The sequence below is a fragment of the Pseudomonas sp. genome, assembly GCF_048269965.1.
Classification (GTDB): Bacteria; Pseudomonadota; Gammaproteobacteria; order Pseudomonadales; family Pseudomonadaceae; genus Aquipseudomonas.
On record NZ_JBLWTV010000008.1, the window covers coordinates 115,344 to 169,318 of the forward strand.

A 53,975-nucleotide genomic window follows, 5' to 3' on the forward strand; every position below is an offset into this window, starting at 1 on the left:
TCGGCTTCTCGGCGGCGCTGAGCCAGCAGATCGTCCGGCGTTTCTGCCAGCCAGCGGGCAAATTCGCGGTAGTGCGGGCGGACAGCGCCGCTCGCGTCGTACATCTCGTCATAAAAGGTGCGGGCCATGCCGTACTCCTTGTCACCCGGACTTGCAGTATCCTTCTGCAAGGCCCGAGCCAGCACAATTAATCCTTTAATTTCAAAGAGATACCAATACAACCAAAACAAAAAGCACCATGATGGTGCGGCGCAATGTTTCTGTCATGAGATGCCGCCCCATTGCGTGGCACAACAAAAACCGCTGGCCATGACAGTGCGCGGTGTATGCCCAGCAGCAGCCCCGGCCCCTTGGCTGTCACATTGCGTGACCGACCGGTCAAGCGCAACCGCTTTTGCACCGATTACGCGAGGACCCAGCATCCGCATGAACCTGAGTAGCCCGGATTAAATCCGGGGCTTAAGCAGCCAGCGGATGAAGCGCTTGCTCAGCCCGCACCAAGATAAGCCGCGATCGATCCGATTGCCGTCTGCAGATGCTGCTCATGGCTGAAGCCGGATGCCTTCAATGGCTTGAGGTCGTGATCGGCTGCCTGCAGCCAGTGCAGCGAGATGGCCGCTGAAAGCTCGTAACCCGCAACGGCATCCCGATTGCCCAATGCATCGCGTTCCCCCTGGATGATCAGCGTTGGCGTGCGCAGCTCGGCGAGATGGGCGACTCGCGGTTTTTCCGGCTTGCCGGCGGCATAGAAAGGATAGCCGAGGCAAACGAGCGCCGAGGCGCCCAACTCGTCAGCCAGCAGGCTGGCCATGCGCCCGCCCATGGATTTGCCGCCGACGGCCAGTGGCCCTGCGATCCGTTGGCGCACCTGCGCATGCACCTCACGCCATTGTTGCAGCAGTTGCGCCTGCGGATTGGGCGGGCGCTTGCGCCCGTCCGCCCGCCGCTGGGCCATGTAGGCGAACTCGAAACGCACCACGCGCACGCCATGTGCAGCCAGCCCCTGAGCCAGGGTCTGCATGAATGAGCTGTCCATCGGCGCACCCGCACCATGGGCAAGGATCAAGGTGCCCAGTGCAGCCTGCGGCGGTTCGTCCCACAGCCAGGGCAGTCCCTGCTCACATTGATCAGCGTCAATAAACCCAGATGCCCCTTTGCTCATGCTTGCCTCGCGTCGATATCCGTGGTGTCCGTGGCTTGCTCATGCCTGCGGCCACAACGGTTATCGGCCGCTCTGCCATAACCGTGGATGGAAGCCCAGACATGAACACAACAACCCGTTCCGCCTACAACTACAAGGTGGTTCGCCAGTTCGCCATTATGACGGTGGTTTGGGGGATCGTCGGCATGTTGGTCGGCGTACTCATTGCCGCTCAGCTGGCGTGGCCCGAACTGAACTTCAACCTGCCCTGGACCAGCTTCGGCCGGCTCCGCCCCCTGCACACCAATGCGGTAATTTTCGCCTTCGGCGGATGCGCCCTGTTCGCCACCAGCTTTTACTCGGTACAGCGCACCTGTCAGACCACGCTGTTCGCACCCAAACTCGCTGCCTTCACCTTCTGGGGCTGGCAACTGGTGATCCTGCTCGCTGCCATCAGCCTCCCCATGGGCTGGACCAGCTCCAAGGAATATGCCGAGCTGGAATGGCCGATCGATATCCTGATCACCATCGTCTGGGTCGCCTACGCCATCGTGTTCTTCGGCACGATCATGAAGCGCAATGTCAGCCACATCTACGTAGGCAACTGGTTCTTCGGTGGTTTCATTCTTACCGTGGCCATCCTGCACATCGTCAACAACCTGGAGGTTCCGGTCACCCTGACCAAGTCCTACTCCCTGTATTCCGGCGCAACCGATGCCATGGTGCAGTGGTGGTATGGCCATAACGCAGTGGGCTTCTTCCTGACTGCAGGCTTCCTGGGCATGATGTACTACTTCGTGCCCAAGCAGGCCGGTCGTCCGGTCTATTCCTATCGCCTGTCCATCGTCCATTTCTGGGCACTGATTGCCGTATACATCTGGGCCGGCCCGCACCACCTGCACTACACCGCGCTGCCTGACTGGGCACAGAGCCTGGGCATGGTGATGTCGCTGATCCTCCTGGCACCCAGCTGGGGCGGCATGATCAACGGCATGATGACCCTCTCCGGCGCCTGGCACAAACTGCGTACCGACCCGATCCTGCGCTTTCTGGTGGTCTCCCTGGCCTTCTACGGCATGAGCACCTTCGAAGGTCCGATGATGTCGATCAAGACGGTCAACGCCCTCTCCCACTACACCGACTGGACCATCGGTCACGTGCACGCAGGTGCGCTTGGCTGGGTAGCCATGGTGTCCATTGGCGCGCTGTATCACCTGATCCCGAAAGTGTTCGGTCGCGAGCAGATGCACAGTATCGGCCTGATCAACGTGCACTTCTGGCTGAGCACCATCGGCACCGTGCTGTACATCGCCTCGCTGTGGGTCAACGGCATCACTCAGGGCCTGATGTGGCGCGCAGTCAACGAGGACGGCACCCTGACCTACTCCTTCGTCGAAGCGCTCGAAGCCAGTCACCCCGGTTTCGTCGTACGCCTGATCGGCGGCTTCATCTTCTTTACCGGCATGCTGATCATGGCCTGGAACGTCTGGCAGACCGTGCGTAGCGCGAAATCCGTCGAAATGGAAGCCGCTGCGCAGTTCTCGGTAGAAGGAGCCCACTGATGAAACACGAGATTCTCGAGAAGAACATCGGCCTGATGGCCCTGATGATGATCCTGGCGGTCAGCATCGGCGGCCTGACCCAGATCGTCCCGCTGTTCTTCCAGGACGTCACCAACGAGCCGGTCGCCGGCCTCAAGCCCTACACCGCGCTGCAGCTGGAAGGCCGCGACATTTACATCCGCGAAGGCTGCGTCGGCTGCCACTCGCAGATGATCCGTCCGTTCCGCGCCGAGACCGAGCGCTACGGCCATTACTCCGTCGCCGGTGAAAGCGTCTGGGACCACCCCTTCCTGTGGGGTTCCAAGCGTACCGGTCCGGACCTGGCCCGCGTCGGCGCTCGCTACTCGGACGAGTGGCATCGCGCCCACCTGTACAACCCGCGCAACGTCGTGCCCGAGTCGATCATGCCCGCCTACCCCTGGCTGGTGGAGCAAAACCTCGATGGCAAGGACACCGCCAAGAAGATGAGCGCCTTGCGCATGCTTGGCGTGCCCTATAGCGAAGAAGACATCGCCGCTGCCAGCGACGCGGTCAAGGGCAAGAGCGAGATGGATGCTCTGGTCGCCTACCTGCAGGTGCTTGGCACCGCAGTGAAGAACAAGAGGTAGGCGCCATGTTCGAGCTAATCGATATCGGCACCCTACGTGGCATCGGAACCATTCTGGTGCTGGCTTCCTTCACTGCAGTGACCCTCTGGGCCTATAGCGGCAAGCGCCGCAAAGACTTCGGCGAGGCAGCCAACCTGCCCTTCGCCGATGACCACAAGCCCGACGTATCGAGGATTGAAGCATGACCACCTTCTGGAGCTTGTACATCACTGTCCTGACCATCGGCACGATGATCGCACTGTTCTGGCTGATCTTCGCCACTCGCAAGAGCGAAGTGCACAAGAATCCGACCGATCAGACCATGGGACACGCCTTCGACGGCATCGAAGAGTATGACAACCCGCTACCGAAATGGTGGTTCATACTCTTCGTCGGCACGCTGATATTCGGCATCGCGTATCTGGCCCTGTATCCGGGCCTGGGCAACTGGAAAGGCTTGCTGCCGGGCTACGATTACGTCGACAGCGAAAAACAAACACCTTTCGCTGCTGGTGTGCAGATCGCTGACGGTTCCATGCGTCACGCTGGCTGGACCGGCGTGCACCAGTGGGAAAAGGAAATGGCCCGTGCCGACGAGCTGTACGGCCCGATCTTCGCCAAGTACGCCGCCATGCCCATCGAGGAAGTGGCCAAGGACGAGCGTGCACTGAAGATGGGTGGACGCCTGTTCGCCTCCAACTGCTCGGTCTGCCATGGCTCCGACGCCAAGGGTAGCTATGGCTTCCCCAACCTGGCGGACAAGAGCTGGCGCTGGGGCGGCGAGCCGGAGACCATCAAGACCACGATCCTGAATGGCCGCGTGGGCGTGATGCCCGCACAAGGACCGATGATCGGCGAGGATGGCGTACGTAATGTCGCTGCCTACGTCCTCACCGAGCTGGGCGGTCGCGAACTGCCGGAAGGTGCGCAGGCCGACGTCGCCGCCGGCAAGCAGATCTTCGCCACGCTCTGCTCCGCCTGTCACACCCAGGCCGGCACCGGCATGGCCGTGATGGGGGCGCCGGACCTGACTCAGCCCAGCGCTTTCATCTACGGCAGCAGCTTCGCCCAACTGCAGCAGACCATTCGCTATGGTCGCAGCGGCAACATGCCGGCCCAGGGTGACTTCCTCGGCAATGACAAGGCGCACCTGCTGGCCGCCTACGTGCTCAAGCTGAGCCAGAGCGAGAACAAGTAACCCCGCTTTACCGGCGGCCCTGTCGCGGCCGCCGGCCCCTCCTCTATACCTGTGCGACCCAGTGTCGCACCCGCCGACCAATAGCCCTGCAATTTCCTTGATCTGGGCTAAGATGCCTTTCAGTCGCCATTTGCCACAACTCTAAGGCGATCCTTTCTTAGCGCTGCGCAAACTGGTTGCGCAAAAAGCTGCCAGAGCCATTTCCGAGGCCGTTGTGAACGGCTCGCGGAAGGCCCTGAAACCCTATTCGCGTCGGCACGTTACGTTGCAATGGCTACCTGCTTTCTACATACTTGCCGCCGATTTTTGCCCCATAAAACTCCATTAACCGTGGAACCCCTAGCATGAGCACAGCAATCAGTCAGACTGCTTATAACTATAAGGTGGTCCGCCAGTTCGCCATTATGACGGTGATCTGGGGGGTCATTGGCATGGGTCTAGGCGTGTTCATCGCCGCACAACTCGTGTGGCCGGAACTCAACCTAAACCTGCCGTGGACCAGCTTCGGCCGTCTGCGCCCACTGCACACCAACGCGGTGATCTTCGCCTTTGGCGGATGCGCACTGTTTGCGACCTCGTATTACGTGGTCCAGCGCACCTGTCAGACGCGCCTGATCTCCGACGGCCTGGCTGCCTTCACCTTCTGGGGCTGGCAAGCGGTCATCGTTCTGGCGGTGATCACCCTGCCGATGGGCTACACCAGCACCAAGGAATACGCCGAGCTCGAGTGGCCGATCGACATCCTTCTGGGCATTGTCTGGATCACCTACCTGCTGGTGTTCTTCGGCACCATCGTCAAGCGCAAGACCAAGCACATCTATGTGGGCAACTGGTTCTTCGGTGCGTTCATCCTCGTGACCGCGATGCTGCACATCGTCAACAGCGCCGCCATGCCGGTGAGCCTGTTCAAGTCGTACTCGGCCTATGCCGGCGCGACCGACGCGATGATCCAGTGGTGGTACGGCCACAACGCCGTGGGCTTCTTCCTGACCACCGGCTTCCTGGGCATGATGTACTACTTCGTACCCAAGCAGGCCGAGCGTCCGATCTACTCCTATCGCCTGTCCATCGTGCACTTCTGGGCACTGATCACCCTGTACATCTGGGCCGGTCCGCACCACCTGCACTACACCGCGCTGCCGGACTGGGCACAGTCTCTGGGCATGGCCATGTCGGTCATCCTGCTGGCACCGAGCTGGGGCGGCATGATCAACGGCATGATGAGCCTGTCCGGCGCCTGGCATAAGCTGCGCACCGACCCGATCCTGCGCTTCCTGGTGGTCTCCCTGGCGTTCTACGGCATGAGCACCTTCGAAGGCCCGATGATGGCCATCAAGACCGTCAACGCCCTGTCCCACTACACCGACTGGACCATCGGCCACGTGCACGCTGGCGCTCTCGGCTGGGTAGCGATGATCTCCATCGGCTCGCTGTATCACCTGATCCCGAAAGTCTTCGGTCGCGAGCAGATGCACAGCATCGCCCTGATCAATACCCACTTCTGGCTGGCTACCATCGGTACCGTGCTGTACATCGCCTCGATGTGGGTCAACGGCATCACTCAGGGCCTGATGTGGCGCGCAGTCAACGAAGACGGCACCCTCACCTACTCCTTCGTCGAAGCACTGGAAGCCAGCCATGCAGGCTATGTCGTACGCATGATCGGTGGCGCCTTCTTCGTCACAGGCATGCTGCTGATGGCCTACAACACCTTCCGCACCGTGCGTGCCGCCAAGCCGGCTGAATACGAAGCGGCTGCGCAGATTCCCGCCGGAGTAGCTCACTGATGAAACACGAAATCATCGAGAAGAATATCGGCCTGATGGCGCTGCTGATGGTGATTGCCGTCAGCATCGGTGGCCTGACCCAGATCGTCCCGCTGTTCTTCCAGGACGTCACCAATGAGCCGGTGGAAGGCCTCAAGCCCTACACCGCGATGCAGCTGGAAGGTCGCGATATCTACATCCGTGAAGGTTGCGTCGGTTGCCACTCGCAGATGATCCGTCCGTTCCGTGCCGAAACCGAGCGTTACGGCCACTACTCCGTGGCCGGCGAAAGCGTCTGGGACCACCCCTTCCTGTGGGGCTCCAAGCGTACCGGTCCGGACCTGGCTCGCGTCGGCGGCCGCTACTCGGACGAGTGGCATCGCGCCCACCTGTACAACCCGCGCAACGTCGTGCCCGAGTCGAAAATGCCCGCCTACCCCTGGCTGGTGGAGAACAAGCTCGACGGTCACGACACCGCCAAGAAGATGGAAGTCATGCGTGGCTTCGGCATCCCCTACACCGACGAAGATATCGCCGGTGCTCGCGATGCCGTGAAAGGCAATACCGAGATGGACGCGCTGATCGCGTACCTGCAGGTTCTCGGCACTTCCATCAAGAACAAACGGTAAGACGCTATGGACATCGGGATGATTCGCGGCATCGGCACGGCGGTGGTCTTCATCGCCTTCATCGGCGTGGTGCTCTGGGCCTACAGCAGCAAGCGCAAATCGAGCTTCGACGAAGCAGCCAACCTGCCCTTCGCCGACGAGTCCAAGCCCGAGTCCAAGCGCGATCAAGACTCTTCCAGGAGCAATAACCAATGACCACGTTCTGGAGTTGGTACGTAACCATTCTGTCTCTGGGCACCATCTTCGCCCTGACCTGGCTGATCTTCGGCACCCGCAAGGGCCAGCGCCAGGAAACCACCGAAGAAACCGTCGGCCACAGCTTCGACGGCATCGAGGAGTATGACAACCCGCTGCCGAAGTGGTGGTTCATGCTGTTCGTCGCCACCATCATCTTCGCCCTCGGCTACCTGGCCCTGTACCCAGGCCTGGGTAACTTCAAGGGCCTGCTGCCTGGCTACGACTACGTCGACAGCGAAAAGGAAACGCCTTTCGCCTCTGGCGTGCAGATCGCTGACGGCTCCATGCGTCACGCCGGCTGGACCGGTGTACACCAGTGGGAAAAGGAAATGGCGCGCGCCGATGAGCAATACGGCCCGCTGTTCGCCAAGTACGCTGCCATGCCGATCGAGGAAGTGGCCAAGGACGCGCAAGCCCTGAAAATGGGTGGCCGCCTGTTCGCCTCCAACTGCTCCGTGTGCCACGGTTCCGACGCCAAGGGCAGCTACGGCTTCCCCAACCTGACCGACAACGAATGGCGCTGGGGCGGCGAACCGGAAACCATCAAGACCACCCTTCTAAAGGGTCGCCAGGGTGCGATGCCGGCTCAAGGCCCGATGATCGGCGAAGATGGCGTACGCAACGTCGCCGCCTACGTCCTCACCGAACTGGCTGGCCGCGAACTGCCGGAAGGCGTGGAAGCCGATATCGAAGCAGGCCAGAAGGTCTTCGCCGGTACCTGCTTCGCCTGCCATGGCGCAGACGGCAAGGGTACCGCAGCCATGGGCGCGCCGAACCTGACCAATCCGGCAGCGTTCATCTATGGCAGCAGCTACGCACAACTGCAGCAGACCATCCGCTACGGTCGCCACGGCAACATGCCAGCCCAGGAAGAATTCCTCGGCAATGACAAGGTGCACCTGCTGGCTGCCTACGTGTACAGCCTGTCGCACAAGGCACAAGAGCAGTAAGCACAGACGACTCCTTTGACAAGGGTCAATGAACGCCCGGGTCGCGACCGCTGGTCGCACCCGGGCGTTGTCTTTCAGGCGTACCATACAGCTACCGTGAATTGACCCTGACCGGCACGTATCGGCCCGGGCTACCAACCAACCGCTTTGGTATGCATTGATGAGCGAACAGATTCCCGTCCAGGACGTCACCCCTCCTTCTGCCCAGAACGCCAGCGTCGACCTCTACGCCAGCCGCGAGAAGATCTACACCCGCGCGTTCACTGGCCTGTTTCGCAATCTGCGACTGGCTGGCGGGGCCCTGCTGTTCCTGCTGTTCTTCGGCACCGTCTGGCTGAGTTGGAACGGCCGCCAGGCCGTGTGGTGGAATCTGCCTGAGCGCAAATTCCACATCTTCGGCGCCAGCTACTGGCCACAGGACTTCATGCTGCTGTCCTGGCTGCTGATCATCTGCGCCTTCGGCCTGTTCTTCATCACCGTGTTCGCCGGTCGCGTCTGGTGCGGTTACACCTGTCCGCAGAGCGTGTTCACCTGGGTATTCATGTGGGCGGAAAAAGTCACCGAAGGTGACCGCAACCAGCGCATGAAGCTGGACAAGCAACCCCTGAGCGGCAAGAAACTGGGACGCAAGGCGGCCAAGCACGGCATCTGGATGGGCGTATCGCTACTGACCGCGATCACCTTCGTCGGCTACTTCACGCCGATTCGCGAACTGGTCATCGAGATCTTCACCGGTGAAGCCAGCGGCTGGGCCTATTTCTGGATCGGTTTCTTCACCCTCGCCACCTACGGCAACGCCGGTTACCTGCGCGAGCAGGTGTGCATCTACATGTGTCCCTACGCACGCTTCCAGAGCGTGATGTTCGACCAGGACACCCTGATCGTCTCCTACGACCCGCGTCGTGGCGAATCACGCGGCCCGCGCAAGAAGGACGCCGACTACAAGGCCCAGGGCCTCGGCGACTGCATCGATTGCAAGATGTGCGTACAGGTCTGTCCCACCGGCATCGACATTCGCGATGGCCTGCAGATCGAGTGCATTGGCTGCGCCGCCTGCATCGACGCCTGCGACGACATCATGGACAAGATGAACTACCCCAAGGGGCTGATCAGCTACACCACTGAACACAACCTGTCCGGGCGCAAGACCCACCTGCTGCGTCCGCGCCTGATCGGGTACGCTGTCGCGCTGGTCGCCATGATCGGCCTGTTCGCCTGGGCCGTGGCCAATCGCCCGCTGGTGGAACTGGATGTGCTCAAGGACCGTGTGCTGTTCCGTGAGAACGAGCGCGGCCATATCGAGAACGTCTATACCCTGAAGATCATGAACAAGGCGCAGCGCGACATGACCTATGTGATCAGCGCCGACGGCCTCGACGGCCTGGTCTACGAAGGCAAGCGCGAAGTGCGGGCCCTGGCTGGCGAGGTGTATTCCTTCCCGGTCGAGCTGTCCATCGCACCGGAGAAGCTGCCGTCGAGCGCCAACAATATCGTCTTCCACGTACAATCCGCGGATGACCCCAGTATCAAGAACGACGCCGACAGCCGCTTCATTGGCCCAAGCGTCCGCTGACAACGGAAAACGCATGACCGAGCAAACCCCATCGCCAGTCAAACCCTGGTACAAGCAGTTCTGGCCCTGGTTCATCCTGTTCCTGCTGGGCTACTCGGTGGTGCAGGGCCTGACCCTGCTCACCATCGCCACCAAGAACCCGCCAGGGCTGATCTCCGACGACTACTACGATGTCGGCAAGGGCATCAACCAGTCGCTGGAGCGCGAAAAATTGGCCGAGCGCCTGCAACTGCATGGCGAGCTGGTGCTGGACAACACCACTGGCGTCGCCACCCTGTCGCTGGAGGGCAACAGCAAGCCGCAGCAGATCGTGCTCAACCTGATCTCGCCGACCCAGCCGGAACGCGACCGCCGCGTGATCCTGCAACCGGCGGCTGACGGGCAGTACCGTGGACAGATGGTCGACGAGGTCAGCGGTCGTCGCTTCGTCGAGCTGCTCGGCCAGGAAGGTAGCCAGAACTGGCGTCTGTTCGAGGAAGAGAACATCGCCAGCGGCCAGACCATCATGATCGGTGACAACCCCTCCTACTGACCCAGCCAATGCCCGCCCCTATTCCCTGCTATCACTGTGGCCTGCCGGTTCCCGCCGGCAGCCAGTTCCGCGCCGACGTGCTCGGCCAGACCCGTGAAATGTGCTGCCCCGGCTGCCAGGCCGTGGCCGAAGCCATCGTCGCCGGTGGACTGGAGCATTACTACAGCCATCGCAGCGAGAACGCGGCCAACCCACAGGCACTGCCCGCCGCCCTGCCGGACGAACTGGCGCTGTATGACCGCAGCGATGTGCAGCAGCCCTTCGTCCAGCACGAGGGCGAACTGAGCGAAACCCAGTTGCTGATCGAAGGCATCAGCTGCGCCGCCTGCGGCTGGCTGATCGAGAAGCACCTGCGCGGCGTGCCAGGCGTGGCCGAAGCGCACCTGAACCTGTCCAACCACCGCCTGCAGGTACGCTGGCAGGACAGCCAGATCGCCCTGAGCAAGCTGCTTGCCGAACTGCGCCGCATCGGTTACGCCGCCCACCCCTGGCGCGCCGACGAGGCCGCCGAGCGCATGGCCGCGGAAAACCGCCGGCGCATGCGCGAGCTGGGTGTGGCCGGACTGCTGTGGATGCAGGTGATGATGGCGACCATGGCCACCTGGCCGGAATTCAACATCGACTTGTCACCAGAGCTGGACAAGATCCTGCGCTGGACCAGCCTGTTCCTCACCACGCCCATCGTCTTCTATTGCTGCGGGCAGTTCTTCCGCGGCGCCCTGCGCGACCTGCGTACCCGCCACCTGACCATGGACGTTTCGGTCTCGCTGGCCATCGGGGGAGCCTACGTCGCCGGTATCTGGTCGACCATCACCGGCCAGGGCGAGCTGTATTTCGACGCCGTCGGCATGTTCGCGCTGTTCCTGCTCGCCGGCCGCTACCTGGAGCGCCGTGCGCGAGAACGCACGGCCGCTGCTACCGCGCAACTGGTCAAGCTGCTGCCGGCCTCCTGCCTGCGCCTGGACGCAGACGGCCAGAGCCAGCGCATCCTGCTCAGCGAATTACGAGAAGGTGAGCAGGTGCTGGTGCAGCCAGGCTCGCTGATTCCCGCCGACGGTCGCATCCTCGCCGGCCAATCCAGCGTCGACGAATCGCTGCTCACCGGCGAGTACCTGCCACTGCCACGCGGCATCGGTGACAGCGTCACCGCCGGCACCCTGAATGTCGAAGGTCCGCTGACCGTCGAAGTGCAGGCACTCGGCGATGCCACTCGCCTGTCCGCCATCGTGCGCCTGCTGGACCGAGCGCAGAGCGAGAAACCGCGCCTGGCAGAAATCGCCGACCGCGTTTCGCAATGGTTTCTGCTGTTCATCCTGGTGGCAGCCGCCGTGGTCGGCTTCGTCTGGTGGCAGATCGACTCCGGCCGCGCCTTCTGGGTCGTGCTCGCCCTGCTCGTGGCCACCTGCCCCTGCGCCCTGGCCCTGGCCACCCCGACCGCCCTGACCACCGCCACCGGCACCCTGCACAAGCTGGGCATGCTGCTGACGCGCGGCCATGTGCTCGAAGGGCTCAACCAGATCGACACCCTGGTGCTGGACAAGACCGGCACGCTGACCGAAGGCCGCCTGACGCTCAAGGCCATCCATCCGCTGCGCGATCTGGACGAAGGCAGTTGCCTGGCCCTGGCTGCCGCGCTGGAGAACCGCTCGGAACACCCCATCGCTCGCGCGTTCAGCCAGGCACCTCGCGCCGCGCAATCCGTCGCTAGTCATCCGGGACAAGGCCTGCAAGGCGTGGTCGATGACCGCCTGCTGCGCATTGGCGAGGCCAGTTTCGTCTGCGCCCTGAGCGGCCAGGCCGTGCCGCCCATTGCCAGCGAGCATGGCCAGTGGCTGCTGCTGGGCGACGAACAGGGCCCACTGGCCTGGTTCGTCCTCGATGATCGCCTGCGCGAAGACGCCCCCGCCCTGATCGCTGCCGCCCGCGCCCGCGGCTGGCATATCCATCTGCTGTCCGGTGACAGCTCGCCGATGGTGGGCGAAGTCGCGCGCCAGCTGGGCATCGAGGATGCACGGGGTGGCCTGACCCCGGATGCCAAGCTGGCGGTGCTCAAGCAGTTGCACGGCGAAGGGCGTCGCGTGCTGATGCTCGGCGATGGCGTCAACGACGTACCGGTACTGGCCGCTGCCGATATCAGCGTGGCCATGGGTTCGGCGTCCGACCTGGCGAAAACCAGCGCCGACGCCGTGTTGCTGTCGAACCGTCTGAGCAGCCTGGTCGATGGCCTGAAACTGGCCAAGCGCACGCGCCGCATCATCATCGAGAACCTGGCCTGGGCGACGCTGTACAATGGCCTGGTACTGCCCTTCGCCGCTCTGGGCTGGATCACGCCGATCTGGGCAGCGGTGGGCATGTCCCTGAGCTCGCTGCTGGTGGTACTCAATGCACTGCGCCTGAGCAGCACCCCGAACACCTAGGAGCGAGCTCTGCTCGCGAAGAAGCGCTTCTCGGGCAGAGCTCGCTCCTACTCAGATGCCACCATGGAGACCGCATGTCCGCCCTCTACATCCTGATCCCCGTTGCCATCGGCCTGGTCGGCTTCGCCATCTGGCTGTTCTTCTGGGCGGTGGACAGCGGTCAGTACGACGACCTCGACGGCCCGGCGCACAGCATTCTGTTCGACGACGAAGATCCGCTGCACAAGGCTGGCGTCGAGCAGGCCGAAGAACACAACAAGCAGGACAAACCTGATGCTTGAGCTGGCACCACTGCTGGTGTCTGCACTGATTCTCGGCCTGCTCGGCGGCGGCCATTGCCTGGGCATGTGCGGCGGCCTGATGGGCGCGCTGACTCTGGCGATTCCGCCCGAGCAACGCGGCCGGCGTCTGCAACTGCTGCTGGCTTACAACCTCGGGCGCATTCTCAGCTACAGCCTGGCAGGCTTGCTCCTGGGCCTGGCCGGCTGGGCCATAGCAGGCAGCAAAGCCGAGGTGGCGATGCGTACGCTGGCTGCCTTGCTGCTGATTGCCATGGGTCTTTATCTGGCCGGCTGGTGGAGCGGGCTGACACGCATCGAAGCGCTGGGCCGCGGCCTGTGGCGGCATATCCAGCCGCTGACACGGCGCTTCATGCCGGTCAGCAGCCTGCCACGCGCCCTGGTTCTGGGGGGGTTATGGGGCTGGCTGCCGTGCGGGCTGGTCTACAGCACCCTGCTATGGGCTTCCAGCCAGGGTAATGCAATCAACAGCGCCCTGCTGATGCTGGCGTTTGGCCTGGGCACATGGCCGGTGCTGCTGGCCACCGGGCTGGCCGCCGAGCGCATCACCACCCTGCTGCGCAAGCGCGGCGTGCGCTTGGCTGGCGGCCTGCTGGTCATTCTGTTCGGCATCTGGACGCTGCCCGGCCCCCACCAGCACTGGCTGATGGGACACTAGAGCGGCTACAAGCAGCAAGCCTCAAGCGGCAAGCAAAAGCAGGCACAGCCCGGATGCAATCCGGGAGCAAGACGCCCAACAATCCCCGGATTGCATCCGGGCTTGTAGCAACAACACCTGCGGTGCTCAACGCGCCTTTGATTCAGGTCAAGGCCGCCACCCAGGCGCATCCCTAGACTGGCCACAAAGCCTGTCCAGGATTATTTCCCATGCTCGACGCCATCCAGTGGGATGCCGACCTGATCCGCCGCTACGATCTCGCCGGCCCGCGCTATACCTCTTACCCGACCGCCGTACAGTTTCACGACGATATCGGCCCATTCGATCTGCTGCATGCCCTGCGCGACAGCCGCAAGGCACAGCGCCCGCTGTCACTCTACGTGCACGTGCCGTTCTGCGCGCACATCTGCTACTACTGCGCCTGCAACAAGGTCATCACCAAAGACCGCGGCCGTGCCCTGCCCTACCTGGAAAAGCTCGAGCGGGAAATCGAGATCATCAGCCGCCACATCGATCGCAACCAGCCAATCGAACAGCTGCATCTCGGCGGCGGCACGCCGACCTTCCTCAGTCACGACGAACTGCGTCGGCTGATGCAGCACCTGCGCCAGCACTTCAATCTGCTGGATGACGACTCCGGCGATTACAGCATCGAGATCGACCCACGCGAGGCCGACTGGTCGACCATGGGCCTGCTGCGTGAACTGGGCTTCAATCGCGTCAGCATCGGCGTACAGGATCTCGATCCTGAAGTGCAGCGCGCGGTCAACCGCCTGCAGACCCTGGAAGAAACCCGCGCCATCATCGAGGCAGCGCGCACCCTGCAGTTCCGCTCGGTGAACATCGACCTGATCTATGGCCTGCCCAAACAGACGCCGGAGCGCTTCGCCCGAACCGTGGCCGAGGTCATCGCCCTGCAACCGGATCGCCTGTCGCTGTTCAACTATGCGCACCTGCCGGAACGCTTCATGCCGCAACGTCGCATCAGTTCCGACGACCTGCCGAGCCCGGCAGACAAGCTGGCCATGCTGCAGAGCAGCATCGAGCAACTGACCCGCGCCGGGTATCGCTATATCGGCATGGACCACTTCGCCCTGCCCGACGACGAATTGGCCATCGCCCAGGAAGAAGGCACGTTGCAGCGTAACTTCCAGGGCTATACCACCCACGGTCACTGCGATCTGATCGGCCTGGGTGTTTCTGCCATCAGCCAGATCGGCGATCTGTACAGCCAGAACGACAGCGATATCGCCAACTATCAGCAGACCCTGGGCAACGGCCAGCTGGCGACGCGCCGCGGCTTGCACTGCAATGCCGACGACCGTCTGCGCCGAGCCGTCATCCAGCAGTTGATCTGCCACTTCGAGCTGCGTTTCGCTGACATCGAACAGGCCCATGCCGTGGTGTTCCGCGACTACTTCGCGGCACTTTGGCCTGAACTTCAGCAACTCGACCGCGACGGTTTGATCGAGCTGGGTGCAGAGGGGATTCAGGTGCGCCCGGCCGGGCGTCTGCTGGTGCGTTCGCTGTGCATGCTGTTCGACCGCTATCTCAACGATCAGGTACGCCAGCGTTTCTCTCGGGTGATCTGAACGTGAGCAGCCGGCGCCAGTGACGGACTCCGTCACTGGCTGCCGGATCAACCCATCGCCAACGTGGCGGCGGTCTGCATCTGCTCATTCGACAGGCCGTTCTCGCGCATCAGCTTGATCAAGTTGGCATTGGCCGCAGTCAATGCGCTGTTGAGCGACGCCAGCTCGGTCTGCAGCCCTTCAAGCTGCTGGCGCCTGGTTTGCGCATCGAGGCTCTGATCGCTCATGATCGCCTCGATCTGCGCCTGCTTCTCGACGATCTGCGCACGCAACTCGCGGATCATCTTGAGCAGGTCCTTGATCGCCTTGGGCAGATCGCTGTTATCGATGTCCTCGTTCTTGTCGGACTTGGCCGACATGCTCTTGCCTAACTCGGACAGACTCACACGGAGCCCCTCGCGCACCTCCTCGGGGGTCCGCTCCACTGCGGTAAATTGTCGCTGAACGCCCTGGGCAAGATTACTCAGCGGCCCACTGGATGGTATGCGCATCGCGCTGCTCCCTGCGTTGGACTATGGTTCTACAGTCTGAATCGGCACCCCGAGGCTAAACTTGAGCGCTCGGTCAGCCCTTATATGACTGGCCGCCACCCAAGCCCTGCGGTACCCTTACGAACATTGCGTGTATATCTGGGAAGCCCGACGATGTCCGAGAGCATCAAGCTGCACAAGCAGCATCAAGCCCATTGCAAGGATTGCAGCCTGGCTGCCTTGTGCCTGCCCATTTCGTTGAACATGGAAGACATGGACGCGCTCGACGACATCGTCAAACGCGGCCGCCCGCTGAAGAAGGGCGAATTCCTGTTCCGCCAGGGTGATACCTTCGGTTCCGTGTTCGCCGTACGCTCCGGTGCGCTGAAGACCTTCAGCCTGAGCGATGGCGGTGAGGAGCAGATCACCGGCTTCCATCTGCCCAGCGAGCTGGTCGGCTTGTCTGGCGTCGACGGCGAGCGCTATCCGGTTTCCGCACAGGCGCTGGAAACCACTTCGGTTTGCGAAATTCCCTTCGAACGCCTCGACGACCTGGCCCTGCAGCTACCACAGCTGCGCCGCCAGCTGATGCGTATCATGAGCCGTGAAATCCGCGACGATCAGCAGATGATGCTGTTGCTGTCGAAGAAAACCGCCGACGAACGCATCGCCACCTTCCTGGTCAATCTCTCCGCCCGCTTCCGCGCACGCGGCTTCTCGGCCAACCAGTTCCGCCTGGCCATGTCGCGCAACGAAATTGGTAACTATTTGGGCCTTGCGGTAGAGACGGTGTCTCGCGTATTTACCCGCTTCCAACAGAACAAGCTGCTCGAAGCCGAAGGCAAGGAAGTACACATTCTCGACCCGATCGAGCTGTGTGCGCTGGCCGGCGGCACTCTCGACGTTTGAGTTCGCACGATTTTCGCGGGCTCAACGCATTAGGACCCCACGATGATCTTTGACGAATTCAGCATCAAGACCCTGATCCGCCCGGTACCGGACTTCCCCAAGCCGGGCGTCATCTTTCGCGACATCACGCCACTGTTCCAGTCGCCGCGCGCCCTGCGCATGGTCGCCGACAGTTTCATCCAGCGTTACGTGGAAGCCGAGTTCAGCCATATCGGCGCCATGGATGCTCGCGGCTTCCTGATCGGCTCGATCATCGCCTACGAACTCAACAAGCCCCTGGTGCTGTTTCGCAAGCAGGGCAAACTGCCGGCTGACGTGCTCAGTGAGGGCTACCAGACCGAATACGGCGAAGCCTTTCTCGAAGTGCACAGCGACAGCCTCTGCGAAGGCGACTCGGTACTGATCTTCGATGACCTGATCGCCACCGGCGGCACCCTGATCGCGGCTGCCAACCTGATAAGGCGCATGCGCGCAACGGTCTTCGAGGCCGCCGCGATCATCGACCTGCCTGAGCTGGGCGGCTCACAGAAGCTGCAGGACGCCGGCATCCCCACCTTCACGCTGACGGCCTTCGCGCTCGACGATCATTGAGCCGAAGCACCTGCCAACCCGCAAGTGGGTTGTTGATTCAGCCGGGCAATGCCCGGCATCACCGATTACCTTGACCAGACTCCCATGCACGAACTCGAACTGAATCCATCCAGCGATTGGCGCCAGCGCCTGGGCGCTGTCATGGACGGCACGTCCGTACAACGCCTGATCACACTGCTGATCATCGTCAATGCCGTCATTCTCGGCTTGCAGACCTCACCGTCGATCATGGCCGACTGGGGCGCACCACTGCTGATACTCGATACCTTCATCCTCGCCTGCTTCGTCATCGAGCTGGCGCTGCGCTTCGTCGCGCGCGGCATCGGCCTGCTGCGCGATCCCTGGGCCGTATTCGATTGCCTGGTGGTCGGCATCGCCCTGGTACCGGCCAGCGGCCCCTTCGCCGTTCTGCGTGCCTTGCGCGTGCTGCGGGTACTGCGACTGGTGTCGATCAATCCGAGCATGCGCAAGGTGGTGCAGGCGCTGCTCGCTTCCCTGCCTGGCATGGGCAGCATCGTCATGCTGATGGGGTTGGTGTTCTACGTCGCCGCAGTGATGGCCACCCAGCTATTCGGTGAAAGCTTCCCAGAATGGTTCGGTAACATCGGCGCCAGCCTGTACACCCTGTTCCAGGTGATGACCCTGGAGAGCTGGTCGATGGGCATCGTGCGCCCGGTGATGGAAGAACATCCGCTGGCCTGGCTGTTCTTCGTACCCTATATCCTCGTCGCGACATTCATGATGCTCAACCTGTTCATCGCCGTTATCGTCAACGCGATGCAGAGCACCCACGAGCCAGATGCCGAACAGCAGGCCGCAGCCGCTCGCGCACAGGCCATTCTCGACGAGCTGCGCGCACTGCGCAGCGAAGTGGCCGAGCTGCGCCGTAACGCGCCCTAAGCCCCGCCGTCAGCGCAATCCGCCGCCTCTGGCGCGGCGGGTTGCGTGCCCTCTCCCCTGATATCTGCCTATCAGACCCGCCTTAAGTTGGCGGCGCTCGGCACCCGCACGCCCGATAGTTACATCGTTCAATGACAGCGTTGGTCTGTCGAGATTGACCACCTTCGACCCCGAGTGCTGCCAGCCGGAGCCGCACAACCATCGGAAGCACCAACGCCCCAGAAGAGGACTCGAACGATGAACGCCAGTACTCCCCTACCCCAGCCAAAATCCAGCTTTCCGGTGCGTCGCATGGACTTCCGTTTCAGCGAGACTGCGAAATACTGGTTCTACGACGACCCATTCATGAGCCATTTCATGAACAACCTGTCGTCGCTGTTCCCCTACGGTGAGAAGTTCTTCGTCGACAGCGTGCGCGCCGTACGCGACCAGGTCAGCGAGCCGCAGCTGAAAAAGGACATCAGCGCCTTCATCGGTCAGGAGGCCATGCACTCCAAGGAACATGCGGCCTACAACGACTACGCCAACGAGCACGATATCGATCTGCAGCGCCTCGAGCTGCGCATCAAGGCATTGCTCGAATGGACGACCCGCTTCAGCACCAAGAAGCAACGCCTGGCAGCGACCTGCGCCCTGGAGCACTTCACCGCGACCATGGCCGAGCAGTTGCTCAAGCGTGAGGACCTCACCACCCAGATGAACGACCCTAAGCTCTATCAACTGTGGATGTGGCACGCCATCGAGGAAAACGAGCACAAGGCCGTGTGCTACGACGTCTACCAGGAGGTCCACGGCGGCTACTTCACCCGTACGCTGGTGATGATGCTGACCACCCTGATGTTCCTCGGCGTGATCGGCTGGTTCCAGATTCACCTGCTGCGCAAGGACGGCCAACTGTTCAACTGGCGCAGTTGGGGCTTCGGCCTGAAGAAGCTGTTCGGCCCGCGTAATGGCTTCTTCACCAGGTTGATCGGTCCGTATCTGGACTACTACCGCCCAGGCTTTCACCCCAGGGATCACGACACCGACACGCTGGAAAACCGCTGGCGCGAGCGCCTCGGTTTCAGCAACTGAAGCCTTCTGGCGTACAGATGTAGACACCAACAGGAACGACAAGCAGGAGTTCGCTCATGAATGCGCCCGTGTCACCCCCTGGCGCTGTGCGCCAGTGCAAGATCGCCATCCTCGGCAGCGGCTTCTCCGGCCTCGGCATGGCCATTCGCCTCAAGCAACAGGGCGAGCGGGACTTCCTGCTGTTCGAGAAAGAAGCCGGTGTCGGCGGCACCTGGCGCGTCAACAACTACCCGGGCTGCGGCTGCGACGTGCAATCGCATCTGTATTCCTTCTCCTTCGAGCCCAACCCGAACTGGACGCGAATGTTCGCCAGGCAGCCGGAAATCAAGGCGTATCTGGAAGCTTGCTGGAAGAAGTACCGCCTGCAGGACAAGACCCTGCTGGGCACCGACGTGGTACAGATGCGCTGGGACGAGCATGCCGAGCGATGGCACCTGCAGGATCGCGCCGGTAATCGGTACAGCGCACAGTTCGTGGTTTCCGGCATGGGCGCGCTGTCGACACCCTCGATTCCCAAGCTCAAGGGTCTGGAGCATTTCACGGGCGAGATCTTCCACTCGCAACAGTGGAACCACGACTATGACCTGACCGGCAAGCGCGTGGCGGTAATCGGCACTGGCGCATCGGCCATCCAGTTCGTGCCGCAGATCCAGCAGCAGGTCGCGCGGCTCGATCTTTACCAGCGCACCGCGCCGTGGATCCTGCCCAAGCCCGATCGTGCCATCCGCGATGGCGAGCGCATGCGCTTCAAGCGCTTCCCGCTGGCGCAGAAGCTCTGGCGCGGCGCGCTGTACGGCATTCTCGAAAGCCGGGTGATCGCCTTCGCCTTCGCCCCGCGCCTGCTGCGCATGGCCCAGGGTATCGCCAAGCTGTATATCAAGAAGCAGATCAAGGACCCGCTGCTGCGCGCCAAGGTCACCCCGGACTACACCATGGGCTGCAAGCGCGTGCTGATCTCCAACGATTACTACCCGGCGCTGACTCAGGCCAATGTCGAGGTGATCACCGACGGTATCGCCGAAATCCTGCCCAGCGGCGTGCGCAGCGTCGACGGCCAGGAGCGCGACGTCGATGCCATCATCTTCGGCACCGGCTTCACCCCGAGCGACCCGCTGCCGCGCGGCACGGTGTTCGGCCGTGGCGGTGTCGACCTGCTCGACACCTGGCCCGAGGGCCCGCAAGCCTACAAGGGCACCATGACTGCCGGCTTCCCCAACCTGTTCTTCCTCATGGGCCCGAACACCGGCCTGGGCCATAACTCCATGGTCTACATGATCGAGTCGCAGATCACCTATGTGCTCGGCGCCCTCAGGCAGCTCGAAGAGGGGCGGCTGCAGAGCCTGGAGCCCAAGCGCGAGGCGCAGGACGCCTTCAACAAGAAGATCCAGAAGACTCTCGGCAGCACCGTATGGAACGCCGGCGGCTGCATGAGCTGGTACCTGCATCCGGTCAGCGGGCGCAACTGCACGGTGTGGCCAGGCTTCACCTGGCGCTTTCGCATGCTGACCCGCCACTTCGATCCGCATGCCTATCACTTCAGTCGCCAGCACGCCGCTCACCCAGCGCAGAGCAGTGCCATCCGCCTCGACGCGCAGGAGGTCAGCGCATGAAATCCTTCGAGAACAAGGTTGCCGCCATCACCGGCGCCGGCTCCGGTATCGGCCGCGCCCTCGCCTGTCACCTGGCGCGCCAGGGCTGCCACCTGGCGCTGTCCGACGTCAATGTCGAGGGCCTCCAGGAAACCGCCGAACAGGCACGCAAGCTCGGCGTCACCGTCAGCCAGCAGCGGGTCGACGTTGCTGATCGCTTCGCCGTCGAAGCCTGGGCCGAGCAGATCGTCAGCGAATTCGGCCGGGTCAACGCCATCTTCAACAATGCCGGCGTGGCTCAGGGCGGCACCGTGGAGGGCAACGCCTATGCCGACTATGAATGGATCATGAGCATCAACTTCTGGGGTGTGGTCAACGGCACCAAGGCCTTCCTGCCCTACCTCAAGGCGGCCGGCCAGGGCCATGTGGTCAATGTATCCAGCGTCTTCGGCCTGTTCTCCCAGCCCGGCATGAGCGCCTACAACGCCAGCAAATTCGCCGTGCGCGGCTTTACCGAGTCGCTGCGCCAGGAACTGGACATGGCCGCCTGCGGCGTTTCCGCCAGTTGCGTGCACCCCGGCGGCATCCGCACCAACATCGCCAAGACCGCGCGGATGAACGACAGCCTGGCCAAGGTCACCGGTCAGGCCGCCGAGCAGGCACGTCAGCAATTCAACGACCAGATGCTACGCACCACGCCGGAACAGGCAGCCAGGGTCATCGTGAACGGCGTACTGGCCAACAAACGGCGCATCCTCATCGGTGCCGATGCCCATGCCCTGGACTGGATGCAACGCAGCATGCCGGCGCTGCACCAACGCCTGGTCACTCTGTCGATGCGCCTGGCTGCCCGCTTCGCGCCCAAAGCGCGGGGCACGGACGGGGTGCGCGAGATATCCTAGGACGCACCGACGCTGGTTGCATGCCCTTGTGCCCTGAGCGTCGGTAATCAGGGCGAGCGCCTGCGACGACGCAAGAAAAACCGGCACGTTTGTCGGCCAACATTCGCTTCGCCGGCATTTGCGCTAAGGTTTGCAGGCAGACGCATTACTCATCCACGCGGCGCCGCTACCGGCTCCCAGCTGGAATCTCGGTGTAGCGTCGACACCGAGAGCGGCGCCTTGATCCACGAGGTGGCCTCATGAGCGCGCTTACCTGCACCCACCGCGACCACACCATACGCGCCAGCGTCATGGAACACCCCGGCCTGCCGACACCCTGGGCTGGCGGTTGCCAGATTACCGATCCCGACGGCAACACCAGCAAGCGCCAGACCTTGCCGGTGGATTACGCCTTCATGGATGACCTGAACAAGGCCCAGCACGCATCCATCGCCCATGGCAAATGGCTGGTGGACCAGAAGCTGGATCACGGCCGCAGCTGGCATTGAGGCCAACTCAGACGTAGGGTGCGCCGTGCGCACCGATGGCCTGCACTGGCTACTTTGGCAACGTGCAGGGGCGGTGCGCGTGACGCGCCCTACGAGTCGTAGCCCGGATGGAATCCGGGAGAGATCGGAAATGGTCCCCGGATTGCTTCCGGGCTACGAACGGTCGCGCAACGGATCGAGCAGCGGCTTGAGGCCGTTGTGATCGATCTCCTGCATCAGCGCGAGCAGTTGGCCCAGCTCGCCCTTGGGAAAGCCCGTGCGGGCGAACCAGTTGAGGTAGTGCCCCGGCAGATCGGCGATCAGTCGATCCTTGTACTTGCCGTAAGGCATGCGGCGGGTCACCAGGAGTTTCAGCGCTTCGGGGTTCATCGGTTGCTCGAATGGCCGGAAAATGATCCGGCCATTGTGCCAGGCATCAGGCCCTGGACGAAAAGCACCTAGCCGCGAAGTGCTTCGCGAACGAAGTCCAGGCGATCCTGACCGAAGAACATCTCACCGCCGACAAAGCAGGTCGGCGCGCCAAATACGCCGCGTTTGACCGCCTCTTCGGTAGTCGCCTTGAGCGCCTCCTTCACTGCCGGTTCGGCGATCTGCGCCTGCAGAACGGCCGCGTCGAAACCAGCGGCAACCAGCACACCTGTCACCTTGGCCGGATCCCCCATGTTCACCCCGTCGACCCAGATCGCCCGGAACAGCGCCTGCAAGGCATCGTCGAAACGCTCCGGCTGATGCGATTGCACCGCCACCAGCAGGCGCATCAGCGTCAGAGTATTGATCGGAAAATGCGGATTGAAGCGCATCGGCACGCCGTAACGCTCGGCAAAGCGCGCCAGGTCGCGAATCATGTAACGGCCCTTGGCCGGGATCATCGCCGGCGAGGCGTTGCCGGTAGCCTGGAACACGCCACCGAGCAGCATCGGTCGATAGACCAGTTCAGCACCGGCGTCGCGACACAGATCAGGCAGCTGAGTATGAGCCAGGTAGGACGCCGGGCTGCCCAGGTCGAAGAAGAACTCCACTGTCTTGCTCATCAGTTTCACTCGCTCGTTATTGTGATCATGGGCTCAGCGCAGATTACCAGCGCTCCATCCACGGCCGCAGGTCCAGCTCGAAGGTCCAGGCATCACGCGGCTGTGCATGCAAAAACCAGTAGCTGTCGGCAATGTGCTCGGGATCGAGAATGCCATCCTGATTCTTCTTGGCGTAGAGCTCGGGAAAGCTGTCGCGGATAAAGGCGGTATCGATGGCACCATCGACCACCACATGGGCGACATGGACATTCAACGGCCCCAGCTCACGCGCCATGCTCTGCGCCAGCGCCCGGATGCCGTGCTTGGCCCCGGCGAAAGCGGCAAATCCGGCGGCGCCACGCAGACCCGCAGTCGCGCCGGTGAACAGGATGGTGCCACGGCCACGGGCGACCATGCGCCTGGCCACCGCCTGACTGGTGAGAAAGCCGGAGAAGCAGGCCATTTCCCAGATCTTGAAGTATTTGCGTGCGGTTTCATCGAGGATGCTGCAAGGCACGTTGGCGCCGATATTGAACACCATCACCTCGATCGGCCCGATGTCACGTTCGATGCTCTCGACCAGTTCGGCTACCTGTTCCTCACGCCGCGCATCGGAAGCGAAACCGTGCGCCTCACCGCCTGCGTCGCGGATTTCCGCCAGCAGCGGTTGCAGCTTGTCCAGGCTGCGGCGGGTGACGCAGGCGATGTACCCCTCACGGGCAAAACGCCGGGCGATGGCGCCGCCAGTGGCATCACCGGCACCAATGATCAACGCGACCTTGTTGTTCTCGTGCATGGCCTTCTCCATTGACTAACGACCGTTAGCTGAACGAACGTTATGTTATGCTCCGAGGCAGGTCAACCCAGCATAGAAGAGTGTTACCCATGCGTTATTGCGCCGAACACAAGGCCGAAACCCGCGAGCGTCTGCTTGCCAGCAGCGGCGCACTTGCCAAGCAGCAAGGCTTTGCCGTGACCGGTATCGATGCACTGATGAAGACCATCGGCCTGACCGGCGCAGCTTTCTACAGCCACTTTCCGAGCAAGGACGACTTGTTCGCCGAACTGATCGAACGCGAGTTGCGCAACAGCCTGAGCCGGCTTGGCGGCGAACCGGGTGACACCGGGCGCGACAGGCTGCAACGCTGCCTGACGGCCTACCTCAGCCTGGCGCATGTCGAGCAGCCGGACAAAGGCTGCGTGCTGCCGACCCTGGGTGCGGAGATCGCCCGCGCCGATGAACGCGTCCGGCTGCGTACCGAGCAGCAGATCCTGCAACTGCAGAGCACCTGGGCCGAGATCATCGGCGACCCGCAACTGGCCTGGACGATTCTCGCGCAATGCCTGGGCAGCCTGCTGCTGGCACGCATGATGGCCAGCCAACAATCGCGCCAGCAGGTGCTCGGCGCCAGCCTGGACATGCTCGAACACAGATTGAAACCTGTCAGCTGAGCGCGGATGTCGTTAACCTATGCGGGTTCTTTCTGCCAGGATCGATCCATGTCGCACACGCCTTCCCCGCTGATTGGTGAAACCCCGCTGCACGCCGCCGAAGTGCGCATCCTCGGCTGCCTGATCGAAAAGCAGCTGACCACGCCGGAAACCTATCCGCTGACGCTCAATGCCGTGCAACTGGCCTGCAACCAGAAAACCAGTCGCGAACCCTTGATGAACCTGGAAACCGGTGAAGTCGGGCGCTACTTGCGCAGCCTGGAAGGTCGCAAGCTGGTGCACCTGGTGATGGGCAGCCGTGCCGACCGCTGGGAACAGCGTTGCGACAAGCAGCTGGAGTTGGTCAAGCCACAGACTGTATTGCTCGGCCTGCTGCTGTTGCGCGGCCCGCAGACGCTCAATGAACTGCTCACGCGCAGCAATCGCATGCACGATTTCGACGATGTCGCGGAGGTCCAGCATCAGCTGGAGCGTCTGATCGGTCGAGGTCTGGCGCTGCTGCTGCCGCGCCAGAGTGGTCAGCGCGAGGACCGCTACATGCATCTGCTGGGCGAATCTGCAGATCTGGAAAGCCTGCTGGCCAGCCGCCCTGCTGCTCGCGGGGAGGCTGCGGCACCTAGTGAAGATAGACTGGTCGAACTCGAGGCGCGCATCGCCGCCCTCGAAGAACGTCTGACGCGCCTGGAAGGCGCGCAATAACCCAAGGAGCTCATGCATTGAATTTCAACACTCGTCTCTGCCTCATCCTAGGCGCCACCCTGCTCGCTGCCGGTTGCAGCAGCACCACCGAGAAGCCGGCACCCGCAGCCGCGCCGAACGGCCCTGCCCCGGACAGTTGCACCTCGTCCGCTGTGGAGCATTTCAAAGGCCAGACCGCGACCCCCGAACTGCTCGAGCAGGCACGCCAGCAAGCCGGAGCGAGCACCGCTCGCATTCTTACGCCAAACAGCGTGGTGACCTTGGAATACAATGGTCAACGCCTTAACCTCAACGTCGACGATCAGCGAGTGATCACCCGCGTATCCTGCGGCTGATGTCACCGGTGGTGCGGGTTGCCCCGTACCACTGCCACCCCCTTTGCACAGGCCAATGCCATGACTTCCCAAGTGGAACCCTGCGCCGAGCTGATGCTGGACAACCAGCTGTGCTTTGCCCTCTATTCCACCTCGCTGATGATGACCAAGACCTACAAGCCCCTGCTGCAGGCACTCGGTCTCACCTATCCGCAATATCTGGCCATGCTGGTACTGTGGGAAAACGAGGGCATCACCGTCAGTGAGATCAGCGCACGCATGCTGACCGACCCCGGCTCACTGACGCCTCTACTCAAGCGCCTGGAAAGCGAAGGCCTGCTGCAACGACAGCGCAGCAGTCAGGACGAGCGCGTGGTGCAGCTGTACCTGACCGACAAAGGTCGCGCCCTGCACGAACAAGCCAAGGCATTGCCTGCCTGCATCCTCAAGGCTTCTGCGTTGAACATGGAACAGCTGGGCAAGCTGCGTGGCGACCTGATCGAACTGCGCAGCCACCTGCAAGACGCCCTCTGAACCCAGGCGATGCCAGCCATCGCCTGCTCTCGCTATCCCCCTGCTAGGCGAAACCCTGTTCACGCCGCGCTTAACGGCCTCCATCGTCTATTCACACCTCGCTCACTGGCTCATCCTGAGCCTCGATTCGCTCTGAATCTGGCAAATCACCTACAGCATCTGCTGCAAAGCATGGCCGCAACCCCTGCCGAGCCTACTTATTCCTGAAAAACAAAAGGCTATAACCAAATCTTCCACACATTTATCTTGCGCGCTAATGTTTTGCGCAATATAGTTCGCTCCATGGAAACGGTTAGCGCACAAAAGATTAGCAAGCCAATCCATCACCACCCCACCGACAAGGATCAACGCCATGACTATCGAAAACGTTCTCTACCGCGCAACCGCTGAAGCCTTTGGTGGCCGTGAAGGCCGCGCTGTCTCCTCCGACGGCATCCTCGACATCGCCCTGAGCACCCCGAAAGAACTCGGCGGCGCCGGCGGTAACGGCACCAACCCGGAGCAACTGTTCGCCGCCGGTTATTCCGCCTGCTTCCTCGGCGCCCTGAAATTCGTCGCCGCCCGCGACAAGCTGAGCATCCCGGCTGACACCTTCATCGAAGGCAGCGTCGGCATCGGCGCCATCCCCACCGGCTTCGGCATCGAAGTGGAACTGCGCATCAGCCTGCCCGGCCTGACCCAAGAAGCCGCACAAACCCTGGTGGATCGCGCGCACATCGTCTGCCCGTACTCCAACGCCACCCGCGGCAACATCGACGTCACCCTGACCATCGTCTGACAGCTGGCAGCCAGCGCTCGCGGCCAACGCCCGAGCGCGGCACCCAAGAGGAGAACCCCCATGAAAACCCGCACCCTGTTCGCCACTGCCCTGACCGCCATCGCACTCAGCGCGTCGCTCACCAGCCTCGCCCACAGCGCCGAGGCCACGCCCTACCGCTACGGCCAGAACCTGGATATCGCCAAGGTGATTTCCATCGACGTGCCCAACAGCTCGCAGTGCGAAGTGGTCACGGCAACGATGACCTACCGCAACAGCGCGGGTGACGTGGAAGTTCTCGGCTACGAACAACTCTCCAGCGTTTGCACCAGCCAGGGTTGATGGCCACCAGCAGCCTGCTGACGCGCCAACGGCCTGCTCGCGAAAAGCACGAACCCCGCCACCGGCAACGGTGGCGGGGTTTCGTTCATGGCCAGTCAGCCGCGCGGATGGTGCTGCGCATGCAACTCCTGCAGACGAGCGCGAGCGATGTGGGTGTAGATCTGCGTGGTGGACAGGTCGCTGTGGCCCAGCAACATCTGCACCACACGCAGATCGGCGCCGTGATTGAGCAAATGAGTCGCGAAGGCGTGGCGCAGCGTGTGCGGCGACAGCGCCTTGCTGATGCCTGCGACCTGCGCCTGATGCTTGATGCGATGCCAGAAGGTCTGCCGCGTCATCTGCTCGCCACGCAGACTGGGAAACAGCACATCGCTGGGCTTGCCGCCCAGTAACAGCGGACGCGCCTCACGCGTGTAGCGCTCGATCCAGGCAATGGCCTCTTCACCCAATGGCACCAGACGCTCCTTGCTGCCCTTGCCGAACACCCGCAGCACGCCCTGGCGCAGGTTGACCTGCTCCAAGGTCAGCCCAACCAACTCACTGACCCGCAAACCGCAGGCATAGAGCACCTCGAGCATGGCGCGATCACGCAGGCCGATGGGGTCATCCAGGTCCGGCGCCTGCAGCAGCGCTTCGACATCCACTTCAGACAACGACTTGGGCAGTGGCCGGCCGATCTGCGGCAACTCGATCTGCAGGGTCGGGTCTTCGCTGATCAGCGTTTCGCGCAGCAGAAAGCGGTAGAAACCACGCACCCCTGAGAGAAAACGCGCAGTGGAGCGCGCCTGATACCCCTGCTCGAGACGCCAGGCCAGGTGATCGAGAATGGCGTCACGGCCGATATGCTGCAGGGCCAGACCGCGCCCATCGAGCCAGGCATTGAAGTGTTCCAGATCACTGCGATAGGCGGCCTGGGTGTGGGCGGAGAGCCCCTTTTCCAACCACAGCGCTTCGAGGAAGCGCTCGATCAGAGGATGAGTTAACGTTGCCATCGAGGGTCCATGACGAAATATGATGGCTAGTTTTCCACAGCCCCACCGCGATAGGGAGATCCAATGAGCGAGACCCACATCCTGCTGAGCCTGGGCGGCATCGGCCTGCTGGCCCTGGCCAGTCAATGGCTGGCCTGGCGCCTGCGCCTGCCAGCCATCCTGTTCCTGCTGTTCGGTGGCATTCTCGCCGGCCCGCTGCTGGGCCTGCTCGATCCGCAGGAGCTGTTCGGCCCATTGCTGTTCCCGTTCATTTCCCTGGCCGTGGCGCTGATCCTGTTCGAAGGCAGCCTGACCCTGCATCTGTCGGAGTGGCGCGAGATCGGCAGGGTGGTGCAGCGCCTGGTGACCATCGGCGCACTGCTGACCTGGGCGGTAATCACCGTCGCCAGTCATTATCTGCTGGGGTTCTCCTGGGACCTGGCACTGCTGTTCGGCACGCTCACCCTGGTCACCGGCCCCACCGTGATCGCCCCGATGCTGCGCGTGGTCCGCCCCACCTCGGCGGTGGCGAACATCCTGCGCTGGGAGGGCATCGTCATCGATCCCATCGGTGCGCTGCTGGCAGTGGTGACCTTCGCCTTCATCGTCAGTTACGCAGAAGGCAACGCCCTGAGCGAGAGCCTGAGTACCTTCGCTGCGGTGATCGCTTGCGGCAGCCTGCTCGGCGCGGGTGCGGGCTGGGCCTTCGGCATCGTCCTGCGGCGACGCTGGCTGCCGGAATACCTGCATAATTTCGCGTCCCTCGCTGCAGTGCTGGGAATCTTCATCGCCGCCAACCTGATGGTGCATGAATCCGGCCTGCTCGCCGTGACGGTCATGGGCATGTGGCTGGCCAACATGCGCGGCGTGGACATCAGGCCGATCCTGCACTTCAAGGAAAACCTCAGCGTGCTGCTGATCTCCGGCCTGTTCATCATCCTCGCCGCCCGCCTGGACCTGCAGGCGCTGCTGGCACTGGGCCCGGCAACGCTGGCCTTGCTCGCGGTCATCCAGCTGATCGCACGCCCACTGAATATCGCCGTCTGCACCCTGGGCTCCAGCCTCAACTGGCGCGAGCGCGCCCTTCTGGCCTGGATCGCACCCCGTGGCATCGTCGCTGCTGCGGTCTCGGCGATCTTCGCCCTGCGCCTGGAGCAACAGGGCAATGAACAGGCCCACCTGCTGGTGCCGCTGACCTTTCTGGTCATCATCGGCACCGTGGTCCTGCAGAGCGCGACGGCACGGCCTCTGGCGCGACTGCTCAAGGTCGCCGAACCCTCACCCAGCGGTTTTCTGATCGTCGGTGCGAACCCGGTCGCGCGAGCGCTGGGCAAAGCCATCCAGGGCCTGGGCAGCCAGGTCCTGCTGACCGATTCCAGCTGGGAAAACATCCGCGCTGCACGCATGTCCGGCCTGCCCACCTTCTTCGGCAACCCGACCTCGCAACATGCCGAGGCGCACCTGGATCTGGTCGGCCTGGGCCACCTGCTGGCACTGACCCCCTCGGCAGAACTCAATGCTCTGGCCTGCATGCATTTTCGTCACGACTTCCCCGGTAACCGGCGCTTTACCCTGCCCACCAGCGCCGACGGCAGGCGCAGCGACAAGCACCGCAGCAGTGACGAGGTACGCGGGTTGCCGCTGGGCGGACAGCCACTGAGCTTTCCGCAGTTCGCCAGCCGCCTGGCGCGCGGCGACGAAGTACGCAGCACCACCCTGACCCAGACCTTCGACTGGAATGCCTACAACGCGCTCTACGGCAAACGAGCCACACTGCTGCTGGCTCGCGCACCGAATGGGTGGCTGCATATCGCCACGCAACCTCTGAGCTTCACGCCTGGTACCGGCTGGACATTGATGGCACTGATCGAAACGGAAGAACCAGCCAGCGAGCCCAGTGCGCAGGAAGCCCCCGCCGCCACATGAGTGCCCGAGCGACCAGCCTGACAGTCAGCTTGCGCCCCGAGACGCAGGCTGACTACTGATCGAAGCCCGGCAAGACCGGCACGGGCTTTTGCTGGTCATCGACGGCAACGAAGCTGAAGCTGCCGCTGATCGCCCGCTCGCGTCCCTCCTGATACAGCCCCTCGACGAACACCTCGACTTCTACCTTGAGGCTGGTGTTGCCGACCTTGATCACCCGCCCGATCAACTCGACGATGGAGCCGGCCGGTATCGCATGCTTGAAATCGATGCGATCACTGGACACCGTCACCAGCGGCAAACGGCAGAAACGCGTGGCAGCGATGAACGACACTTCGTCCATCCAGGCCAGCGCGGTGCCGCCGAACAGGGTGTTGTGATGATTGGTGGTCGGCGGAAACACCGCCTTGGTCACGCGGGTTTCCGACAGCACAATGCGCCGCTGAATCTCTTGCTCTCTTGGAGTCATGTCACTGCCACTCATGATTACTGGAAGCCAGAAACGACAAAAGCAGCCCGAAGGCTGCTTTTGTCAGAAAAGCGTCCGAACTTAGGACAGCTTTTCCTTGATGCGTGCGGCTTTGCCGGACAGATCGCGCAGGTAGTACAGCTTGGCTTTGCGCACGTCACCGCGACGCTTGACGCTCAGGCTGTCGACCAGCGGCGAGTAGGTCTGGAAGGTACGCTCGACGCCAACACCGCTGGAGATCTTGCGCACGGTGAATGCGCTGTTCAGGCCGCGGTTACGCTTGGCGATAACGACGCCTTCGAAGGCCTGCAGACGCTGACGGTCGCCTTCCTTCACTTTCACCTGAACGACTACGGTGTCGCCTGGGGCGAAAGTCGGGATTTCTTTGTTCATCTGCTCGGCTTCGAGCATCTGGATAATCTTGTTGGTCATGCTGCGCTCCTAAGACAAGCCTCCCGGCCTGCCATCGATACGTTAACTATCGTCCCGCTGGCGGATGTATTCCTCCAGCAGCTTTTTCTCTTCTCCAGAAAGCGAGCGGCTATCCAGAAGATCAGCGCGACGTTCCCAGGTCCTACCAAGGGACTGCTGCAAACGCCAGCGCCGGATGTGTTCGTGGTTGCCACTCAGCAACACTTCGGGAACACGTTTATCCGCATACACCTCCGGGCGGGTGTAGTGCGGGCAGTCGAGCAGGCCATCCGTAAAGGAGTCCTCCTCGGCCGAATCGGCATGACCCAATGCACCAGGCAAAAGGCGCGTCACCGCATCGATCAGCACCATGGCCGGCAGCTCACCGCCGGACAGGACGTAGTCGCCAATCGACCATTCCTCATCGACATGCGTTTCGATGAAACGCTCGTCGATGCCTTCATAACGACCGGCAATCAGGATCAGTGCATGCTCCTGCGCCAGCTCGCGGACCGCAGCCTGATTCAGGCGACGCCCCTGCGGCGACAGGTAGATCACCTTCGCCGTCTCTCCCGCAGCTTGCTTGGCACTGGCCAAGGCATCCTCGAGAGGCTTGATCTTCATCACCATCCCCGGACCACCGCCGAAAGGGCGGTCATCCACCGTATGGTGACGATCGGTCGTGTAGTCTCGCGGGTTCCAGCAATTGAGCTTGAGCAGCTCCTGCTTGACCGCACGACTGGTGATGCCGTACTCGCCGATGGCGGCAAACATTTCCGGGAACAGGGTGATGACTTCTACGCGCATGAGCCTTAGAAATCCGCATCCCAGTCGACCCGCATCTCGCCGGCTGCCAGATCGATAGAGAGCACGCACTGATCCGTATAGGGCAGCAGACGCTCGCGATCATCCAGACTGCCCGCGCAGGGCTTGACCACCATCACATCGTTGGCACCGGTTTCGAACAAGTGGTCGACCACACCGAGCAGTTGCTCTGTCTGATCAATGACCTTCAAGCCCTGTAACTGGTACCAGTAGAACTCGCCATCTTCCAGGTCCGGCAGCTCGCTACGCGGCACGCAGATCTCGAAACCGGCGTAGGTACGCGCGATCTCCCGATCATCCAGACCCTTCAACTTGGCTACCAGCACCTTGCCCTGAAGGCGGCCGCTGGCCAGTTCCACTTTCTTTACCTCACCGTCACGCTTGAGCGTCCAGTGGCGGTAATCGAGCACGTTATCGATGGGATCGGTAAAGGAGTACACCTTCACTTCACCCTTGACGCCGTGCACCGAAACAATCTTGCCGAGAACGATCAAATCCTCGGCGACGGCCGGCGTCGTACTCATAAAGATGCTTAGGCAGCAGCCTTGGCAGCTTCCTTGAGCAGCTGAGCAACACGCTCAGACGGCTGAGCGCCCTGGCCCAGCCAGTAGGTCGCACGCTCTTGGTCGACGGAAAGACGCACTTCGCCACCGGCAGCGATCGGGTTGAAGAAACCGATACGCTCGACGAAACGACCATCGCGCGCATTGCGGCTGTTGGTCACGGTCAGGTGGTAGAAGGGGCGCTTTTTGGAGCCGCCACGAGCAAGACGGATGGTTACCATGTGAACATCGTTCCTATAGTCGGTGCTAACTTGAGGCACACATTAAAAATGGGCCTGGGCCCGAAAGGCCGCATATTCTATGAGCAAAAGCGGCAAGCTTCAAGCCACAAGCTACAAGTAAAAGCAGATTTCCAGACTGCAGCTCTTTCTTGCGGCTTGAAGCTCCTGGCTTGTGGCTGCTTTGCCTAGAATTTCGGCATGCCACCGCCGCCGGGCAGCATACCGCCCATGCCGCGCATCATCTTGGCCATACCGCCCTTGGCGGTGAATTTCTTCATCATCTTCTGCATCTGCTTGTGCTGCTTGATCAGCCGACCAATGTCCTGCACCTGGGTACCGGAGCCCAGCGCGATGCGACGCTTGCGCGAGCCACTGATGATGTCCGGGTCGCGGCGCTCGGCCGGCGTCATCGAGTTGATGATCGCCTCCATCTGCTTGAACTGCTTCTCGGCCGCGCCCTGGGCGCTGCCCATCTGCGACAGGTTGACGCCACCGATGGACGGCAGCTTGTCCATCAGGCCGCCGAGACCGCCCATGTTCTTCATCTGCTGCAACTGATCACGGAAGTCTTCGAGATCGAAGCCCTTGCCCTTCTTCAGCTTCTTGGTGAGCTTCTCGGCCTTCTCGCGATCGAGGGTCTGCTCGGCCTGTTCGATCAGGCTGAGCACATCGCCCATGCCGAGAATGCGCGAGGCGATACGATCCGGGTGGAAGGGCTCGAGCGCGTCACTCTTCTCGCCCATGCCGATGAACTTGATCGGCTTGCCGGTAATGTGGCGTACGGACAAGGCCGCACCGCCACGCGCATCACCGTCGACCTTGGTCAGCACCACACCGGTCAGCGGCAACGCCTCGCCGAACGCCTTGGCCGTGTTGGCGGCATCCTGGCCGGTCATGGCATCGACCACGAACAGCGTTTCGACCGGGTTGACCGCAGCATGCAGCGCCTGGATCTCGGCCATCATCTCGGTATCCACGGCCAGACGACCGGCGGTATCGAGGATGACCACGTCGATGAACTTCAGCTTGGCTTCGCGGATCGCTGCATTGGCGATATCCACCGGCTTCTGGCTGGCGTCGGAGGGGAAGAAGGTCACCCCGAGATCGCCCGCCAGGGTTTCCAACTGCTTGATTGCCGCCGGACGGTAAACGTCAGCCGACACCAGCAGCACCGATTTCTTCTTGCGCTCCTTGAGGAACTTGGCCAGTTTGCCGGCGGTGGTGGTCTTGCCCGCGCCCTGCAGACCCGCCATCAGCACCACGGCAGGCGGCGCTGCATTGAGTGCCAGATCTTCGTTGGCCGCGCCCATCAGCTCTTCCAGCTCGGCGCGGACGATCTTCACGAAAGCCTGTCCCGGGGTCAGGCTCTTGGACACCTCAGTGCCAACGGCACGATCCTTGACCTTGCCGACGAAGTCCTTGACCACCGGCAGGGCCACGTCGGCCTCGAGCAGGGCCATGCGCACTTCGCGCAGCGTATCCTTGATATTGTCTTCGGTCAGCTTGGCCTTGCCCGTGACGTTACGCAGCGTCTGGGACAGGCGATCGGTAAGATTTTCGAACATGCGCGTTCCTTTGATAGGTGCGTCCGGCGCGCCGGGTGTGCGACAGGCGGCGGATTATAGCGAAGTCGCCGAGCTGCCGACACCGCCGGCAGTCTTTCGTGCTGACGCCCTTCTGTGCCACACTCAGCGCCTTTCGGGCCCGCCTTACACGGATTTATGCACCCTCTGTTGCCCAGCCTCGCCGCCGCACTCCTCTACGCCGGCGCTGCCGCTTACCAAGGTCTGCGCCTCACTCAGCGCAGCATCCCCGACAAACGCCTGCTGGCGTCACTTGGCGTGTTCGCCCTGTGCCTGCACGGCATCAGCCTGTTCTACCAGCTGTATGACGCGCACGGCCTCAACCTGGACTTCTTCAATGCCGCCAGCCTGATCGCCTGCGCAGTCATCGGCCTGATTCTGCTGGCCTGCCTGCGCATCCCGGTGGAAAACCTGCTGCTGCTCCTGTTCCCTCTCGGCACACTGACGGTCCTGGCTGCGGAATTCATGCCCAGCGGCACCATCAACCCGATCAACGAACACCCCGGCATCCTCGCCCACATCCTGTTCTCGATCATGGCCTACGGCATGCTCACCATCGCCGTGTTCCAGTCGATCCTGTTGCTGCTGCAGGACCATCAGCTCAAGCACAAGCACCCGTCGGGGCTGATCCGCAACTTTCCACCGCTGCAGACCATGGAAAGCCTGCTGTTCGGCTTCCTCTTCGCCGGCTGGCTGCTCTTGTCGCTGTCGCTGCTGTCCGGCGCGCTGTACATCGATGATCTGTTTGCCCAGCACCTGGCACACAAGACCATCCTTTCCTGCTTCGCCTGGGTGGTTTTCGCCGTTCTGCTGTGGGGGCGCCACCAACTCGGCTGGCGCGGCCACAAGGCCATTCGCTGGACCCTCGCCGGGTTCTGCCTGCTGATGCTGGCGTACTTCGGCAGCAAGCTGGTACGCGAATTCATCCTGCACATCTGAGACGGACGTCGTGGACGACATTCATTCGAGCTACCTACTCGGCCTGCTGATTTTCCTGATTCTCTGCTCGGCGTTCTTCTCCAGCTCCGAGACCGGCATGCTCAGCCTCAACCGCTACCGGCTCAAGCATCTGGCCAAGGAAGGGCACAGCGGCGCCAAGCGCGTCATCCGCCTGCTCGAGCGCCCGGACCGCCTGCTCGGCACCATCCTGGTCGGCAACAACGTGGTCAACATTCTCGCTGCCTCCATCGCCACGGTGCTGGCGGTGGACCTCTGGGGCGAAGCCGGCATCGCCATCGCCACGGCGGGCCTGACCATCATCGTGTTGATCTTCGGCGAAATCACGCCCAAGACCCTGGCCGCTCTGCGCCCGGAACTGGTGGCCTTCCCCGCCAGCCGTGTGCTCAGCCTGCTGCTGCGCATACTCTATCCGGTGGTGTGGCTGACCAGCGCGATCAGCAACGGCCTGCTGCGCCTGCTGGGCGTCGACCCGGCACAGCGCGCCAGCGACAGCCTGTCCACCGAAGAGCTGCGCAGCGTGGTGCGCGAATCGGGTTCGGAGCTACCGCTGAATCGCCAGAGCATGCTGCTGAGCATCCTCGACCTTGAACGGGTCACGGTCGACGACATCATGATTCCGCGCAACGAAGTGACCGGCATCGATCTCGACGACGACCTGGAAATCATCATCGGTCAGTTGCGCAGCACCTCGCACACACGCCTGCCGGTGTTTCGTGGCGACATCAACCAGATCGAAGGCGTGGTGCACATGCGCCAGATCGCCCGCCTGCTGAGCCACAACCAACTGACCAAGGACACGTTGCTGGCCGCCTGCAACGAGCCTTACTTCATCCCGGAAAACACGCCCCTGGCGACCCAGCTGATCAACTTCCAGAAGCAGAAGCGGCGCATCGGCATCGTCGTCGACGAATATGGCGACGTGATCGGCATCGTCACCCTGGAAGACATCCTCGAAGAGATCGTCGGCGACTTCAGCAACCAGGACAGCCTGCGCAGCCCGGATATCCACCCGCAGGAAGACGGCACCCTGGTCATCGACGGCGCCGCCTACATTCGCGAAGTGAACAAGACCCTCGGCTGGCACTTGCCCAGCGACGGTCCCAAGACCCTCAACGGTCTGATCACCGAAGCGCTGGAGAGCATCCCTGACAGCAGTGTCTGCCTGAAGATCGGCCCCTACCGCCTGGAGATTCTCCAGGCGGCGGAAAACCGGGTGAAGAGCGTGCGCGTCTGGCAGGTGGAAAAGGTCAAAGCGGACGCAACAGCGCCGCAGTGAGGCGCTCGGCCAGGCCTGCAGCCCATTGCCGATAACCCAATGCCGACGGGTGATAGCCATCCTCGGCGAGATAATGTGCCTCGAACGGCAGGTCCAGCACGCAGTGCAGCGCGCCCAGCCGTTGCGCCAGGCTCTGCAGCTCACGATCCAGCAAGCTGGCCCGCCAGCCCATCAACTGCCGCAGCAACCAGGGCAAGGCGCTGAAATGCTGCAAAGGCGGCACGCCGCTGAACACCACGCGACAACCCCGCTCACCCAATGCATCGGCCATCGCGGCGAGCGCCTGCAGCCAGCGCTTGCTCGGCGTGAGATGCGTGGTGTCATTGACGCCGAACACCAGCAGCGCCAGGTCGGCCGGCTCCGCCAATGCCAGCGGCAACAGGCGCTCATGCGCCTCGGCGGCGGTGATGCCATTCTCGCCACAGGCGCGCCAGCGTACCGGCCGCCCCAAGCGCTCGGCCAGGGCGACTGCCAGACAATTCGCCAGCGACTGATCGAAGTGCGTGACCCCGACACCCGCCACGGTCGATTCACCGATCAGCAGCAGACGAAACGGCTCACCCGGTAGATGCGCGGCAGCGATGCCGCTTGGCTCACCCTGCGCAACCGGCAGGCGCAATGCCGTGCGCCGGGTGTGCAGGGCCAGAGGCAGCGCCAATGGCAGCAGTGGCACAGTCGCCAGCCACCACAGCGCATGCCGACTCACAACTGGACGCGAACCGCTTGCGCGCTGCGCAGCGCCTTGGCGCGAGCCGCTTCGATGGATTCGTCACGCGCCAGCGCCACGCCCATGCGGCGCTGGCCCTTGACCTCGGGCTTGCCGAACAGACGCAGCGCGGTGTCGGCCTCGCTCAGTGCGGCGCCGAGGTTGGCGAAGCTGGCCTGCTGCGAATTGCCCTCCACCAGAATCACCGCCGACGCGGACGGGCCCATCTGGCGGATCGCCGGAATCGGCAGGCCGAGAATGGCACGCGCATGCAGGGCGAACTCGGACAGTTCCTGAGAAATCAGCGTTACCAGGCCGGTGTCGTGCGGACGCGGCGAGACTTCGCTGAACCAGACCTGATCGCCCTTGACGAACAGCTCCACACCGAACAGGCCACGCCCGCCCAGCGCCTCGGTCACCGCCAGCGCCACGCGCTCGGACTCGGCCAGCGCGTTCGGGCTCATGGCTTGCGGCTGCCAGGACTCCTGGTAGTCGCCGTTCTCCTGGCGATGGCCAATCGGCGCGCAGAAGCTGGTGCCGCCGACATGGCGCACGGTGAGCAGGGTGATTTCGTAGTCGAAGTCGATGAAGCCCTCGACGATCACCCGGCCCTTGCCAGCGCGGCCACCTTCCTGGGCATAGTCCCAGGCACGCTGCAGGTCGGCGTCGCTCTTGAGCACGCTCTGACCCTTGCCGGAAGAACTCATGATCGGCTTGACCACACAGGGGTAGCCGACGGATTTCACCGCTGCGGCGTAGTCCTCGAAGGTGTCGGAGAAGTGGTACGGCGAGGTCGGCAGGCCCAGTTCCTCGGCCGCCAGGCGACGAATGCCTTCGCGGTTCATGGTCAGCTGCGCGGCACGCGCGGTCGGCACCACGTTGAAGCCTTCGGCTTCCAGTTCGACCAGGGTGGCGGTGGCGATGGCCTCGATCTCGGGCACGATGTAGTGCGGCCGCTCCTTTTCGATCACTGCACGCAGGGCCGCACCATCGAGCATGTCGATGACGTGACTGCGGTGAGCCACCTGCATGGCCGGCGCATTGGCGTAACGGTCGACGGCGATAACTTCGCAGCCCAGGCGCTGCAGCTCGATCACCACTTCCTTGCCGAGCTCGCCGCAGCCACACAGCAGTACACGGGTCGCGGAGGACGACAGAGGGGTTCCAATACGGGGCATGAGTGTTCCTCGAACAGTGAATCAGGAAGTCATTAAGAGACCGGAAGCGCGGGCGCGCTCCAGGCAGCGTTGCAGTACCTCGCGGCGCTCGGCATTGTCCATGCGGCCCCAACGGGTGATTTCGGCGGCGGTACGCTGACAGCCAATGCAGACATCCTGCTCATCCAGCGCGCAGACATGCACGCAGGGCGAACGCAGCGGTTTTTCTACATCACTCATCGTCATCAGGTACCAGCTCACGGGAATAGCGCTGCGCATTATGAACGTAATGAGCGGCGCTGGCCTCCAGCATCTTCTTCTGCGCCTCGGTCAGCTCGCGCACCACCTTGCCGGGGCTGCCCATGACCAGGCTGCCATCGGGAATCACCTTGCCTTCGGGGATCAGGCTGTTGGCGCCGATGATGCAGTACTTGCCGATCCTGGCGCCGTTGAGGATCACCGCATTGATGCCGATCAGGCTGTAATCGTCCACCGTGCAACCATGCATCATCACGTTGTGACCCACGGTGACGCCCTTGCCCAGGGTCAGCGGAAACCCCATGTCGGTGTGCATTACGCTGCCGTCCTGCACATTGCTGTTCTCGCCGATGTGGATCAGTTCGTTGTCGCCGCGCAGCACGGCGCCGAACCAGACGCTGGCACCGGCCTCCAGGCGAACCTTGCCGATCAGGTCGGCACTTGGCGCGACCCAGCTCTCGGGATGGGCGTCGACACGGGAGCTTCCCAGGCGGTATTTCATGCTCGTCAGTCCTCGGCGCTGTCAGCGCAGGTGTATGAAGTGTTCGGGCGGCTGGTGCAGGGCAATCTGCGCATCATCGAAGAGCAGGTTGACCAGTTCCACCACCATGATCGCGGTCAGGCCCCAGATGCGGTATTCGCCATAGGTGTAGGACGGCACGTACCAGCTGCGCCCGAGGTAGTCGATGCGATGGGTCATCTCGCGCGGGTCGCTGCGAAAGAACTCCAGCGGCACCGAGAATACCGAGGCGATCTCCGCATCATTGGCCTTGTACTCGACGTAATCCGGCACCAGCCCGACGTAGGGCGTGACCTGAATGCCGTGGCGTGACACCAGGCTGCTGAGCGGCCCAACCACCTCGACCAGTCCCGGCGGCAGACCGATCTCCTCCTCGGCTTCGCGCAGCGCGGTATGCACCAGATCGCGATCTTCCGGGTCGCGCCGGCCTCCGGGAAAGGCGACCTCGCCGCCATGGGTCGACAAACCGCTGGCGCGCAGGGTCAGCACCAGCTCAGGCTCATCACTGCGGGTAATCGGGACCAGCACCGCCGCTTCGGGGAAGCTGCGCTCGGTCTCCAGGAGACGCGGGCTGTAGCCGCGCACACGATGGAGCAAGTCGTCCAGCATGGGCATACTCGGTGTCTTGTTTTGCCAGGCATCATGGCATGAAAGCAGGCGGGCGCCCAACCCCGACGACAGGACAGGCCGGCCGCAATAGCGGGCTTGCCGGCCACCTCTCAGCCGGCCAAGATAACGCCAGAAAAAGAGGAGCGGGCATGAAATTCTGCAGCCAGTGCGGCAACCCCGTCACGCGCATGATCCCGGCGGGCGACAATCGCATGCGCCATGTCTGCGCTCACTGTGCCACCGTGCATTACGAAAACCCGCGTATCGTCGCCGGCTGCCTGCCCGTGTGGCGCGACCAGGTGCTGCTGTGTCGCCGTGCCATCGAGCCACGCCGCGGCTACTGGACATTGCCGGCCGGCTTCATGGAAAACGGTGAGACCATCGAGCAGGCCGCCGCCCGCGAAACCCTCGAAGAAGCCTGTGCCCGTGTGCGCGACCTCAGCCTCTACACCCTGTTCGACCTGCCGCACATCAGCCAGGTGTACATGATGTTCCGCGCCGAACTGGTCGATCTGGATTTCGCCGTGGGTGAAGAGAGCCTGGAGGTGCGGCTGTTCGAGGAAGCGCAGATCCCCTGGTCAGAGCTGGCTTTCCCGACCATTGGCCGTACCTTAGAATGCTTCTTCGCCGACCGTCGGCAGAATCTCTTTCCGGTACGCAATGAGCCACTCGAAGCGCTGCGTACCCATTACACACCTCGTTGAGCCTTGCGGACGTTCCCGATGCGTTGGTTGTTGCCCCTGCTTTGCCTGACTATCAGCTTCAACGCCCTGGCCAGCACCACAGCCGCGAGCAGCAGCCGTAGCGTGGACAAGGTGCTGGTGCTCAAGGGCGAGCGCACACTGCATTTGCAACAACGCGGCGAGACCATCAAGTCCTACCGCATTTCCCTGGGCAAACAACCCAGCGGCGCCAAGCAGCGCGAAGGCGATCTGCGCACACCGGAAGGTCTCTACTGGATCGACTGGCGCAAGCCGAGCGACAAGTACCAACTGTCGCTGCACATCTCCTACCCCAACGCCCGCGACCTGGCCAAGGCCAGGGAAGCCGGGGTGCCGCCGGGCAGCATGATCATGATCCACGGCACGCCGCTGGATGAGGAATATCCCGAGTGGTTTTTCCACACCCTCGACTGGACCGAAGGCTGCATCGCCATGAAGAACGACGACATGCGCGAGGTCTGGAGCCTGGTCAAGGATGGGACGCTGATCGAAATCAGGCCCTGAACCCAAACCTTGAAAGTGCACCGAACCTGAGCCACGCACAGGCGAAAGGCTTAGCCCCGGGACGGGGCTGCCAGCAGGGATCGCGTTGCAGGCCTTGTCTGAAGCGATTCAGAATTGCAGATCGGACAAACGCCAGACGTCGAAGGCAGGCGTTTCGTAGGGATGGCTCTTCTTCAGCGCCTTGACGGCGTCATGGATCAGCTCGTCGGCAACGACCATTTCCACCTTCCATTCGGCAACCTGCTCGACGCTGCCGACCTGCCCGATGAACGGCTGGCTACCTTCCAGAGCACGGAACTGGCCTTGGCCCAGCACCTGCCAGCAGCAACTGTCATAACGGCCGATGCGCCCGCCTCCAGCTGCGAACACCGCCTTTTTCACCGGCTCCAGATGGGCTTCCGGCACGTAGAAACACAGTTTGTACATCAAGTTCTCCGCAGATGGGCAACCGAACAACAGACAAGCCATGACGCCAATATGATGTCACTTTGACATGGAGTTGTCTTGAGGTCGCCCGCACAAATCCATACGCAGCATTAAAACGATTCGCTGCTTTCGACTCAGGCGAAGGGCGTGGCGTTCTCAGCGACCGCTGAAAAAGCGCCGCCATTTGTCGGCCAGACCAGTGGCCGGAGGGCTGTGGCTACCGTCGCAATAAGGCAGGTTTGCGGATCGGCTACAGCGGCATAACAAAAGGCGCTGCTCCCGCTCGGGGCGCAGAATCAGAGACTGCACGCAGCCGGGCGTGCAGTTGGGCATGTCGGGCGAGTGCCCGCAGCGGCATAGGCGATGGGTTTCCCCGGGTTTGACCAGGCGAACTTCGGGAAGGATCTGCTGGGAATCATCGGCCATGCTTGGGCCTATGTAGCCCGGATGAAATCCGGGGCGAGGTGCGACGGCGTTTTCCCGGATTGCATCCGGGCTACGGACCCTGCTCCCCTCTCACGTCCTACCGATATCTCCGGTGTTATACCTGCAAGCTCAAGCTGGATCGGAGCGCGACCGCTTTTGCCCTCTCCCGCCCTGCGGGCACCCTCTCCCGCAAGCGGGAGAGGGTCATCAGAAGACGGGTGCGCGACCGCTTTCCCTCTCCCGCCCTGCGGGCACCCTCTCCCAATGGGAGAGGGTCATCAGAAGGCCGCTACGCGGCCGCTTTTAGTCCACCCATACTCGGGCGTTGCGGAACATGCGCATCCAGCCGCCATCTTCCTGCCACTCGTCCGGGCGCCAGGAGTTCTGCACGGCGCGGAATACCCGCTCCGGGTGCGGCATCATGATGGTCACACGGCCGTCGCGGCTGGTCAGTCCGGTGATGCCGCGTGGCGAACCGTTGGGGTTGGCCGGGTAGCTCTCGGTGACCTTGCCATGGTTGTCGACGTAGCGCAGCGCAATGGTGCCGGACAGATCAGCCTCCAGCAGCGCTTCCTCGCTCTCGAACTCGGCATGGCCTTCGCCGTGGGCGATGGCGATCGGCATGCGCGAACCCGCCATACCCTGCAGGAAGATCGACGCCGACTCCTGAATCTGCACCATGGCCACGCGCGCTTCGAACTGCTCGGAGCGGTTGCGCACGAAGTGCGGCCAGAACTCGGTGCCAGGGATCAGCTCGTGCAGGTTGCTCATCATCTGGCAGCCGTTGCACACCCCGAGGGTGAAGCTGTCACGACGCTCGAAGAAACCCTGGAAGGCATCGCGAGCACGGGCGTTGAACAGCACCGACTTGGCCCAGCCCTCACCGGCGCCGAGCACGTCGCCATAGGAGAAGCCACCGCAGGCAACCAGGCCTTTGAACTCTTCCAAGCTGACGCGACCGGCGAGGATGTCGCTCATGTGCACGTCGATGGCGGAGAAACCGGCGCGGTCGAACGCGGCAGCCATTTCCACCTGGCCGTTGACACCCTGCTCACGCAGGATAGCGACCTGCGGACGCACGCCCTTCTTGATATAAGGCGCAGCGATGTCCTGGTTGACGTCGAAGCCAAGCTTGATCGACAGGCCGGGGTTGTCTTCTTCCAGCAGCAGGTCGAACTCCTGATCCGCGCCCTGCGCGTTATCACGCAGACGCTGGATGCGGTAGCTGGTCTCGGCCCACTGACGCTGCAGCAGACGGCGCTCACCAGCGAACACCGGTTCGCCATTGAAGCTGATGCTGACCTCGCCGTTGTTCACGGGCTGACCGATCACGGCCACGCAGTCGTCCAGACCGGCGGCGCTGAACTGCGCCAGCACTTCCGGAGTGGCGTCCTGGCGCACCTGGATCACCGCACCCAGCTCTTCGTTGAACAGCACGGCAGGCAGCTCGGAGCTGTCGTCAGCCAGCGCGTCGAGATTCAGCGACAGACCGCAATGACCGGCGAAAGCCATTTCCAGCACGGTGGTCAGCAGGCCACCGTCGGAACGGTCGTGGTAAGCCAGCAGATGGCCGTCGGCATTGAGGCCCTGAATCACGGCGAAGAAGGCCTTGAGGTCTTCGGCGTCGTCGAGGTCCGGCACCTGCTGGCCGATCTGCGAATAAACCTGCGCCAGGATCGAGGCACCCATACGGTTCTGGCCGCGACCGAGGTCGATCAGAATCAGATCGGTCTCGCCCTTGTCCATGCGCAGTTGCGGGGTCAGGGTCTGACGGATGTCCTGCACCGGAGCGAAACCGGTGATCACCAGCGACAACGGCGAGGTCACGCTCTTGTCGACGCCCTCGTCCTGCCAGCGGGTCTTCATGGACATGGAGTCCTTGCCCACCGGAATGGTGATGCCCAGCGCCGGGCACAGCTCCATGCCGACAGCCTTGACGGTATCGTACAGGCGGGCGTCTTCGCCGGGGTGGCCGGCAGCCGCCATCCAGTTGGCCGACAGTTTGATGTCGGACATTTTCTCGATGCGTGCAGCCGCCAGGTTGGTAACGGTCTCACCCACCGCCATGCGGCCGGAAGCCGGCGCGTCGAGCAGCGCCAGCGGCGTGCGCTCACCCATGGCCATGGCTTCACCGGTATAGACGTCGAAGCTGGTGGCGGTGACGGCACAATCGGCCACCGGCACCTGCCACGGGCCGACCATCTGATCACGCGCCACCAGACCGGTGATGGTGCGGTCGCCAATGGTGATCAAAAAACTCTTGCTGGCCACGGCCGGATGATGCAGCACACGACCCAGCGCTTCTTCGATATCGACGCTGGCGGCGCTGAAGTCATCGCCCTGCTCGGCTTCACGGCTGACGCTGCGGTGCATGCGCGGCGGCTTGCCCAGCAGCACTTCCAGCGGCATGTCCACCGGGGTGTTGCTGAAGTGGCTGTCGGTCACGGTCAGGTGCGGCTCTGCGGTGGCCTCGCCGACTACAGCGAAGGGGCAGCGCTCACGCTCGCAGATGGCCTTGAAACGCTCGAAGTCAGCAGCGTCCACGCTCATCACGTAGCGCTCCTGCGACTCATTGCACCAGATCTCGTGCGGAGCCATGCCCGGCTCGTCGTTGGGCACGTTGCGCAGTTCGAAGCGACCGCCGCGACCGCCGTCGTTGATCAACTCAGGCAGGGCATTGGAGATACCGCCGGCGCCGACGTCGTGGATGAACTTGATCGGGTTGGCCTCGTCCAGCTGCCAGCAGCGGTCGATGACCTCCTGGCAGCGGCGTTCCATTTCCGGGTTTTCGCGCTGCACCGAGGCGAAATCCAGATCGGCCGAGCTGGCACCGGTGGCCATCGACGAGGCGGCGCCGCCACCCAGGCCAATGAGCATGGCCGGGCCGCCGAGCACGATCAGCTTGGCGCCGACCGAAATCTCACCCTTCTGTACGTGGTTCTCGCGGATGTTACCGAGGCCGCCGGCGAGCATGATCGGCTTGTGGTAGCCGCGCACTTCTTCGCCACGCGGGCTGCTGACAGCCTGCTCGAAGGTGCGGAAGTAGCCGTTGAGTGCCGGACGACCGAATTCGTTGTTGAACGCGGCGCCGCCCAGCGGGCCTTCGATCATGATGTCCAGCGCGCTGACGATGCGCTCGGGCTTGCCGTAAGGCTTTTCCCAGGGCTGGAGGAAATCGGGGATGTTCAGGTTGGAGACCGAGAAACCGGTCAGGCCGGCCTTGGGCTTGGCGCCACGGCCGGTCGCGCCTTCGTCGCGGATCTCGCCACCGGAGCCGGTGGAAGCGCCCGGGAACGGCGCGATGGCGGTCGGGTGGTTGTGCGTCTCCACCTTCATCAGGATGTGCACCGGCTCCTGCACCGCGCCGTACTGGCGGGTCTCAGGGTTGGGGAAGAAGCGCCCGGCGGTGTGGCCTTTGATGACCGAGGCGTTGTCCTTGTAGGCACTCAGCACGCCTTCGTTGTGCATCTGGTAGGTGTTCTTGATCATGCCAAACAGCGACTTGTCCTGGCTCTCGCCGTCGATGTCCCAGCTGGCATTGAAGATCTTGTGGCGGCAGTGCTCGGAGTTGGCCTGGGCGAACATCATCAGCTCGATGTCGTGCGGATTGCGCCTCAGGTCATTGAAGCTCTTCACCAGGTAGTCGATTTCGTCCTCGGCCAGGGCCAGGCCCAGGTCCTGATTGGCCTGCTCCAGCGCGGCGCGACCGCCACCGAGTACGTCCACGGCGGTCAGCGGCTTGGGCTGGGCGTGGCTGAACAGCGCAGCGGCGTCTTCCAGCGCATTCAGAACGAGCTGAGTCATGCGGTCATGCAGCAGTGCGGCGACGGCAGCACTGTCGGCCTCGCTCAGCTCGCCGCTGATGTAATAGGCGATACCGCGCTCAAGCCGCTGGATCTTGGCCAGGCCACAGTTACGGGCGATGTCGCTGGCCTTGCTCGACCAGGGCGAGATGGTGCCGAAACGCGGGATGGTCAGAAAGAGTTTGCCGCTGGGTTCCTGCACCGGCACGCTCGGGCCGTACTTGAGCAGCCGCGCCAGCACTTGTTCCTCATCGGCGTTGAGCACGCCAGTGACGTCGGCGAAATGCGCGAACTCGGCGTACAGCCCGGTCACGGCCGGCACCTTGCTGGTCAGTTGCTCGAGCAATTTGCCATGGCGGAAAGCGGAAAGGGCGGGAGCGCCGCGCAGAATCAACATCGTCGGAACAGCCTCTGGGAAGGGGTGTGCTGGAGGCCCGGCATTCTACCCTAAAGCGTTGGCCTGCGGCACCTGTAGCCAGGTGCTTAAAGGACGAACGCTCACTAGCAGAGAAGCGAAGCGCTGTCGAGATATGGCACCGCCTGCGCTTTGCGTATACTGCGCCGATGTTTGCACGACCTGCGATACGCATGCGTTGCGCCACAGGGCTGTTGGCGATTGGAACCCTCCTGATGCTTGCTGGCTGCGGCGAAGACCCCAAGCCCAGCGTACTCGAGCAGGCAAAGGCGGAGGGTGAGCTGCGCGTGGTCACTCGCAACAGCCCCGCCACCTACTTCCAGGACCGCAACGGCGCCACCGGTTTCGAATATGAACTGGCCAAGCGCTTCGCCAGCGATCTCGGCCTCGAACTGAAGATCGAAACCGCAGACAACCTCGACACTCTGTTTTCCAGCCTTGACCTCGCCAACGGCCCGGTAATGGCTGCCGCCGGCCTGGTGGACACGCCACAGCGCCAGCGCCAGGCACGCTTCTCGATTCCCTACCTGGAAGTCACGCCACAGGTCATCTATCGCCAGGGCGAGAACCGCCCGACCAAACCTGCGGACCTGGTCGGCAAGCGCATCCTGGTGCTGGCCGGCAGTAGCCACGCCGAACAGCTGGCCGCCCTCAAGCTGGAACAACCGGAGCTGGAGTTCGAGGTATCCGACGCAGTAGAAGTGGTCGACCTGCTGCGCATGGTCGACGAAGGACAGATCGACCTGACCCTGGTCGACTCCAACGAGCTGGCGATGAACCAGGTGTACTTCCCCAACGTACGCGTGGCCTTCGACCTCGGCGACACCAACACCATGCGTTGGGCGGTAGCCGCTGGCGAGGATGACAGCCTGCTGCAGGAGATCGACGCCTTCCTCAAGCGCTCCGAGGCCAACGGCACCCTGCAACGCCTGAAGGAGCGCTACTACGGCCACGTCGACGTACTCGGCTACGTCGGCGCCTACACCTTCGCCCAGCACCTGCAAAAACGCCTGCCGCGCTACGAAAAGATGTTTCGCCAGGCCGGCCACGCCAATCAGGTTGACTGGCGCCTGCTGGCCGCCATGGGCTATCAGGAGTCGCTGTGGCAACCCAACGCCACCTCCAAGACCGGCGTGCGCGGCCTGATGATGCTCACTCAGCGCACCGCCCAGTCGGTCGGCGTCTCCAACCGCCTCGACCCCAAACAGAGCATCGACGGCGGTGCCCGCTACTTCATCCAGGTTCACCAGCAACTGCCGGAAGGTATCGTCGAGCCGGATCGCACCTGGTTCGCCCTGGCCGCCTACAACGTCGGTGGCGGCCACCTGGAAGATGCGCGAAAGTTGACCGAAGCCGAAGGACTGGACCCGAACAAGTGGGCCGACGTGCAGAAGATCCTGCCGCGCCTGGCGCAAAAGCAGTGGTACAGCAAGACCCGCTACGGCTATGCCCGCGGCGGCGAGCCGGTGCACTTCGTGCGCAACATCCGTCGTTACTACGACATTCTCACCTGGGTAACTCAGCCGCAGCTGGAAGGCACGCAAGTGGCCGAGAGCGGCACCCACCTGCCCGGTATCGACAAGCGCAAGCCCGAAGAAGAGACCCCGCCGCTCTGAGCAGTCAGAGCAAGCTCTGACTCCCCACCGCACAGCGACTGATCGACTGCCGAGCCTGCGGCAGGCTTTTGAGGCGAGTCGCGCACTGCGCCTGGCTCGCCATCCGCTCGACCCGCAGATTGGCCTGCGCGTCGATGCTGATCAGATAGGGATGGGCGTAACGCGCGCGGTCGTTCCAGGCACTGAAACGCTGAGCGCTGAACACGCAGCGATAGTCCAGATGGCCGGTAAAGCCCTGAAAGCGATCACGCATGAAGATGTGGTGATAGCGCTGCCAATCGCGATCACGCTGACCGACGCGCACGGCCTCCTGGCACGCTTCAAGCGTGGCGATCTGCGGCTCGTGGAGGAAAATGCTCTGCGCCAGATTGGAGCCGCCCAGCTGCACGCTGGCGACCAGATACACCTCTGACGGCTCAGCGAGCGCCGGCGCAGCCAGGAGCGCCAGCACACTCAACATCCATCTGTTCATGCTCATTCCCTTTGATGACGCTCAGCCTCGCCGAGCCTTGAAGAACTCTTTCAGCAGCGCCCCGCTCTCCTCGGCCAGCAAGCCACCCTCCACCCGCACGCGGTGGTTGAGAAAGCCCTGGTCGAAGAACTGCCCCTGGCTGATCGCCACCCCCGCGCGCGGCTCGCTGGCGGCGAACACCACCCGGGCGATGCGCGCATGCACGATCAGGCCGGCGCACATGCTGCAGGGTTCCAGCGTGACATACAGGGTGCTGCCCGGCAGCCGATAGTTCTGCACGCTTTGCGCCGCCGCGCGGATCGCCACCATCTCGGCGTGGGCACTGGGGTCGTGACGCAGAATCGGGCAGTTGAAGCCCTGCCCGACCACCTCGCCATCCTGCACCAGCACGGCGCCGACCGGCACCTCGCCCAGCTCCGCGCCCAGGCATGCCTGCGCCAGCGCCAGGCGCATGAAATGCTCGTCACGCGAGCGATCGATGATCTGCGGTCGTTTCATTGCATCAATCCGTAGGGTGACCGCTCTGCGAGGCGGACCTGAAAACGGCGCCTACCCTACACCACTTCGATGGCCGCCATCAGCCCCGTTTCCATATGGTCGATGACGTGGCAGTGGAACATCCACACGCCGGGATTATCGGCAACGAAGGCGATGCGCGCCGTCTCGTTCTTGCCCAGCAGGTAGGTGTCGGTGAAGTAGGGAAGGATCTTGCGTCGATCCGAGCCCAGCACCTTGAAGGTCATGCCGTGCAGGTGAATCGGATGCTGATACTGCGCCATGTTGCGCAGCACGAAGATGTAGTGACCATCCTTCTTCAGCGTCGCGATCGGGCGATCGGCGCAGGTCTTGTCGTTGATGTCCCAGGCCTGGCCGTTGATCTGCCAGTATTTGTAGCGACCGGCGGCCTCGTCGGCCGGCGAGGCCAGCGCGGCCGCCCACTCGAAGTTGAAGCGCAATGTCTCGGCACGTGACAGGTCAGGCTCGGCGATCGGGTTGGCCGGCAACGCCGGCGGCCAATCCCCGGCGGCTTCGCTACTGGCGATGCCCTTCAGCGTTGCCAGGCGCAGCGGCCCGTTACGCAGGGACAATTCCTCTCCAGCAGCGGGAACCTTGAGCGCCAGATCGATACGCATGCCTGGCCCCAGCCAGTACTCCTTGCCCAGCGGCCGCGGCGCGACCGGATTACCGTCCAGTGCATAAATACGCGCTTCGCCACCCGGCAGGTTGAGGCGATAGGTGATGGTGCTGTCGACATTGATCAGGCGCAGGCGCACCACCTGCCCTTCCGGCAGCTCGAGGGTCGGGTTGGGCTCGCCATTGATGGTGGTCAAGCGCCCACGCGTGCCTTCGCGCGCCGCCTGGCGCGGTACCAGAAAGTCGGTGAAGGCGCCCTGCTCGTCGATGTGCCAGGTCTTCAGGCTCAGCGTGCGCTCATGGCGGAAGCCGGTAGGCTCGCGCTCCTCGACGATCAGCGGCCCGACCAGACCACGCCCCAGCTGCTCGGCACTGGTGGTATGCGGGTGGTACCAGAAGCTGCCAGCGTCGTGGCAGATGAAGTCGTAATCGAAGTACTCGCCCGGCAGCACCGGCGCCTGGGAAACGTAGGGCACGCCGTCCATCTCCAGTGGCAAGCGGATGCCATGCCAGTGGATGGTGCTCTGCTGCTCCAGCTTGTTGATGAAGCGCACCCGCAAGCGCTCGCCCTGGCGGCAGCGCAACTCGAACCCGGGCGCCTGCCCGCCGTAGGCCCAGGCCGGCGTCACATGCCCCGGCACCAGTTCAAGATCCAGCGGCGCGGCGATCAGCTCGTAGTCATGGCTCGCCACGTTCTCCGGGCGCCCCAACCAGTAACGCACACCGCCAGCGCCGAAGCCGGCAACACCCAGGCCAGCAAGCCCGGCGAGTACTTGTCTGCGGGTAAACGACATCTTCATCCTCGGCAATCTGCGGGCATACTCAATTGCGGTATCTTCTCATTTTCATGGATGACCAGACGAGCGCCCCGGCAAGACAAATTGCCGCGGCACCAGGTGCGAGATACCGCCCAGATAGGAAACCGCCGATCGGTATAGAATCGCTGGGCACTTCACAGGAACGCTCACCAGAACATGGACAGTTTCTTCTTCGACGCCCCCTTGGCAATCATGATGGTGGCGATAACCCCCATGCTCCTGCTCATGTGGATCGGGCTCATGGCTGCGTTTGGGGAAATGATCTGGACTGACTGCTACCGACTGAGCCGCCCACACGACATCGTAAAAGCGGCGATCATCGATCAAAAGCTCGTCAACGCACGCATCAGCGTTGGCAAAAACACAATGGTCAGCCTCAAGCCCGTCTATCGCCTGCGTTACGAGTACGAACAACACACCTACGAAGTGGAGCATCTCGTGCTCAACCAAGAGCATGTCGAGCTCAACCAGCAGGAAGGAACCTTTCTCCTATACGTTCCCAAAGCGAACCCGGCCGATGCCTCCCCCGAAGCCCCAAGCGCCGCTTCGCCCTTCGCCGCAATCATGCTGATGATCATGGGCTACCTCATCTGGGAAGCCGCGCCGACACTGCTTACAGGGTTCTGAGCGTGATAGTGCTATTCATCGTGCTCGGCGGCCTACTATGGCTGATCAGCCTGCTGCTTTTCGCCTTTTCCGCCTGGGCCTCTTACAAACTTATGCGACTGCTCTGGGAAAAAATCCGCAGAGCCTTGTTGCGTCCAGGCACGGCGCAAATCACGTCCTACGAAGTATTCACACCTGATCCTGAAGACATTCACGTCCAGGATACCCGCCCGCAAATCCGCCTTGAACTCGATTGCGAGCGTCACGGTCAGCGCTTTCAGGTATCCCTGGGCCCGTTGACGTGCGAGGAGTTGTTCCCTGCGCTGGATTTACCGGCACACCACATCGCCTGCTGGCTAAGCGATGAAGATTGGCGCCAGCTGCTGGAAAAACGCTGGGTCACGATTGCCTGCGACTGGCGCCTGCGCAAGGCGATACTCACCAGCCAGATTCAGAATGACAGACGCCTGCTGCTGATCAGCTTACTGAGCCTGAGCCTGTTCGCACTCACCGTCACGCTGTCTCTGCTGCCACACTGAAAGCATGCAGCCATGAAAAAACCGGCCGAAGCCGGTTTCTTCATTGAGCCCTGAAGCCAATGTCAACCAATGGCTACTGACCCCGTCCAGGCGCCTGGGCCGACTTACCAGCTGTAGCTCAGCTTGGCGGTAACCTCACGGCCCGGGTTGTAGTAGTCAGCCGTACCGGAGCCGACCACGTGCTGCTCATCCAGCAGATTGCTGACGTTCAGAGCCAGATCCGTGCCCTTGACGATGTTGTAGGTGAAGGCGGCGTCGAACACTGTTGCGGCATCGCTCTTATCGGTGTTGGCGGCGGCAAAATAGTATTCACCAATGTAACGAGCCCCCAGACCTACGCTCACCTTCGTGCCCGGCACACTGTAGTAGCCCCAGAGTGAAGCGCTATGCCGTGGCGTGACTTCAAATTCATTGCCCTTGAGAGACGTGCCATCTCGCAGCGAGCCGCGAAGTACATCCGACGCCATGTAGGAGTAACCGCCGACCAGGCTCAGGTGCTCGGTCAGCTCGGCCTTGGCCTCCAGATCCAGACCTCGCACCCTCGTCTCACCCACCGTCTGCCGCTGAATACCAGCGCCAGGCACGACAACGGCAATGGAGACATTTTCCTGAGTCAGGTCATAGATGGCGGCAGAGAAGAGCGCATTCATGCCTGCCGGTGAATACTTCGCGCCTACTTCATACTGCTTGCCCCGCTTCGGAGTAACGCCGATTTCCGGCGGAGACACGGATTCCACCATGCTGACATAGGTCGAAACCTCGTCACTGACGATGTAGGTCAATGCGCCACGGTAAGACGTTTCAGAAAAACTATCCGAGGTTTTGGTTGAGGTGAGCTTGTCGGCTTCAGTCAGATCCATCGAATCGTTGCGCACGCCCGCAGTCACGATAACGCGGTCGTAGAACGACAGGTTCTGCTGCAGGAATACCGACTTGGTGGTGTAATCCCGGCGCTGAACAAGGTAGGGCGACAGTCCGCCTGGAGCACCGCTGTAGACCGGGTTGGCAATATCAATGGGCGTTGCTCTGGCGTAGATAGAGCTGGCGTCGGTCGTGGAATCACCGTACTCGACTCCCACCATGGTGCTGCTATCGATATTTCCGAGACGGGCATCGTACTGCAGCATCAGATTACCGTTGACCTGCTCGGCATCGGTATCGGTACCAAAAGCATCACGATCGCGCAGCGTTCCTGCTCCTGTGCCGCTCAGGTACAGGTAAGCAAAATCATCCGTCAGCTCGCTGTACCGCAGGTTGCTGCGCAGGATGAAACCGTTGTCAAAATCGTGACTGAAACTACCACTGATATTGGTGCGTTCCACATCGTGGAAGTTGTAGCCCGGCTCACCGAAGAACTCATCGCGGTCATATTCCCTGTCTGTCGGGTAACCGCCACTGTTGGGGGTGCTCTTGGTCTTGAGGTGATCCACGACAAGCGTTGCCGAGGTATAGGCCGTCGGCGCCCAGGTCAGCCCGCCCATGAGGAGCTGATTGTCGTCCTGAGAGTGATCATACTCACGATCACTGTCCTGGAACTTGCCGGTGAAACGATAAGCCAGGGTCTTATCCGCATTAAGCACATCGCCAACGTCGATGCCGGTTTCCTTGTGGTTGAAGGAACCGTAGGTGCCATAGACCTGGCCGAACTGCTCGAAGCGCGGCTTCTTGGTCACGAAGTTCACCGAACCACCCGGGTCGGCCGCGCCAAACAGCGTGGAGTTGGCGCCCCGCAGAATTTCAACGCGCTCGAAGGCGAACGGGTCTTCGCGAACACCGCGCATGGAGCTCAGTGTCAAACCGTCGCGGTAGGTGGTCGCCTGGAAGCCACGAATCTTGAAGTAGTCGTTGCGGTCATCGCTGCCGTAGAAGTCGGTGATCACGCCTGGCGTGTACTGCAGGAGTTCTTCTGTGGTGTTGACGCTGCGCTGCTCGATTTCCTTCTGGGTCACCACGGAAACCGAAGCCGGGGTATTGAGGATACTGGTAGCGACCTTGCCGCCGACCCAGAGCTCCTGAGCGACGACCGAGCTGGCATCATCACCTGCCGAGGCCTTGGCGTTGACGATAATCGGCGCGAGGCGGAAGGGTTCATCCTCTGCGACTGCGCTTGCCTCTTGCGCCTGAACGTATAGAGGCGCAGCCACCAGCGGCGTGCAAAACAGAGCAACGCTGGTAACGCGCCGCCAGGGCGCTCGTGTATCGAGAACCCCGTTCTTACTATCGGTCATGCTCATGGTCCTTATCGGTTAAGAAGCGTGTCGGCGGCCTGCCCTGTCATCTTTCTATGGTGGCGATGCCGCCTGGTTGGCGGCGGCAAACATAGCAGAAAACACAGATCAAAACGATAATGACTTACATATAGATTTACTCATATCTCTTGATATTGAGCCAGTTATGCACCAGGCGCGCCCCACCTCAATTGCTTGATCGGAGCGCAGGGCGCCAGGAACAACGGCAGCGCCGTCAGCAAAGTGCACGAACACCAGGCAGGTAGCGAGTCGCAGGGCATGGACGCGTCCTTTTCAAGGAAATGAAAACCCAACCTAGCCAAGGCTTTCCGCAGGCGACAGAAAGCACGCCACACAAGGCCTAAAAACAAAACCCCGGACCAGGGCCGGGGTTTCGTCACGCAGAAGCTACGCGCGGAGGGGCATCATTCCCACTCGATGGTCGCTGGCGGCTTGCTCGACACGTCGTAGGTGACACGGGAGATGCCTTCGATTTCGTTGATGATGCGGCCGCTGACGGTCTCCAGCAGCTCGTAAGGCAGGTGCGCCCAGCGAGCGGTCATGAAGTCGACGGTTTCCACCGCGCGCAGGGCGACGACCCAGGCGTAGCGGCGGCCATCACCGACGACACCAACCGATTTC

61 protein-coding genes (2 of these 61 cut by a window edge) are annotated in these 53,975 nt (G+C 62.5%); 35 read left to right on the forward strand and 26 right to left on the reverse strand.

Going from position 1 to position 53,975, the window contains the following annotated elements:
- Both ACN0X6_RS11675 and ACN0X6_RS11680 read right to left on the reverse strand, forming a co-directional pair.
- Window positions 1-128, reverse strand: partial view of a circularly permuted type 2 ATP-grasp protein gene (locus ACN0X6_RS11675; protein WP_417704074.1) — the beginning only. 1,282 nt of this gene lie to the left of the window's left edge; only the first 128 of its 1,410 coding nucleotides appear in the window; its start codon is at window positions 126-128; the stop codon falls past the left edge of the window.
- A 359-nt stretch (window positions 129-487) separates the two neighbouring features.
- Window positions 488-1,162, reverse strand: coding sequence for an alpha/beta fold hydrolase (locus ACN0X6_RS11680; protein ID WP_417704076.1), 675 nt, complete (start codon window positions 1,160-1,162; stop codon window positions 488-490).
- Window positions 1,163-1,263: 101 nt separating this feature from the next.
- Here ACN0X6_RS11680 and ccoN (ACN0X6_RS11685) point away from each other — a divergent pair, with 101 nt between their 5' ends.
- The 14 genes from ccoN (ACN0X6_RS11685) to hemN all read left to right on the forward strand — a co-directional run bounded on the left by ccoN (ACN0X6_RS11685) (window position 1,264) and on the right by hemN (window position 15,141).
- Window positions 1,264-2,703, forward strand: a complete 1,440-nt coding sequence (gene ccoN / locus ACN0X6_RS11685) for a cytochrome-c oxidase, cbb3-type subunit I (protein WP_417704078.1) — start codon at window positions 1,264-1,266, stop codon at window positions 2,701-2,703.
- Window positions 2,703-3,311 carry a cytochrome-c oxidase, cbb3-type subunit II gene (ccoO, locus tag ACN0X6_RS11690; protein WP_417704079.1) on the forward strand — a complete coding sequence of 203 codons (609 nt, stop codon included), beginning with the start codon at window positions 2,703-2,705 and terminating at the stop codon, window positions 3,309-3,311. The genes ccoN (ACN0X6_RS11685) and ccoO (ACN0X6_RS11690) overlap by 1 nt, the downstream gene beginning before the upstream one ends.
- A 5-nt stretch (window positions 3,312-3,316) precedes the next feature.
- Entirely contained in the window at window positions 3,317-3,496 is a 180-nt protein-coding gene (locus ACN0X6_RS11695; RefSeq protein WP_417704081.1) for a cbb3-type cytochrome oxidase subunit 3, read from the forward strand.
- Complete coding sequence (locus ACN0X6_RS11700) at window positions 3,493-4,488, forward strand: c-type cytochrome (RefSeq protein WP_417704083.1); 996 nt, start codon at window positions 3,493-3,495, stop codon at window positions 4,486-4,488. The genes ACN0X6_RS11695 and ACN0X6_RS11700 overlap by 4 nt, the downstream gene beginning before the upstream one ends.
- Before the next feature lie 344 nt (window positions 4,489-4,832).
- Window positions 4,833-6,275 (forward strand): cytochrome-c oxidase, cbb3-type subunit I, encoded by a 1,443-nt coding sequence (gene ccoN, locus ACN0X6_RS11705; protein ID WP_417704085.1) that lies wholly within the window; start codon window positions 4,833-4,835, stop codon window positions 6,273-6,275.
- Window positions 6,275-6,883 (forward strand): cytochrome-c oxidase, cbb3-type subunit II, encoded by a 609-nt coding sequence (ccoO, locus tag ACN0X6_RS11710; RefSeq protein WP_160018263.1) that lies wholly within the window; start codon window positions 6,275-6,277, stop codon window positions 6,881-6,883. The genes ccoN (ACN0X6_RS11705) and ccoO (ACN0X6_RS11710) overlap by 1 nt, the downstream gene beginning before the upstream one ends.
- 6 nt (window positions 6,884-6,889) lie before the next feature.
- Complete coding sequence (locus ACN0X6_RS11715) at window positions 6,890-7,078, forward strand: cbb3-type cytochrome oxidase subunit 3 (RefSeq protein WP_417704086.1); 189 nt, start codon at window positions 6,890-6,892, stop codon at window positions 7,076-7,078.
- Window positions 7,075-8,070 carry a cytochrome-c oxidase, cbb3-type subunit III gene (gene ccoP / locus ACN0X6_RS11720; RefSeq protein WP_417704088.1) on the forward strand — a complete coding sequence of 332 codons (996 nt, stop codon included), beginning with the start codon at window positions 7,075-7,077 and terminating at the stop codon, window positions 8,068-8,070. Before ACN0X6_RS11715 ends, ccoP begins: the two co-directional genes overlap by 4 nt.
- Window positions 8,071-8,230: 160 nt before the next feature.
- A complete protein-coding gene (gene ccoG, locus ACN0X6_RS11725; RefSeq protein ID WP_417704090.1) occupies window positions 8,231-9,643 on the forward strand; it encodes a cytochrome c oxidase accessory protein CcoG in 1,413 nt (470 codons plus the stop codon).
- Between the two features lie 13 nt (window positions 9,644-9,656).
- Window positions 9,657-10,175 (forward strand): FixH family protein, encoded by a 519-nt coding sequence (locus ACN0X6_RS11730; protein ID WP_417704092.1) that lies wholly within the window; start codon window positions 9,657-9,659, stop codon window positions 10,173-10,175.
- 8 nt (window positions 10,176-10,183) lie between these two features.
- On the forward strand, window positions 10,184-12,592 hold the full coding sequence (locus ACN0X6_RS11735; RefSeq protein ID WP_417704093.1) for a heavy metal translocating P-type ATPase: 2,409 nt from the start codon (window positions 10,184-10,186) through the stop codon (window positions 12,590-12,592).
- A 74-nt stretch (window positions 12,593-12,666) separates the two neighbouring features.
- Window positions 12,667-12,873, forward strand: coding sequence for a cbb3-type cytochrome oxidase assembly protein CcoS (gene ccoS / locus ACN0X6_RS11740; RefSeq protein WP_160018275.1), 207 nt, complete (start codon window positions 12,667-12,669; stop codon window positions 12,871-12,873).
- Window positions 12,866-13,549: a sulfite exporter TauE/SafE family protein gene (locus ACN0X6_RS11745; RefSeq protein ID WP_417704095.1), complete on the forward strand. Its 684-nt coding sequence runs from the start codon at window positions 12,866-12,868 to the stop codon at window positions 13,547-13,549. The genes ccoS and ACN0X6_RS11745 overlap by 8 nt, the downstream gene beginning before the upstream one ends.
- A 209-nt stretch (window positions 13,550-13,758) precedes the next feature.
- A complete protein-coding gene (gene hemN, locus ACN0X6_RS11750) occupies window positions 13,759-15,141 on the forward strand; it encodes an oxygen-independent coproporphyrinogen III oxidase (RefSeq protein ID WP_417704097.1) in 1,383 nt (460 codons plus the stop codon).
- A 47-nt stretch (window positions 15,142-15,188) separates the two neighbouring features.
- Here hemN and ACN0X6_RS11755 read toward each other — a convergent pair whose 3' ends face one another.
- The gene (locus ACN0X6_RS11755) at window positions 15,189-15,632 is read right to left on the reverse strand and encodes a hypothetical protein (RefSeq protein WP_417704099.1); all 444 of its coding nucleotides are present in this window, start codon (window positions 15,630-15,632) and stop codon (window positions 15,189-15,191) included.
- A 153-nt stretch (window positions 15,633-15,785) separates the two neighbouring features.
- On the opposite strand from ACN0X6_RS11755, the gene fnr reads away from it, so the two are divergent.
- The 7 genes from fnr to ACN0X6_RS11790 all read left to right on the forward strand — a co-directional run bounded on the left by fnr (window position 15,786) and on the right by ACN0X6_RS11790 (window position 22,064).
- Window positions 15,786-16,520: a fumarate/nitrate reduction transcriptional regulator Fnr gene (gene fnr, locus ACN0X6_RS11760; protein ID WP_417704101.1), complete on the forward strand. Its 735-nt coding sequence runs from the start codon at window positions 15,786-15,788 to the stop codon at window positions 16,518-16,520.
- Between the two features lie 42 nt (window positions 16,521-16,562).
- Window positions 16,563-17,111 carry an adenine phosphoribosyltransferase gene (locus tag ACN0X6_RS11765; RefSeq protein ID WP_417704103.1) on the forward strand — a complete coding sequence of 183 codons (549 nt, stop codon included), beginning with the start codon at window positions 16,563-16,565 and terminating at the stop codon, window positions 17,109-17,111.
- An 84-nt stretch (window positions 17,112-17,195) separates the two neighbouring features.
- A complete protein-coding gene (locus tag ACN0X6_RS11770; protein WP_417704105.1) occupies window positions 17,196-18,011 on the forward strand; it encodes an ion transporter in 816 nt (271 codons plus the stop codon).
- Between the two features lie 237 nt (window positions 18,012-18,248).
- Window positions 18,249-19,085 (forward strand): metal-dependent hydrolase, encoded by an 837-nt coding sequence (locus ACN0X6_RS11775; protein WP_417704107.1) that lies wholly within the window; start codon window positions 18,249-18,251, stop codon window positions 19,083-19,085.
- Between the two features lie 56 nt (window positions 19,086-19,141).
- Window positions 19,142-20,695 (forward strand): flavin-containing monooxygenase, encoded by a 1,554-nt coding sequence (locus ACN0X6_RS11780; protein WP_417704109.1) that lies wholly within the window; start codon window positions 19,142-19,144, stop codon window positions 20,693-20,695.
- Entirely contained in the window at window positions 20,692-21,576 is an 885-nt protein-coding gene (locus tag ACN0X6_RS11785; protein ID WP_417704111.1) for an SDR family NAD(P)-dependent oxidoreductase, read from the forward strand. The genes ACN0X6_RS11780 and ACN0X6_RS11785 overlap by 4 nt, the downstream gene beginning before the upstream one ends.
- A 239-nt stretch (window positions 21,577-21,815) precedes the next feature.
- The gene (locus ACN0X6_RS11790) at window positions 21,816-22,064 is read left to right on the forward strand and encodes a hypothetical protein (protein ID WP_417704112.1); all 249 of its coding nucleotides are present in this window, start codon (window positions 21,816-21,818) and stop codon (window positions 22,062-22,064) included.
- Between the two features lie 153 nt (window positions 22,065-22,217).
- On the opposite strand, the gene ACN0X6_RS11795 is transcribed toward ACN0X6_RS11790, so the two are convergent.
- The 3 genes from ACN0X6_RS11795 to ACN0X6_RS11805 form a co-directional block, all read right to left on the reverse strand.
- The gene (locus ACN0X6_RS11795) at window positions 22,218-22,433 is read right to left on the reverse strand and encodes a DUF3820 family protein (RefSeq protein WP_003243834.1); all 216 of its coding nucleotides are present in this window, start codon (window positions 22,431-22,433) and stop codon (window positions 22,218-22,220) included.
- Window positions 22,434-22,501: 68 nt separating this feature from the next.
- On the reverse strand, window positions 22,502-23,095 hold the full coding sequence (locus tag ACN0X6_RS11800) for a 2-hydroxychromene-2-carboxylate isomerase (protein ID WP_417704114.1): 594 nt from the start codon (window positions 23,093-23,095) through the stop codon (window positions 22,502-22,504).
- Window positions 23,096-23,138: 43 nt separating this feature from the next.
- The gene (locus ACN0X6_RS11805; protein ID WP_417704116.1) at window positions 23,139-23,870 is read right to left on the reverse strand and encodes an SDR family oxidoreductase; all 732 of its coding nucleotides are present in this window, start codon (window positions 23,868-23,870) and stop codon (window positions 23,139-23,141) included.
- Window positions 23,871-23,959: 89 nt separating this feature from the next.
- Here ACN0X6_RS11805 and ACN0X6_RS11810 point away from each other — a divergent pair, with 89 nt between their 5' ends.
- The 6 genes from ACN0X6_RS11810 (at window position 23,960) to ACN0X6_RS11835 (ending at window position 27,172) form a co-directional block, all read left to right on the forward strand.
- On the forward strand, window positions 23,960-24,526 hold the full coding sequence (locus ACN0X6_RS11810) for a TetR/AcrR family transcriptional regulator (RefSeq protein ID WP_417704117.1): 567 nt from the start codon (window positions 23,960-23,962) through the stop codon (window positions 24,524-24,526).
- A 48-nt stretch (window positions 24,527-24,574) separates the two neighbouring features.
- The gene (locus ACN0X6_RS11815) at window positions 24,575-25,225 is read left to right on the forward strand and encodes a YceH family protein (RefSeq protein WP_417704119.1); all 651 of its coding nucleotides are present in this window, start codon (window positions 24,575-24,577) and stop codon (window positions 25,223-25,225) included.
- A 17-nt stretch (window positions 25,226-25,242) separates the two neighbouring features.
- On the forward strand, window positions 25,243-25,560 hold the full coding sequence (locus tag ACN0X6_RS11820) for an I78 family peptidase inhibitor (RefSeq protein WP_417704120.1): 318 nt from the start codon (window positions 25,243-25,245) through the stop codon (window positions 25,558-25,560).
- A 60-nt stretch (window positions 25,561-25,620) separates the two neighbouring features.
- Window positions 25,621-26,073, forward strand: a complete 453-nt coding sequence (locus tag ACN0X6_RS11825; RefSeq protein WP_160018292.1) for a MarR family winged helix-turn-helix transcriptional regulator — start codon at window positions 25,621-25,623, stop codon at window positions 26,071-26,073.
- A gap of 352 nt (window positions 26,074-26,425) precedes the next feature.
- On the forward strand, window positions 26,426-26,851 hold the full coding sequence (locus ACN0X6_RS11830) for an organic hydroperoxide resistance protein (protein WP_417704121.1): 426 nt from the start codon (window positions 26,426-26,428) through the stop codon (window positions 26,849-26,851).
- Window positions 26,852-26,911: 60 nt separating this feature from the next.
- Window positions 26,912-27,172, forward strand: a complete 261-nt coding sequence (locus ACN0X6_RS11835; RefSeq protein WP_417704122.1) for a DUF2790 domain-containing protein — start codon at window positions 26,912-26,914, stop codon at window positions 27,170-27,172.
- Window positions 27,173-27,267: 95 nt separating this feature from the next.
- Here the strand turns inward: ACN0X6_RS11835 and xerD are convergent, their stop codons facing one another.
- Entirely contained in the window at window positions 27,268-28,164 is an 897-nt protein-coding gene (xerD, locus tag ACN0X6_RS11840) for a site-specific tyrosine recombinase XerD (RefSeq protein WP_417704124.1), read from the reverse strand.
- 63 nt (window positions 28,165-28,227) lie between these two features.
- Here xerD and ACN0X6_RS11845 point away from each other — a divergent pair, with 63 nt between their 5' ends.
- Window positions 28,228-30,069, forward strand: a complete 1,842-nt coding sequence (locus ACN0X6_RS11845) for a cation:proton antiporter (protein ID WP_417704126.1) — start codon at window positions 28,228-28,230, stop codon at window positions 30,067-30,069.
- Between the two features lie 52 nt (window positions 30,070-30,121).
- Here the strand turns inward: ACN0X6_RS11845 and ACN0X6_RS11850 are convergent, their stop codons facing one another.
- The 6 genes from ACN0X6_RS11850 to ffh all read right to left on the reverse strand — a co-directional run bounded on the left by ACN0X6_RS11850 (window position 30,122) and on the right by ffh (window position 34,120).
- On the reverse strand, window positions 30,122-30,535 hold the full coding sequence (locus tag ACN0X6_RS11850; protein WP_160016606.1) for an acyl-CoA thioesterase: 414 nt from the start codon (window positions 30,533-30,535) through the stop codon (window positions 30,122-30,124).
- Window positions 30,536-30,616: 81 nt separating this feature from the next.
- On the reverse strand, window positions 30,617-30,967 hold the full coding sequence (gene rplS / locus ACN0X6_RS11855) for a 50S ribosomal protein L19 (protein ID WP_003246155.1): 351 nt from the start codon (window positions 30,965-30,967) through the stop codon (window positions 30,617-30,619).
- Window positions 30,968-31,009: 42 nt separating this feature from the next.
- On the reverse strand, window positions 31,010-31,753 hold the full coding sequence (trmD, locus tag ACN0X6_RS11860; protein ID WP_417704128.1) for a tRNA (guanosine(37)-N1)-methyltransferase TrmD: 744 nt from the start codon (window positions 31,751-31,753) through the stop codon (window positions 31,010-31,012).
- Window positions 31,754-31,758: 5 nt separating this feature from the next.
- Window positions 31,759-32,295: a ribosome maturation factor RimM gene (gene rimM, locus ACN0X6_RS11865; RefSeq protein WP_417704130.1), complete on the reverse strand. Its 537-nt coding sequence runs from the start codon at window positions 32,293-32,295 to the stop codon at window positions 31,759-31,761.
- 8 nt (window positions 32,296-32,303) lie between these two features.
- Window positions 32,304-32,555, reverse strand: coding sequence for a 30S ribosomal protein S16 (rpsP, locus tag ACN0X6_RS11870; RefSeq protein ID WP_003246162.1), 252 nt, complete (start codon window positions 32,553-32,555; stop codon window positions 32,304-32,306).
- Window positions 32,556-32,740: 185 nt separating this feature from the next.
- A complete protein-coding gene (ffh, locus tag ACN0X6_RS11875) occupies window positions 32,741-34,120 on the reverse strand; it encodes a signal recognition particle protein (protein WP_074682308.1) in 1,380 nt (459 codons plus the stop codon).
- A 156-nt stretch (window positions 34,121-34,276) separates the two neighbouring features.
- Here ffh and ACN0X6_RS11880 point away from each other — a divergent pair, with 156 nt between their 5' ends.
- Together ACN0X6_RS11880 and ACN0X6_RS11885 are read left to right on the forward strand one after the other, a co-directional pair.
- Entirely contained in the window at window positions 34,277-35,077 is an 801-nt protein-coding gene (locus ACN0X6_RS11880) for a cytochrome C assembly family protein (protein WP_196476755.1), read from the forward strand.
- 10 nt (window positions 35,078-35,087) lie between these two features.
- Window positions 35,088-36,374 carry an HlyC/CorC family transporter gene (locus tag ACN0X6_RS11885; protein ID WP_417704131.1) on the forward strand — a complete coding sequence of 429 codons (1,287 nt, stop codon included), beginning with the start codon at window positions 35,088-35,090 and terminating at the stop codon, window positions 36,372-36,374.
- On the opposite strand, the gene ACN0X6_RS11890 is transcribed toward ACN0X6_RS11885, so the two are convergent.
- The 5 genes from ACN0X6_RS11890 to ACN0X6_RS11910 are packed head-to-tail and all read right to left on the reverse strand — an operon-like array spanning window position 36,346 to window position 39,624.
- Entirely contained in the window at window positions 36,346-37,080 is a 735-nt protein-coding gene (locus tag ACN0X6_RS11890; protein WP_417704133.1) for an SGNH/GDSL hydrolase family protein, read from the reverse strand. The genes ACN0X6_RS11885 and ACN0X6_RS11890 overlap by 29 nt on opposite strands.
- Window positions 37,077-38,258, reverse strand: coding sequence for a formate-dependent phosphoribosylglycinamide formyltransferase (gene purT, locus ACN0X6_RS11895; RefSeq protein WP_417704134.1), 1,182 nt, complete (start codon window positions 38,256-38,258; stop codon window positions 37,077-37,079). Before purT ends, ACN0X6_RS11890 begins: the two co-directional genes overlap by 4 nt.
- A gap of 21 nt (window positions 38,259-38,279) precedes the next feature.
- Window positions 38,280-38,477, reverse strand: coding sequence for a DUF1289 domain-containing protein (locus tag ACN0X6_RS11900; protein WP_280076134.1), 198 nt, complete (start codon window positions 38,475-38,477; stop codon window positions 38,280-38,282).
- Window positions 38,470-38,997, reverse strand: coding sequence for a gamma carbonic anhydrase family protein (locus ACN0X6_RS11905; protein ID WP_280076135.1), 528 nt, complete (start codon window positions 38,995-38,997; stop codon window positions 38,470-38,472). Before ACN0X6_RS11905 ends, ACN0X6_RS11900 begins: the two co-directional genes overlap by 8 nt.
- Before the next feature lie 21 nt (window positions 38,998-39,018).
- Entirely contained in the window at window positions 39,019-39,624 is a 606-nt protein-coding gene (locus ACN0X6_RS11910) for a CoA pyrophosphatase (protein WP_417704137.1), read from the reverse strand.
- Between the two features lie 149 nt (window positions 39,625-39,773).
- Here ACN0X6_RS11910 and ACN0X6_RS11915 point away from each other — a divergent pair, with 149 nt between their 5' ends.
- Both ACN0X6_RS11915 and ACN0X6_RS11920 read left to right on the forward strand, forming a co-directional pair.
- Window positions 39,774-40,328 carry an NUDIX hydrolase gene (locus ACN0X6_RS11915; protein ID WP_417704139.1) on the forward strand — a complete coding sequence of 185 codons (555 nt, stop codon included), beginning with the start codon at window positions 39,774-39,776 and terminating at the stop codon, window positions 40,326-40,328.
- Window positions 40,329-40,346: 18 nt separating this feature from the next.
- Window positions 40,347-40,850: a L,D-transpeptidase family protein gene (locus tag ACN0X6_RS11920; RefSeq protein ID WP_417704140.1), complete on the forward strand. Its 504-nt coding sequence runs from the start codon at window positions 40,347-40,349 to the stop codon at window positions 40,848-40,850.
- A gap of 108 nt (window positions 40,851-40,958) precedes the next feature.
- On the opposite strand, the gene ACN0X6_RS11925 is transcribed toward ACN0X6_RS11920, so the two are convergent.
- From ACN0X6_RS11925 to purL, 3 genes are all read right to left on the reverse strand, one after another.
- Window positions 40,959-41,276 carry a YqfO family protein gene (locus tag ACN0X6_RS11925; protein WP_090432029.1) on the reverse strand — a complete coding sequence of 106 codons (318 nt, stop codon included), beginning with the start codon at window positions 41,274-41,276 and terminating at the stop codon, window positions 40,959-40,961.
- A gap of 156 nt (window positions 41,277-41,432) precedes the next feature.
- The gene (locus tag ACN0X6_RS11930; RefSeq protein WP_417704142.1) at window positions 41,433-41,702 is read right to left on the reverse strand and encodes a CDGSH iron-sulfur domain-containing protein; all 270 of its coding nucleotides are present in this window, start codon (window positions 41,700-41,702) and stop codon (window positions 41,433-41,435) included.
- Window positions 41,703-42,005: 303 nt separating this feature from the next.
- Entirely contained in the window at window positions 42,006-45,902 is a 3,897-nt protein-coding gene (purL, locus tag ACN0X6_RS11935) for a phosphoribosylformylglycinamidine synthase (RefSeq protein ID WP_417704144.1), read from the reverse strand.
- Window positions 45,903-46,069: 167 nt separating this feature from the next.
- Between purL and mltF the strand changes: the two genes are divergently transcribed.
- A complete protein-coding gene (mltF, locus tag ACN0X6_RS11940) occupies window positions 46,070-47,536 on the forward strand; it encodes a membrane-bound lytic murein transglycosylase MltF (protein ID WP_417704146.1) in 1,467 nt (488 codons plus the stop codon).
- Window positions 47,537-47,540: 4 nt separating this feature from the next.
- Here the strand turns inward: mltF and ACN0X6_RS11945 are convergent, their stop codons facing one another.
- Genes ACN0X6_RS11945 through ACN0X6_RS11955 form a run of 3 tightly spaced genes read right to left on the reverse strand, consistent with a single transcriptional unit; the run spans window position 47,541 to window position 49,936 of the window.
- Window positions 47,541-47,996 carry a hypothetical protein gene (locus tag ACN0X6_RS11945; RefSeq protein ID WP_417704238.1) on the reverse strand — a complete coding sequence of 152 codons (456 nt, stop codon included), beginning with the start codon at window positions 47,994-47,996 and terminating at the stop codon, window positions 47,541-47,543.
- Window positions 47,997-48,029: 33 nt separating this feature from the next.
- Window positions 48,030-48,506, reverse strand: a complete 477-nt coding sequence (gene tadA, locus ACN0X6_RS11950) for a tRNA adenosine(34) deaminase TadA (protein ID WP_417704148.1) — start codon at window positions 48,504-48,506, stop codon at window positions 48,030-48,032.
- A 56-nt stretch (window positions 48,507-48,562) separates the two neighbouring features.
- Window positions 48,563-49,936, reverse strand: coding sequence for a multicopper oxidase family protein (locus ACN0X6_RS11955; protein ID WP_417704150.1), 1,374 nt, complete (start codon window positions 49,934-49,936; stop codon window positions 48,563-48,565).
- A gap of 180 nt (window positions 49,937-50,116) precedes the next feature.
- On the opposite strand from ACN0X6_RS11955, the gene ACN0X6_RS11960 reads away from it, so the two are divergent.
- Window positions 50,117-50,587: a hypothetical protein gene (locus tag ACN0X6_RS11960; RefSeq protein WP_160016592.1), complete on the forward strand. Its 471-nt coding sequence runs from the start codon at window positions 50,117-50,119 to the stop codon at window positions 50,585-50,587.
- An 8-nt stretch (window positions 50,588-50,595) separates the two neighbouring features.
- A complete protein-coding gene (locus ACN0X6_RS11965; protein WP_417704152.1) occupies window positions 50,596-51,105 on the forward strand; it encodes a hypothetical protein in 510 nt (169 codons plus the stop codon).
- A gap of 104 nt (window positions 51,106-51,209) precedes the next feature.
- On the opposite strand, the gene ACN0X6_RS11970 is transcribed toward ACN0X6_RS11965, so the two are convergent.
- Window positions 51,210-53,333, reverse strand: a complete 2,124-nt coding sequence (locus tag ACN0X6_RS11970; RefSeq protein ID WP_417704154.1) for a TonB-dependent siderophore receptor — start codon at window positions 53,331-53,333, stop codon at window positions 51,210-51,212.
- 425 nt (window positions 53,334-53,758) lie between these two features.
- Window positions 53,759-53,975, reverse strand: the end of a protein-coding gene (gene guaA / locus ACN0X6_RS11975) for a glutamine-hydrolyzing GMP synthase (protein ID WP_192984790.1). 1,361 nt of this gene lie beyond the right edge of the window; the window shows 217 of its 1,578 coding nt (coding positions 1,362-1,578); its start codon lies off the right edge, out of view; the stop codon is at window positions 53,759-53,761.

What these genes read in the sequence shown, in the direction of transcription:
- ACN0X6_RS11780 (WP_417704109.1), top strand. Translation starts at nt 19,142, where the DNA reads ATGAATGCGCCCGTGTCACCCCCTGGCGCTGTGCGCCAGTGCAAGATC.
- ACN0X6_RS11755 (WP_417704099.1), bottom strand. Translation starts at nt 15,632, where the DNA reads ATGCGCATACCATCCAGTGGGCCGCTGAGTAATCTTGCCCAGGGCGTT.
- ccoP (WP_417704088.1), top strand. Translation starts at nt 7,075, where the DNA reads ATGACCACGTTCTGGAGTTGGTACGTAACCATTCTGTCTCTGGGCACC.
- fnr (WP_417704101.1), top strand. Translation starts at nt 15,786, where the DNA reads ATGTCCGAGAGCATCAAGCTGCACAAGCAGCATCAAGCCCATTGCAAG.
- ACN0X6_RS11785 (WP_417704111.1), top strand. Translation starts at nt 20,692, where the DNA reads ATGAAATCCTTCGAGAACAAGGTTGCCGCCATCACCGGCGCCGGCTCC.
- ACN0X6_RS11905 (WP_280076135.1), bottom strand. Translation starts at nt 38,997, where the DNA reads ATGAAATACCGCCTGGGAAGCTCCCGTGTCGACGCCCATCCCGAGAGC.
- ccoG (WP_417704090.1), top strand. Translation starts at nt 8,231, where the DNA reads ATGAGCGAACAGATTCCCGTCCAGGACGTCACCCCTCCTTCTGCCCAG.
- tadA (WP_417704148.1), bottom strand. Translation starts at nt 48,506, where the DNA reads ATGAAACGACCGCAGATCATCGATCGCTCGCGTGACGAGCATTTCATG.
- ACN0X6_RS11900 (WP_280076134.1), bottom strand. Translation starts at nt 38,477, where the DNA reads ATGAGTGATGTAGAAAAACCGCTGCGTTCGCCCTGCGTGCATGTCTGC.
- ccoO (WP_417704079.1), top strand. Translation starts at nt 2,703, where the DNA reads ATGAAACACGAGATTCTCGAGAAGAACATCGGCCTGATGGCCCTGATG.
- ACN0X6_RS11945 (WP_417704238.1), bottom strand. Translation starts at nt 47,996, where the DNA reads ATGTTGAGTGTGCTGGCGCTCCTGGCTGCGCCGGCGCTCGCTGAGCCG.
- trmD (WP_417704128.1), bottom strand. Translation starts at nt 31,753, where the DNA reads ATGCGCGTAGAAGTCATCACCCTGTTCCCGGAAATGTTTGCCGCCATC.
- ACN0X6_RS11715 (WP_417704086.1), top strand. Translation starts at nt 6,890, where the DNA reads ATGGACATCGGGATGATTCGCGGCATCGGCACGGCGGTGGTCTTCATC.
- purT (WP_417704134.1), bottom strand. Translation starts at nt 38,258, where the DNA reads ATGCCCCGTATTGGAACCCCTCTGTCGTCCTCCGCGACCCGTGTACTG.
- ACN0X6_RS11810 (WP_417704117.1), top strand. Translation starts at nt 23,960, where the DNA reads ATGCGTTATTGCGCCGAACACAAGGCCGAAACCCGCGAGCGTCTGCTT.
- ACN0X6_RS11845 (WP_417704126.1), top strand. Translation starts at nt 28,228, where the DNA reads ATGAGCGAGACCCACATCCTGCTGAGCCTGGGCGGCATCGGCCTGCTG.
- ACN0X6_RS11880 (WP_196476755.1), top strand. Translation starts at nt 34,277, where the DNA reads ATGCACCCTCTGTTGCCCAGCCTCGCCGCCGCACTCCTCTACGCCGGC.
- ACN0X6_RS11700 (WP_417704083.1), top strand. Translation starts at nt 3,493, where the DNA reads ATGACCACCTTCTGGAGCTTGTACATCACTGTCCTGACCATCGGCACG.
- ACN0X6_RS11795 (WP_003243834.1), bottom strand. Translation starts at nt 22,433, where the DNA reads ATGAACCCCGAAGCGCTGAAACTCCTGGTGACCCGCCGCATGCCTTAC.
- rimM (WP_417704130.1), bottom strand. Translation starts at nt 32,295, where the DNA reads ATGAGTACGACGCCGGCCGTCGCCGAGGATTTGATCGTTCTCGGCAAG.
- ACN0X6_RS11960 (WP_160016592.1), top strand. Translation starts at nt 50,117, where the DNA reads ATGGACAGTTTCTTCTTCGACGCCCCCTTGGCAATCATGATGGTGGCG.
- ACN0X6_RS11915 (WP_417704139.1), top strand. Translation starts at nt 39,774, where the DNA reads ATGAAATTCTGCAGCCAGTGCGGCAACCCCGTCACGCGCATGATCCCG.
- mltF (WP_417704146.1), top strand. Translation starts at nt 46,070, where the DNA reads ATGTTTGCACGACCTGCGATACGCATGCGTTGCGCCACAGGGCTGTTG.
- rplS (WP_003246155.1), bottom strand. Translation starts at nt 30,967, where the DNA reads ATGACCAACAAGATTATCCAGATGCTCGAAGCCGAGCAGATGAACAAA.
- ACN0X6_RS11730 (WP_417704092.1), top strand. Translation starts at nt 9,657, where the DNA reads ATGACCGAGCAAACCCCATCGCCAGTCAAACCCTGGTACAAGCAGTTC.
- ACN0X6_RS11920 (WP_417704140.1), top strand. Translation starts at nt 40,347, where the DNA reads ATGCGTTGGTTGTTGCCCCTGCTTTGCCTGACTATCAGCTTCAACGCC.
- ACN0X6_RS11825 (WP_160018292.1), top strand. Translation starts at nt 25,621, where the DNA reads ATGACTTCCCAAGTGGAACCCTGCGCCGAGCTGATGCTGGACAACCAG.
- ACN0X6_RS11765 (WP_417704103.1), top strand. Translation starts at nt 16,563, where the DNA reads ATGATCTTTGACGAATTCAGCATCAAGACCCTGATCCGCCCGGTACCG.
- ACN0X6_RS11680 (WP_417704076.1), bottom strand. Translation starts at nt 1,162, where the DNA reads ATGAGCAAAGGGGCATCTGGGTTTATTGACGCTGATCAATGTGAGCAG.
- xerD (WP_417704124.1), bottom strand. Translation starts at nt 28,164, where the DNA reads ATGGCAACGTTAACTCATCCTCTGATCGAGCGCTTCCTCGAAGCGCTG.
- ACN0X6_RS11735 (WP_417704093.1), top strand. Translation starts at nt 10,184, where the DNA reads ATGCCCGCCCCTATTCCCTGCTATCACTGTGGCCTGCCGGTTCCCGCC.
- ACN0X6_RS11925 (WP_090432029.1), bottom strand. Translation starts at nt 41,276, where the DNA reads ATGTACAAACTGTGTTTCTACGTGCCGGAAGCCCATCTGGAGCCGGTG.
- ACN0X6_RS11695 (WP_417704081.1), top strand. Translation starts at nt 3,317, where the DNA reads ATGTTCGAGCTAATCGATATCGGCACCCTACGTGGCATCGGAACCATT.
- ACN0X6_RS11970 (WP_417704154.1), bottom strand. Translation starts at nt 53,333, where the DNA reads ATGACCGATAGTAAGAACGGGGTTCTCGATACACGAGCGCCCTGGCGG.
- ACN0X6_RS11800 (WP_417704114.1), bottom strand. Translation starts at nt 23,095, where the DNA reads ATGAGCAAGACAGTGGAGTTCTTCTTCGACCTGGGCAGCCCGGCGTCC.
- ACN0X6_RS11930 (WP_417704142.1), bottom strand. Translation starts at nt 41,702, where the DNA reads ATGGCCGATGATTCCCAGCAGATCCTTCCCGAAGTTCGCCTGGTCAAA.
- ACN0X6_RS11775 (WP_417704107.1), top strand. Translation starts at nt 18,249, where the DNA reads ATGAACGCCAGTACTCCCCTACCCCAGCCAAAATCCAGCTTTCCGGTG.
- rpsP (WP_003246162.1), bottom strand. Translation starts at nt 32,555, where the DNA reads ATGGTAACCATCCGTCTTGCTCGTGGCGGCTCCAAAAAGCGCCCCTTC.
- ACN0X6_RS11910 (WP_417704137.1), bottom strand. Translation starts at nt 39,624, where the DNA reads ATGCTGGACGACTTGCTCCATCGTGTGCGCGGCTACAGCCCGCGTCTC.
- ccoO (WP_160018263.1), top strand. Translation starts at nt 6,275, where the DNA reads ATGAAACACGAAATCATCGAGAAGAATATCGGCCTGATGGCGCTGCTG.
- ACN0X6_RS11790 (WP_417704112.1), top strand. Translation starts at nt 21,816, where the DNA reads ATGAGCGCGCTTACCTGCACCCACCGCGACCACACCATACGCGCCAGC.
- ACN0X6_RS11805 (WP_417704116.1), bottom strand. Translation starts at nt 23,870, where the DNA reads ATGCACGAGAACAACAAGGTCGCGTTGATCATTGGTGCCGGTGATGCC.
- ccoN (WP_417704085.1), top strand. Translation starts at nt 4,833, where the DNA reads ATGAGCACAGCAATCAGTCAGACTGCTTATAACTATAAGGTGGTCCGC.
- ACN0X6_RS11770 (WP_417704105.1), top strand. Translation starts at nt 17,196, where the DNA reads ATGCACGAACTCGAACTGAATCCATCCAGCGATTGGCGCCAGCGCCTG.
- ACN0X6_RS11815 (WP_417704119.1), top strand. Translation starts at nt 24,575, where the DNA reads ATGTCGCACACGCCTTCCCCGCTGATTGGTGAAACCCCGCTGCACGCC.
- ACN0X6_RS11850 (WP_160016606.1), bottom strand. Translation starts at nt 30,535, where the DNA reads ATGACTCCAAGAGAGCAAGAGATTCAGCGGCGCATTGTGCTGTCGGAA.
- ccoN (WP_417704078.1), top strand. Translation starts at nt 1,264, where the DNA reads ATGAACACAACAACCCGTTCCGCCTACAACTACAAGGTGGTTCGCCAG.
- ACN0X6_RS11745 (WP_417704095.1), top strand. Translation starts at nt 12,866, where the DNA reads ATGCTTGAGCTGGCACCACTGCTGGTGTCTGCACTGATTCTCGGCCTG.
- ccoS (WP_160018275.1), top strand. Translation starts at nt 12,667, where the DNA reads ATGTCCGCCCTCTACATCCTGATCCCCGTTGCCATCGGCCTGGTCGGC.
- hemN (WP_417704097.1), top strand. Translation starts at nt 13,759, where the DNA reads ATGCTCGACGCCATCCAGTGGGATGCCGACCTGATCCGCCGCTACGAT.
- purL (WP_417704144.1), bottom strand. Translation starts at nt 45,902, where the DNA reads ATGTTGATTCTGCGCGGCGCTCCCGCCCTTTCCGCTTTCCGCCATGGC.
- ACN0X6_RS11830 (WP_417704121.1), top strand. Translation starts at nt 26,426, where the DNA reads ATGACTATCGAAAACGTTCTCTACCGCGCAACCGCTGAAGCCTTTGGT.
- ACN0X6_RS11955 (WP_417704150.1), bottom strand. Translation starts at nt 49,936, where the DNA reads ATGTCGTTTACCCGCAGACAAGTACTCGCCGGGCTTGCTGGCCTGGGT.
- ACN0X6_RS11835 (WP_417704122.1), top strand. Translation starts at nt 26,912, where the DNA reads ATGAAAACCCGCACCCTGTTCGCCACTGCCCTGACCGCCATCGCACTC.
- ffh (WP_074682308.1), bottom strand. Translation starts at nt 34,120, where the DNA reads ATGTTCGAAAATCTTACCGATCGCCTGTCCCAGACGCTGCGTAACGTC.